This window comes from Bradyrhizobium sp. USDA 3262, from assembly GCF_054060035.1.
Genome location: NZ_JBSSCT010000001.1, coordinates 3483296 through 3540966, shown reverse-complemented (window position 1 = coordinate 3540966; position 57671 = coordinate 3483296). Strand labels below are relative to the sequence as shown.

The 57671-nt window shown below is 63.9% G+C and carries 51 protein-coding genes and 1 tRNA gene (2 of these 52 running past the window's edge); 20 read left to right on the top strand and 32 right to left on the bottom strand.

The window, feature by feature from the left end; all coding sequences use genetic code 11:
- The 3 genes from ACVWYP_RS16295 to ACVWYP_RS16285 form a co-directional block, all read right to left on the bottom strand.
- Positions 1–913, bottom strand: the 5' portion of a protein-coding gene (locus tag ACVWYP_RS16295; RefSeq protein WP_304499017.1) for a serine hydrolase. The gene continues 218 nt to the left of window position 1, outside the view; the window shows 913 of its 1131 coding nt (coding positions 1–913); it begins with the start codon at positions 911–913; the stop codon falls past the left edge of the window.
- Positions 914–1439: 526 nt separating this feature from the next.
- Positions 1440–1928, bottom strand: a complete 489-nt coding sequence (locus ACVWYP_RS16290) for a DUF417 family protein (RefSeq protein ID WP_304499016.1) — start codon at positions 1926–1928, stop codon at positions 1440–1442.
- 197 nt (positions 1929–2125) lie between these two features.
- Positions 2126–2761, bottom strand: a complete 636-nt coding sequence (locus tag ACVWYP_RS16285) for a TetR/AcrR family transcriptional regulator (RefSeq protein WP_304499015.1) — start codon at positions 2759–2761, stop codon at positions 2126–2128.
- A gap of 248 nt (positions 2762–3009) precedes the next feature.
- On the opposite strand from ACVWYP_RS16285, the gene ACVWYP_RS16280 reads away from it, so the two are divergent.
- The 8 genes from ACVWYP_RS16280 (at position 3010) to ACVWYP_RS16245 (ending at position 11962) form a co-directional block, all read left to right on the top strand.
- Positions 3010–4320, top strand: a complete 1311-nt coding sequence (locus ACVWYP_RS16280) for a phytoene desaturase family protein (RefSeq protein WP_304499014.1) — start codon at positions 3010–3012, stop codon at positions 4318–4320.
- A gap of 5 nt (positions 4321–4325) precedes the next feature.
- Entirely contained in the window at positions 4326–5180 is an 855-nt protein-coding gene (locus ACVWYP_RS16275; RefSeq protein WP_304499013.1) for an ABC transporter ATP-binding protein, read from the top strand.
- Complete coding sequence (locus ACVWYP_RS16270) at positions 5177–5971, top strand: ABC transporter ATP-binding protein (RefSeq protein WP_028339593.1); 795 nt, start codon at positions 5177–5179, stop codon at positions 5969–5971. Before ACVWYP_RS16275 ends, ACVWYP_RS16270 begins: the two co-directional genes overlap by 4 nt.
- Complete coding sequence (locus tag ACVWYP_RS16265; RefSeq protein WP_304499012.1) at positions 5971–7905, top strand: AMP-dependent synthetase/ligase; 1935 nt, start codon at positions 5971–5973, stop codon at positions 7903–7905. The genes ACVWYP_RS16270 and ACVWYP_RS16265 overlap by 1 nt, the downstream gene beginning before the upstream one ends.
- On the top strand, positions 7906–8778 hold the full coding sequence (locus ACVWYP_RS16260; protein WP_028339595.1) for a branched-chain amino acid ABC transporter permease: 873 nt from the start codon (positions 7906–7908) through the stop codon (positions 8776–8778). It abuts the gene before it with no gap.
- Positions 8778–9824: a branched-chain amino acid ABC transporter permease gene (locus tag ACVWYP_RS16255; RefSeq protein WP_304499011.1), complete on the top strand. Its 1047-nt coding sequence runs from the start codon at positions 8778–8780 to the stop codon at positions 9822–9824. Before ACVWYP_RS16260 ends, ACVWYP_RS16255 begins: the two co-directional genes overlap by 1 nt.
- A gap of 30 nt (positions 9825–9854) precedes the next feature.
- Positions 9855–11015: an ABC transporter substrate-binding protein gene (locus tag ACVWYP_RS16250; RefSeq protein WP_304499010.1), complete on the top strand. Its 1161-nt coding sequence runs from the start codon at positions 9855–9857 to the stop codon at positions 11013–11015.
- A 203-nt stretch (positions 11016–11218) separates the two neighbouring features.
- Complete coding sequence (locus ACVWYP_RS16245; RefSeq protein WP_304499009.1) at positions 11219–11962, top strand: NAD(P)H-dependent oxidoreductase; 744 nt, start codon at positions 11219–11221, stop codon at positions 11960–11962.
- Here ACVWYP_RS16245 and ACVWYP_RS16240 read toward each other — a convergent pair.
- The 10 genes from ACVWYP_RS16240 to ACVWYP_RS16195 all read right to left on the bottom strand — a co-directional run bounded on the left by ACVWYP_RS16240 (position 11959) and on the right by ACVWYP_RS16195 (position 21340).
- The gene (locus ACVWYP_RS16240) at positions 11959–12435 is read right to left on the bottom strand and encodes a GNAT family N-acetyltransferase (protein ID WP_304499008.1); all 477 of its coding nucleotides are present in this window, start codon (positions 12433–12435) and stop codon (positions 11959–11961) included. The two genes, ACVWYP_RS16245 and ACVWYP_RS16240, sit on opposite strands and share 4 nt — an antisense overlap.
- Positions 12436–12576: 141 nt before the next feature.
- Complete coding sequence (locus ACVWYP_RS16235; RefSeq protein ID WP_304499007.1) at positions 12577–13770, bottom strand: acyl-CoA dehydrogenase family protein; 1194 nt, start codon at positions 13768–13770, stop codon at positions 12577–12579.
- Positions 13767–14702 (bottom strand): alpha/beta hydrolase, encoded by a 936-nt coding sequence (locus ACVWYP_RS16230; RefSeq protein ID WP_304499006.1) that lies wholly within the window; start codon positions 14700–14702, stop codon positions 13767–13769. Before ACVWYP_RS16230 ends, ACVWYP_RS16235 begins: the two co-directional genes overlap by 4 nt.
- A gap of 1 nt (position 14703) precedes the next feature.
- Complete coding sequence (locus ACVWYP_RS16225; protein ID WP_304499005.1) at positions 14704–15453, bottom strand: SDR family NAD(P)-dependent oxidoreductase; 750 nt, start codon at positions 15451–15453, stop codon at positions 14704–14706.
- A gap of 1 nt (position 15454) precedes the next feature.
- Positions 15455–16249: an enoyl-CoA hydratase/isomerase family protein gene (locus ACVWYP_RS16220; protein ID WP_304499004.1), complete on the bottom strand. Its 795-nt coding sequence runs from the start codon at positions 16247–16249 to the stop codon at positions 15455–15457.
- A 13-nt stretch (positions 16250–16262) separates the two neighbouring features.
- A complete protein-coding gene (locus tag ACVWYP_RS16215) occupies positions 16263–16760 on the bottom strand; it encodes an aromatic-ring-hydroxylating dioxygenase subunit beta (protein ID WP_304499003.1) in 498 nt (165 codons plus the stop codon).
- Positions 16760–18019: an aromatic ring-hydroxylating oxygenase subunit alpha gene (locus ACVWYP_RS16210; RefSeq protein ID WP_304499002.1), complete on the bottom strand. Its 1260-nt coding sequence runs from the start codon at positions 18017–18019 to the stop codon at positions 16760–16762. Before ACVWYP_RS16210 ends, ACVWYP_RS16215 begins: the two co-directional genes overlap by 1 nt.
- Before the next feature lie 188 nt (positions 18020–18207).
- Positions 18208–18717: a hypothetical protein gene (locus ACVWYP_RS16205; protein ID WP_304499001.1), complete on the bottom strand. Its 510-nt coding sequence runs from the start codon at positions 18715–18717 to the stop codon at positions 18208–18210.
- Positions 18714–19817 (bottom strand): phosphotransferase family protein, encoded by a 1104-nt coding sequence (locus ACVWYP_RS16200; RefSeq protein ID WP_304499000.1) that lies wholly within the window; start codon positions 19815–19817, stop codon positions 18714–18716. The genes ACVWYP_RS16205 and ACVWYP_RS16200 overlap by 4 nt, the downstream gene beginning before the upstream one ends.
- Positions 19787–21340, bottom strand: a complete 1554-nt coding sequence (locus ACVWYP_RS16195) for an acyl-CoA synthetase (RefSeq protein WP_304498999.1) — start codon at positions 21338–21340, stop codon at positions 19787–19789. Before ACVWYP_RS16195 ends, ACVWYP_RS16200 begins: the two co-directional genes overlap by 31 nt.
- Positions 21341–21543: 203 nt before the next feature.
- Between ACVWYP_RS16195 and ACVWYP_RS16190 the strand changes: the two genes are divergently transcribed.
- The 6 genes from ACVWYP_RS16190 (at position 21544) to ACVWYP_RS16165 (ending at position 29141) form a co-directional block, all read left to right on the top strand.
- Complete coding sequence (locus ACVWYP_RS16190) at positions 21544–22767, top strand: ABC transporter substrate-binding protein (RefSeq protein WP_304498998.1); 1224 nt, start codon at positions 21544–21546, stop codon at positions 22765–22767.
- A 50-nt stretch (positions 22768–22817) separates the two neighbouring features.
- Positions 22818–23933, top strand: coding sequence for a hypothetical protein (locus ACVWYP_RS16185; RefSeq protein WP_304498997.1), 1116 nt, complete (start codon positions 22818–22820; stop codon positions 23931–23933).
- A 14-nt stretch (positions 23934–23947) separates the two neighbouring features.
- Positions 23948–24859: an acyl-CoA thioesterase gene (locus ACVWYP_RS16180; RefSeq protein WP_304498996.1), complete on the top strand. Its 912-nt coding sequence runs from the start codon at positions 23948–23950 to the stop codon at positions 24857–24859.
- 208 nt (positions 24860–25067) lie between these two features.
- A complete protein-coding gene (locus ACVWYP_RS16175) occupies positions 25068–25301 on the top strand; it encodes a hypothetical protein (RefSeq protein WP_028339610.1) in 234 nt (77 codons plus the stop codon).
- 280 nt (positions 25302–25581) lie between these two features.
- Positions 25582–27915: a TonB-dependent siderophore receptor gene (locus ACVWYP_RS16170; protein WP_304500233.1), complete on the top strand. Its 2334-nt coding sequence runs from the start codon at positions 25582–25584 to the stop codon at positions 27913–27915.
- A complete protein-coding gene (locus ACVWYP_RS16165) occupies positions 27915–29141 on the top strand; it encodes a PepSY-associated TM helix domain-containing protein (RefSeq protein ID WP_304498995.1) in 1227 nt (408 codons plus the stop codon). Before ACVWYP_RS16170 ends, ACVWYP_RS16165 begins: the two co-directional genes overlap by 1 nt.
- A 22-nt stretch (positions 29142–29163) precedes the next feature.
- Here ACVWYP_RS16165 and ACVWYP_RS16160 read toward each other — a convergent pair whose 3' ends face one another.
- Together ACVWYP_RS16160 and ACVWYP_RS16155 are read right to left on the bottom strand one after the other, a co-directional pair.
- Positions 29164–29691 (bottom strand): DUF4269 domain-containing protein, encoded by a 528-nt coding sequence (locus ACVWYP_RS16160; protein WP_304498994.1) that lies wholly within the window; start codon positions 29689–29691, stop codon positions 29164–29166.
- Between the two features lie 221 nt (positions 29692–29912).
- Positions 29913–31550 carry an isocitrate lyase gene (locus tag ACVWYP_RS16155; protein ID WP_304498993.1) on the bottom strand — a complete coding sequence of 546 codons (1638 nt, stop codon included), beginning with the start codon at positions 31548–31550 and terminating at the stop codon, positions 29913–29915.
- 145 nt (positions 31551–31695) lie between these two features.
- Here ACVWYP_RS16155 and ACVWYP_RS16150 point away from each other — a divergent pair, with 145 nt between their 5' ends.
- On the top strand, positions 31696–33129 hold the full coding sequence (locus ACVWYP_RS16150) for a helix-turn-helix domain-containing protein (protein WP_304498992.1): 1434 nt from the start codon (positions 31696–31698) through the stop codon (positions 33127–33129).
- Between the two features lie 9 nt (positions 33130–33138).
- On the opposite strand, the gene serA is transcribed toward ACVWYP_RS16150, so the two are convergent.
- The 3 genes from serA to ACVWYP_RS16135 all read right to left on the bottom strand — a co-directional run bounded on the left by serA (position 33139) and on the right by ACVWYP_RS16135 (position 35554).
- A complete protein-coding gene (gene serA / locus ACVWYP_RS16145; protein WP_304498991.1) occupies positions 33139–34392 on the bottom strand; it encodes a phosphoglycerate dehydrogenase in 1254 nt (417 codons plus the stop codon).
- Between the two features lie 341 nt (positions 34393–34733).
- Positions 34734–35102, bottom strand: coding sequence for a BA14K family protein (locus tag ACVWYP_RS16140; protein ID WP_304498990.1), 369 nt, complete (start codon positions 35100–35102; stop codon positions 34734–34736).
- 155 nt (positions 35103–35257) lie between these two features.
- Entirely contained in the window at positions 35258–35554 is a 297-nt protein-coding gene (locus ACVWYP_RS16135; RefSeq protein WP_244435956.1) for a hypothetical protein, read from the bottom strand.
- A gap of 539 nt (positions 35555–36093) precedes the next feature.
- Between ACVWYP_RS16135 and ACVWYP_RS16130 the strand changes: the two genes are divergently transcribed.
- Positions 36094–37092 carry a helix-turn-helix transcriptional regulator gene (locus ACVWYP_RS16130; protein ID WP_304498989.1) on the top strand — a complete coding sequence of 333 codons (999 nt, stop codon included), beginning with the start codon at positions 36094–36096 and terminating at the stop codon, positions 37090–37092.
- 31 nt (positions 37093–37123) lie between these two features.
- On the opposite strand, the gene ACVWYP_RS16125 is transcribed toward ACVWYP_RS16130, so the two are convergent.
- From ACVWYP_RS16125 to deoC, 8 genes are all read right to left on the bottom strand, one after another.
- Complete coding sequence (locus ACVWYP_RS16125; protein ID WP_304498988.1) at positions 37124–38215, bottom strand: ABC transporter ATP-binding protein; 1092 nt, start codon at positions 38213–38215, stop codon at positions 37124–37126.
- An 83-nt stretch (positions 38216–38298) separates the two neighbouring features.
- A complete protein-coding gene (locus ACVWYP_RS16120) occupies positions 38299–39738 on the bottom strand; it encodes an extracellular solute-binding protein (RefSeq protein WP_233475792.1) in 1440 nt (479 codons plus the stop codon).
- Between the two features lie 49 nt (positions 39739–39787).
- A complete protein-coding gene (locus ACVWYP_RS16115; protein WP_304498987.1) occupies positions 39788–40825 on the bottom strand; it encodes a carbohydrate ABC transporter permease in 1038 nt (345 codons plus the stop codon).
- Positions 40822–41697 carry a carbohydrate ABC transporter permease gene (locus tag ACVWYP_RS16110; protein ID WP_304498986.1) on the bottom strand — a complete coding sequence of 292 codons (876 nt, stop codon included), beginning with the start codon at positions 41695–41697 and terminating at the stop codon, positions 40822–40824. The genes ACVWYP_RS16115 and ACVWYP_RS16110 overlap by 4 nt, the downstream gene beginning before the upstream one ends.
- A gap of 7 nt (positions 41698–41704) precedes the next feature.
- Positions 41705–42628, bottom strand: coding sequence for a ribokinase (locus ACVWYP_RS16105; protein WP_304498985.1), 924 nt, complete (start codon positions 42626–42628; stop codon positions 41705–41707).
- Positions 42629–42632: 4 nt separating this feature from the next.
- Positions 42633–43088, bottom strand: coding sequence for an RbsD/FucU family protein (locus tag ACVWYP_RS16100; protein ID WP_304498984.1), 456 nt, complete (start codon positions 43086–43088; stop codon positions 42633–42635).
- 80 nt (positions 43089–43168) lie between these two features.
- Positions 43169–45556, bottom strand: a complete 2388-nt coding sequence (locus ACVWYP_RS16095) for an aldehyde dehydrogenase family protein (protein WP_304498983.1) — start codon at positions 45554–45556, stop codon at positions 43169–43171.
- 10 nt (positions 45557–45566) lie between these two features.
- A complete protein-coding gene (deoC, locus tag ACVWYP_RS16090; RefSeq protein WP_304500232.1) occupies positions 45567–46571 on the bottom strand; it encodes a deoxyribose-phosphate aldolase in 1005 nt (334 codons plus the stop codon).
- Positions 46572–46829: 258 nt separating this feature from the next.
- Between deoC and ACVWYP_RS16085 the strand changes: the two genes are divergently transcribed.
- Complete coding sequence (locus ACVWYP_RS16085) at positions 46830–47624, top strand: DeoR/GlpR family DNA-binding transcription regulator (RefSeq protein WP_028339628.1); 795 nt, start codon at positions 46830–46832, stop codon at positions 47622–47624.
- Positions 47625–47704: 80 nt separating this feature from the next.
- Here the strand turns inward: ACVWYP_RS16085 and ACVWYP_RS16080 are convergent, their stop codons facing one another.
- From ACVWYP_RS16080 to ACVWYP_RS16070, 3 genes are all read right to left on the bottom strand, one after another.
- Positions 47705–48856 carry a substrate-binding domain-containing protein gene (locus ACVWYP_RS16080; protein WP_304498982.1) on the bottom strand — a complete coding sequence of 384 codons (1152 nt, stop codon included), beginning with the start codon at positions 48854–48856 and terminating at the stop codon, positions 47705–47707.
- A 100-nt stretch (positions 48857–48956) separates the two neighbouring features.
- Positions 48957–49949 carry an ABC transporter permease gene (locus ACVWYP_RS16075; RefSeq protein ID WP_038387432.1) on the bottom strand — a complete coding sequence of 331 codons (993 nt, stop codon included), beginning with the start codon at positions 49947–49949 and terminating at the stop codon, positions 48957–48959.
- Entirely contained in the window at positions 49946–51517 is a 1572-nt protein-coding gene (locus ACVWYP_RS16070; protein ID WP_304498981.1) for a sugar ABC transporter ATP-binding protein, read from the bottom strand. Before ACVWYP_RS16070 ends, ACVWYP_RS16075 begins: the two co-directional genes overlap by 4 nt.
- 260 nt (positions 51518–51777) lie before the next feature.
- Here ACVWYP_RS16070 and ACVWYP_RS16065 point away from each other — a divergent pair, with 260 nt between their 5' ends.
- Positions 51778–53610 carry an outer membrane protein assembly factor BamB family protein gene (locus tag ACVWYP_RS16065; RefSeq protein ID WP_304498980.1) on the top strand — a complete coding sequence of 611 codons (1833 nt, stop codon included), beginning with the start codon at positions 51778–51780 and terminating at the stop codon, positions 53608–53610.
- Positions 53611–53892: 282 nt separating this feature from the next.
- Here ACVWYP_RS16065 and ACVWYP_RS16060 read toward each other — a convergent pair.
- Positions 53893–53995 (bottom strand) — tRNA-Ser (locus tag ACVWYP_RS16060).
- Between the two features lie 847 nt (positions 53996–54842).
- On the opposite strand from ACVWYP_RS16060, the gene ACVWYP_RS16055 reads away from it, so the two are divergent.
- Together ACVWYP_RS16055 and ACVWYP_RS16050 are read left to right on the top strand one after the other, a co-directional pair.
- On the top strand, positions 54843–55523 hold the full coding sequence (locus tag ACVWYP_RS16055) for an HAD family hydrolase (RefSeq protein WP_016848237.1): 681 nt from the start codon (positions 54843–54845) through the stop codon (positions 55521–55523).
- Positions 55524–55806: 283 nt separating this feature from the next.
- Positions 55807–56715 (top strand): TauD/TfdA dioxygenase family protein, encoded by a 909-nt coding sequence (locus ACVWYP_RS16050; protein ID WP_026192417.1) that lies wholly within the window; start codon positions 55807–55809, stop codon positions 56713–56715.
- Positions 56716–56790: 75 nt separating this feature from the next.
- On the opposite strand, the gene ACVWYP_RS16045 is transcribed toward ACVWYP_RS16050, so the two are convergent.
- Together ACVWYP_RS16045 and ACVWYP_RS16040 are read right to left on the bottom strand one after the other, a co-directional pair.
- Positions 56791–57033: a DUF2274 domain-containing protein gene (locus ACVWYP_RS16045; protein WP_075968962.1), complete on the bottom strand. Its 243-nt coding sequence runs from the start codon at positions 57031–57033 to the stop codon at positions 56791–56793.
- A gap of 4 nt (positions 57034–57037) precedes the next feature.
- A protein-coding gene (locus ACVWYP_RS16040) for a TrbI/VirB10 family protein (RefSeq protein ID WP_038379346.1) crosses the window boundary here: on the bottom strand, positions 57038–57671 show its 3' portion. The gene runs 578 nt beyond the window's last position; the window shows 634 of its 1212 coding nt (coding positions 579–1212); its start codon lies beyond the right edge, outside the window; it ends in the stop codon at positions 57038–57040.

Below are 57671 nucleotides of genomic sequence, written 5' to 3'. Positions count from 1 at the left end.
AACTCTCCCGCTCGGTCATCTGCAAGGCCGCGCGCAATTCGGGATCGATCACCGCGCCGTCGAGGCAGGCGGCCAGCAATATGCCGAGATCGCGCGCCGATGAGAACATCTGGCCGGTGCCTGGAAAATCATAATAGCGTTGCTGATTGCCGGGCGGACCGATCGCCGTGCCGTCGTGGGAGTAGCCCTGAACCACACGCTGCATCATCTCGGGCGCCATCGTCGCACGGTCGTCCCCGCTGCGGTCCGGAACGAAGGTCGAGGTCATGCCGAGCGGCTCGAGAATTCGGCTCCCGATCAACGTCGCGATCGGCATGTCATAGCGCCGCTCCAGCACCAGCTGCAGCAGCACATAGCCGGCATGGCTGTAGATGCGCTGCTTGCCCGGCTGCTCTCCTGCCGGTGGCGTCCATGCATTGAGCATCGCGATGAACTGATCACGGCTGAAGGTCCCGACCGGCCATGGCGGATGATCGGTCGGCAGCAGCAGCCCGGACGTATGATTGACGAGCTCGCCGATGGTGACGCGGCTGACGTAGTCCCCGTGCAATTCGGGCAGATATTTGTTGACGGGATCGTCCAGCCGCAATTCGCCGCGCTCCGTCCCGAGCGCGACCAGCGTCGCCTCGAACAGCTTGCGCAACGAAGCGAGATTGAACAGCGTGTCCGGGGTAACCGGCCGCTTCGCCGCTGCGTCAGCGAAACCGTAGTTGAAGAAGGTGACCCGGCCGCCGGCATAGACCGCCGCGGCGAGGCCGCCTGGGTCGGCCGCAGTCGCGGTCGGCGCGAGTTCCGTCGTGACGATGTCCCTGATCTGCGCATCCATGTCGGAATCCGCGCGCGCCATCCCAAGCGCGCTAACAGCGACGACGAGCAGGACGGCCGCGATCCGGACGGTGAGCCATTGTCTCATGAAGAACGAAATCAGGACGATGTTGCGATGTGACCCGCGAGCGAGTCTGTTCACCATCGAGAGATGGCGACATCACGATCCTAGCGGTGGAACCGATGCGTCCGAATTCACGATTACGCGTCTTGCGCCGTTACCATCCCGACTGGGGACGGGGCGGCCCGATCGCTGTTCCGGTGGTCACTTCCGGAAGCCGCGATCGCGACCGCCCTCCCACTCCAGCCACGGTGCGGGAACTGCAATCGAACTAAAAAATGCGGGACGTTTGAAAATGACTGGAGTGGACTTCGACGAAAAGGCAAGATCGGCGCTTGCCGATCGGGCCAAGGATATTTCTGACTTCGTCACATTCCGCTCCCAACCGGGGACGTTTCTTCCTAGCAACAATTCGTCAATCGAAGGTTGCATAAGCCGATTGGATTCGATTTTCAAGACACGGTCGTCCGCGACGTTTTGTCCTGTTCCAGATGCCGGATGCGCGCGACGCCTCGTTAAACATCGATTAACCATCGATCGCGCCGCGCGAGAGCTATGTGGCGCGCGAGCGGACGATCGACCGCGGCAGCGACGCCAACAGCAGCACGAGGCAAACGCAGAGCAGCACGACGTCCTTGAACAGGAACTCGCCGGCCAGGTTCCAGGCCATCGGATCGGTCGACAGGCTCCATTTGACCACCCCCGGCGTCGTGAAGAAGAACGACCACGTCACCGCGAAGGTGATGACGCCCATCAGCGCGCCGATCGCCGAGAGAAGCGGGCTGAACGCGCCGGCGGCAAGCAGCGCCGCAATGCCGAATTCGGCCACCCCGAGCACATAGGCCTCGCCCCGGAGACCGAACACCGAAAGCCACGAGATGAACGGGCTGTTGCTGATGAACTGGGCGATGCCTTGCGCCGATTGCAGCGTGAATTTCTGCATGCCGAACGACACGAAGATCACGACCATGACCCAGCGCAGGATCGCGAGCGCTCGATAAGACCCCTCGCCCCGTTCGGCGATGTTGAACGACAGATTCATGTGGATGTTTCTTCCCTCGCTGCGATGCCATCATCAGCCACTGTTGCGGTGCTTGTTGGCAGGTCTACGCAGCGCGCCGCACACGCGTTACGCGCGGGACAACGTCTCGGCCTTCACGATGATGTGCAGATGAGATGAGGAATAATCGATGCGAGAGATGCCTTCGGCGCGAAGCCGCAAAGTGCGCCGCATCGGCCTCAGGCGCGCTGGCGCAGCGGCCGCGCGGCGTCCTTTGCCGGCACCGGCATGGTGAAGCCGTACAGGAACAGGTCCACCACCATGTCGGCGAACTCCCTTGGATCGATCCCGCCCTTCGGGTCGTACCAGGTGTGGCTGAAGTTCAGGATACCGAACAGCATCATGCTGTAGATCTTCTTGGTCCGCTTGACGATCTTGCCTTCCTTGTCGAGCTTGACCAGCAGATCCGAGACCGTGTCGACCAACTGGCGCTCCAGCGCCTTGATCGCATCCTGCTCGGTCTCGCCGAGGAACGAGAGGTCGTTGAGGATCACGCGCTGCTCGTCGCTCGAACGCGCATTCAGCGCGACGATGGCCTGGATCGCGGCGCGGAACTGCTCCAGCGTCGTCGCCTTTTCGGCCATTGCGGCCTCGACGTCGATGATCATCTCGCGGATATGGGCGTCGAGGATCGCGAACAGGATCGCTTCCTTGGAATCGAAATAATGGTACAGCGCGCCGCGCGACAGCTTGCAGGCATCCGCAAGGTCGGCGATCGAGGCACGCATATAGCCCTGCCGCGCGAACAGGCCGCAGGCGGTGGTGAGAATGTTCCGGTGAATCTCGTTGTAATTCTCTGAGCGCGTCCGCGCCATTGCCGTCTCTTTCATGCACCATCGGCGCCGCCGGAATCGGGCGACTGCCATCTCTCTATACTACCGCCGCCGCACGCTCTCCTCCCCTTTGCGGGCACCATCCACCAGAACTCTTATCGCCCTTGATGACGCGACCTGCGTCAAAAAATAATTTGAACGACCGGTCGGATTATATTAGACTGCCTTCCATCAAGCAAGCGGATTGCGCACGCCGGGACCAAACCCGGCGGCATCGAGGGAGGTTGTGCGTGGATTCTCAGAGGATCGATGCTGTCGTGATCGGAGCCGGTGCCGGCGGGCTGTGCGCCGCGGCGCGCCTTGCCCATGGCGGGCTGCATACGCTCGTCGTCGACGACAAGGACCGGCTCGGCGGCCGCGCCTCGACCGAGGAGATCGACGGCTTCAAGGTCAATATCGGGGCGATCGCGATCGAGTTCGGTGGCGTGTTCGAGGAAACCTTCCACACCGTCGGCGCCCCGCTCGACATCCGCGCGCCGGAACCCGCAAGCTCGTTCTTCATCGACGGCAAGGTGATCGATGTCGGCCGCGGCGGCTGGTCGCTGCTGCTCGGCCAACTGACCAAGCAGGCCTCGCGCATCCTGGAGAAATTCGCCGACGCCCGCTCCGGCAATCTGCCCGACGGGCGGCAATCGACCGAAGACTGGCTGAAGGGCTACACCAGCAACGCCACGGTTCACGCGCTGTTCCGCAATCTCTGCGCGGCGATCTTCGCCTGCAACGCCGCCGAGCTGCCGGCCCGCGCCTTCCTCACTTATTTCACCAGCAAGGGTGCCTTCAAGAAATTCGGCTTTTGCCCGCAGGGCACGATCGGGGTCTGGAATAGTCTCGGCAACGCTGTCAGGCGCAATGGCGACATCTGGCTCGGAACGCCGGCGACGACGATCCACACCGCCAACGGCCGCGTCGAGGGCGTCACCGTGCTCAGGAATGGCGAGCGGGTACAGATCGACACCGATCTCGTGATCAGCAATGCCGGGCCAAAGGCCACGGTCGGGCTTGCCGGCAGCGAGGCGTTCCCGGCGGATTATATCGCCCGGGTGAAGAACGACCTTCGCCCGGCCGCCAACATCGTCATCAATGTCGCGAGCCGCGAGCCACTGATCAATCATCCCGGCATTGTCACCTTCGGCAAGACGCGCCGGCTCTGCAACATGGCCAACCTCTCTGCCACTTGTCCGGAATTGGCGCCGCCCGGCTGGCACCTCTACGTCGCCTATGCCGTGCCGGTGCCCGCGCTCGGCGATTTCGATGCGGACGCGGAGGTCGCGCTCGCGCTCGAGGACCTGCGCGAACAGTTCGCGAATTTCGACCAGGCCAGGATCCTGTCGATCCGGGTGATGCGCGACGACTGGCCGGCGCAACGCAGCTGCGCCGGCTACGATCTGCCGCGCGAGACCGGCATCGAGGGCCTGTGGTGCGTCGGCGACGCGGTGAAGCAATATGGCAATGGCGGCACGCAAGCTTGCGCCGAGACCGCGAAGCTCGTCACCGATGCCATCCTCGCCGCGCGTCCGCGCTTATCGGCCGGCCGGGTCTGAGCCCGATGCCGACGACCATCCCGCATCCGATGCCGCAAGCAGCGCCAGAGGCCATGCCGGCGCAGGATTGCCTGCTCGAATTCCGCAACATCCGGATCGTCTACGACAATGCGATCGAGGCGATCCGCGACGTCTCGATCGCGGTGCCCGAGGGCAGCATCGTCGCCCTCCTTGGCTCCAACGGCGCCGGCAAATCGACGCTGCTGAAGGCGATGTCCGGCATCCTCTATACCGAGGAAGGCGTGATCGAGAACGGCAGCATCCGCTTCCGCAATGACGAGGTGCATCGCCTTGCGCCGGACGAGCTGGTCCGCCGAGGCATCGTGCAGGTGCCGGAGGGCCGTCGCGTGTTCGCGGCACTCACCATCGACGAGAACCTGCAAATGGGCGGCTACACCAGGACCAGCGCCGAGGCGCGCGAGCGCCGCGACAAGGTGTTCGCGCTGTTTCCGCGGCTATATGAGCGGCGCGACCAGATCGCCGGCTACATGTCCGGCGGCGAACAGCAGATGCTCGCGATCGGCCGCGCGTTGATGACCAATCCCGTGCTGCTGGCGCTCGACGAGCCGTCGCTCGGCCTCGCGCCACTGATCATCGACCGCATCTACGAGGTGATCGTCCGGCTGCGCGACGAACTGAAGATGACGGTGCTGCTGGTCGAGCAGAACGCGCAGCGCGCACTCGATATCGCCGACTACGGCTACATCCTGGAGACCGGCCGCGTCGTGCTCGACGGCACGGCAGCGAGGCTCACCGCCAACGAGGACGTCCAGGAATTCTATCTCGGCGTCTCCTCCGCCGGTCGCAAGAGCCTGCGCGACGTCAAGCATTACAAGCGCCGCAAGCGGTGGCTGTCGTGACCGCGCTGCTCACGGTCGAGAACCTGTCAAAGCGCTTCGGCGGCCTGCAGGCAGTCGCCGATGTCAGCCTGCGCGTCGCGCCCGGCGAGATTTGCAGCGTGATCGGTCCGAACGGCGCCGGCAAGACCACGCTGTTCAACATGATCTCGGGCGTGCTGCGGCCGAGCGGCGGCCGCATCAGCTTCGACGGCATCGACCTCTCAACGATCTCGCCGTGGAAATTCGCCGCGGTCGGTATCGGCCGCACCTTCCAGAATCTCGCGCTGTTCAAGCACGGCACCGTGGTCGAGAACATCCTGACCGGCCGCCACACCCATCTGCGCTCGACCGTGGTCGATGCGGTGTGGTTTTACGGGCGTACCCGCAAGGAGGAAATCGCGGCACGGCGGCGTGTCGAGCACATCATCGAATTCCTCGAGATCGAGCACATCAGGGACGCTGTGGTCGGCACGCTGTCCTACGGCCAGCAGAAGCGCGTCGAGCTCGGCCGCGCGCTGGCCTGCGAGCCGAAGCTGTTGCTGCTCGACGAGATGGTCTCCGGCATGAACCAGGAGGAGACCGAGGACATCGCGCGCTTCGTGCTCGACATCCGCGACGAGCTCGGCATTACCGTCGTAATGATCGAGCACGAGATGCGCATCGTGATGGACATCTCCGACCGCGTCCATGTGCTGAATTTCGGCCGCAAGATCGCCGAAGGCACGCCCGGTGAGATCAGGCGCGATCCGGCGGTCGCGGAGGCCTATCTCGGCGGTCAGCGCACTGAAGCGATGGCAAAGGCAGGCGCGTGATGTCGACGCTGGACAGCCTGCGCACCGCTCATCCGCCGCTGCAAGCGAGCACGCCGCGGAATCCGCCGGTAACCGGCGCCGACGCGTTCCAAACCGCGCTTGCGGATGCGGCCATCACCATCCCGCAATTGCTGCGGCAGCGCGCCACCATGCACGGCGAGGCGCTGGCACTGCGCGAGAAGGATTACGGCATCTGGAATCCCTATTCCTGGCGCCACTATTACGACACCGCGCGCGCGGTGGCGCTCGGCCTGCTCTCGCTCGGCATCAAGCCGGGCGACCGGATCGCCATCGCCGGCGAGAACACGCCGGAATGGTTTTATGCCGATCTTGGTGCGCAGATGATCGGCGCGGTCGCGGTCGGCATCTATCCGACCAACCCCTGGGTCGAGCTGCAATATATCGTCAAGCATTCGGGTGCCCGCATCGTCGTCACCGGCGACCAGGAGCAGACCGACAAGGTGCTGGATGCGATGGCGGGCAATGGCGGCCTGCCGGACCTCGAGGCCATCGTCTGCATCGACATGAAGGGCCTGCGGCATTACCGGCAATCGGAGCTGATGTCGTTCGCCGCATTGTGCGAGCGCGGCAGGGCCTACGCGCAGCAGAACCCGGAGGCCGACGCCACGCTCGACCGCCTGATCAGCCAGGGCGCGCCCGACGACGTCTGCATCCTCGTCTACACCTCGGGCACAACCGGCCCGCCCAAGGGCGCGATGCTGACCCATCGCAATCTCGTCTACGCCGCCTATGCCTATGCCAAAACCGTCGGGATCGCCGACAAGCCGTTCGAGGCGGTGAGCTATCTGCCGCTGTGCCACGTCGCCGAGCGCTGCTACGGCACCGTGACCCATCTCGTACTCGGCGGCACCGTGTCCTTTGCTGAGTCGATCGACACGGTCGCGATCAACATCCGCGAGATCGCACCGACCTTCTTCGTCGGCGTTCCCCGCATCTACGAAAAGCTGCAGCAGGGCTTTCTGTTCCGCCTCGGCGAGAGCGGTCGCCTGCGCCAGAGCTTCACCAGGGCCTGTCTCGCCTGGGGCCGCACGCTGTCCGACCGCCGGCAGGCCGGCAACGATAATTGGCTCGATCGCGTGGCTTATGGGGTGCTCTATCTCCTGATGTTCCGCAATTTGCAGCGCCATCTCGGCTTCGCCTACACCCAGCACCGGCTCTGTGCCGGCGCCTCGATCTCGCCGGAGACGCTGCGCTTCTTCGACATCATCGGCCGCCCGGTATCACAGGGCTACGGCCTCACCGAAAGCGGCGGCGTCGCCTTCATCCAGACCGAAAACCATCACCGGATCGGCGGCTGCGGCGTGCCGCTGCCGCAGACCGAATGGAAGTGTGATACCGACGGCGAGATCCTGCTGCGCAACCCGGGCGTCTTCAAGGGCTACTTCCTCGACGAGAAAGCCTCGACCGCCTCGCTGGAGCCCGGCGGCTGGCTGCGCACCGGCGACATCATCGATGTCCTCGACAATGGCGAGATCGCTGTGGTCGACCGCAAGAAAGCGATCATCATCACCGCCGGCGGCAAAAACATCGCGCCATCCGAGATCGAGAACGCGCTGAAGGATTCCGAGTTCATCAAGGAAGCGATCGTGGTCGGCGAGGCCAAGAAGTATCTCGGCGCCATCATCCAGGTCGACTACGACAATGTCGGCCGCTGGGCGCGCGACCGGGCGCTCGCCTACACCAACTACAAATCGCTGTCGCAGCTTCCCGAAGTGAATGAGCTGGTCGAGCGCGTCGTCAACGAGACCAACAAGCGGTTCGCCCGGGTCGAGAACATCAGGCGATTCGCCATCCTGGAAAAGGAGCTCGACCATGACGACGGCGAATTGACCGCCACCCAGAAGGTACGCCGCGCCATGATCGAGAAGAAGTTCGCCCGCGAGTTCGCCATCATCTACCGGGCGGAGGGCTGAATGCAGTATCTCATCCAGCTGCTGATCTCGGGGCTCGCGATCGGCGCGATCTACGGCCTGATCGCGATGGGTTTCGCGGTGATCTACAAGTCGACCGGGCTGGTCAATTTCGCGCAGGGCGAAATGACCATGATCACGGCTTACATCGCCTGGACGATCTCGACCACGGTCAGCGGCAATGTGTTCGTCGTCGCGGTGGGCTCGATTCTCGCCGCCATCCTGCTCGGGCTGATCATCGAGCGGCTCGTGATGCGGCCGATGCTGGGCGAGCCGGTATTCGCGACCGTGATGGTGACGATCGGGCTCGCCGTGATCCTGCGCTCCGCCATCAACTTCATCTGGGACGCCTACCCGCACGGCCTCGATATCGGCATGGGCCGCGGCATCGTGCATCTCGGCGGCATCGGCGTGCGCACCGGGCAGATTGCCGTGATCGCGACGCTGCTTCTGCTGCTTGCCGCGATCTGGGCGTTCTTCCGCTACAGCAAGGTCGGGGTCGCGATGCGGGCGGTCGCAGCCGACGACCGCACCGCGCTGCTGATGGGCATCAGCGCAACAAGAGTTCATGCGCTGGCCTGGGCCGCCTCCTCCGTGATCGCCGGCATCGGCGGCGTGTTCTTCGCGCTGTCTTATGATCTATCGCCGGCGATGTTTCAGCTCGGGCTGAAGGCGTTTCCGGCCACCATCCTGGGCGGCCTCGACGCCGTGCTCGGCTCCGGCCTCGGCGGCCTGCTGATCGGGATCACCGAAAACCTGGCCGGCGGCTATATCGGCTCCGGCATGAAGGAGGTCGCGGGCTTTGCCATGATCATCATCGTGCTGATGATCCGCCCGTTCGGCATCTTCGGCGAACGCGACATCGAGAGGGTGTGATGCGCACCGGCGATTACAAGCAGAGCTACGGCGAACTGGTTGCGCTGATCGATTCCCCGCCGGTGTGGCTATGGTCGGCCGTGCTGCTGCTGGCGCTGATCGCAGCGCCTTATGTTCTGAACTCTTACGCGCTGTCGTTCCTGATGATCATCCTGATCACGGTCACCGGCGCGCTCGGCCTCAACATCCTGACCGGCTACACCGGTCTGATCTCGCTCGGCCATGTCGGTTTCCTCGTCACCGGCGCCTATGCCTACGCGGTGCTGGTCTCGAAGTACCACATGCCGCCGCTGGTCGGTTTCCTCGGCGCCGGCGTGGTGCCGGCGCTGGCGAGCCTGATCGTCGGCGCGCCGTCGCTGCGGCTCAAGGGACTTTACCTCGCCATCACCACGCTCGCCTTCTCCTTCATCATCAACACCGTGATCCTGGAGATGCGCTGGCTCACCAACGGCGCGCGCGGCATTCAGGTGCAGCGGCCCGAGATCTTCGGCATCAGCTTCGACAGCGATGCCGCCTTCACCTATCTCTGCCTCGGCATCTCGGGGCTGACGCTGTTCGCCACCCTCAACATCCGCCGCAGCCGGGTCGGCCGCGCCTTCGTCGCGATCAGGGACAACGACACCGCGGCGCGCGTCATGGGCATCAACCTGCATGCCTACAAGCTATTCGCCTTCATCACCTCGGCGTTCATCACCGGCATCGCCGGTGCGCTGTACGGCATCTATCTCTCCTTCGTCAGCGTCGAGGGCTTTCCGTTCCTGCTCTCGATCGAGGCGCTGGCGATCCTGATCGTCGGCGGGCTCGGCTCGGCGCTCGGCGCGGTGCTCGGCACCGTCCTGATCGTGCTGCTGCCGGAGGCGACGCGGATCATCTTCAGCCTGTTCAGCGCACAGATGGACGCGACCTTCACGACCGGCGCGCAGGAGCTGAAGAGCATGCTCTACGGCCTCGTCATCATCCTGTTCCTGCGCTTCCAGCCGAGGGGGCTGGTCGGCGCCTGGCACGACATCAGGCGGGCCTGGGTGCACTGGCCGCTGCGCTACTAACAAAAAACGCAACACCATGAGGAGGAAGCAATGATCAAACACCTGGCGGCGGCCTCGCTGCTGCTTTCCGCGGCCTGTCTTGCGGTCAGCCCGGCCGCTGCCGCCGATCCCGGGATCACCGACAGCGAGATCCTGATCGGCGACGTCGAGCCGCTGACCGGCCCGCCGGCGCTGCTCGGCGTCGCGGCCTCGATCGGCCACAAGATCGCGATCGCCGAAGCCAATGCCGCCGGCGGCATCAACGGCCGCAAGATCAAATATGTGCTGGAGGACGACGGCTACGTCACCGCGCGCACCATCCAGGGCGTCAAGAAGGTGATCGACGTCGACAAGGTCTTTGCGGTGCTCGGCATCTCCGGCTCGGGCCAGTCGATCGCGGTGATGCCGGTGCTGGAGAAGTCCGGTATCCCGACCGTGATCGACGTCGCGCCGGTCAAATTCCTGTGGGAGCCGCCGCGCAAGAACGTGTTCGTGGTCGGCCAATCCTACGAGGAGGGCATCATCCACCTCGTCAACTTCCTCGCCGACAAGAACCCCGGCAAGAAATGGGGCCTGATCACCCAGGACGACGATTACGGCATCACGGTACGCGACGGCTTCGATTCCGTGGTCAAGGCCAAGAAGCTGAACGTCGTCTACAGCGGCAACTACAAGAAGGGCCAGCAGGACTTCTCGTCCGACATGCTGCAGCTGAAGGATTCCGGCGCCGAGGTGTTTCTGGCCGGCGGCATCATCGCCGAGAACATCGCGATGACAAAGGAACTCGAGAAATTGAACATCAAGCCGGTGACCGGCATCTTCTGGCCCGGCCGGATCGAGCCGGTGCTGAAGCTGATGGGCCCGGCCGGCGACGGCATCTACGCGGTCGACTATGTCGAGCCGTTCGCCGGCGAGGCGGGCAAGGCGTTCCTCGAGAAGGCCAAGTCGCTGGTGTCGGAGGCCGAGTTCAAGGGCATCAACCGCTACACCATGACCGGCTATGCTGCCGCGAAAGTCTTGATCGCGGCGATCGAGCGCTGCGGCAAGCAGCCGACCTGGGCCTGCACCATCGCGGAGCTGGAGAAGACCAGGAACGTCGAGACCGGCGTGATGGCGCCGATCAGCTTCGGTCCCGGCGTCCGCTTCTCCAACCAGAAGCTGCAGATCATGCAGGCCGACGCCGCTACGCTCAGCTTCAAGCCGGTGCAGTGAGCAGCTTCCGCAAACTCGTTCCACCTCTCCCGCTCGCGGGGGAGGTCATATCGCATCGAAGATGCGATATGGGTGGGGGCTCTCTCCACACAATGAGTGTCCTTTGCGGCGGCGAGACCCCCACCCCGGCCCTCCCCGCAAGCGGGAGAGGGAGCAGAGCGCCGCCGCGGCAACACTGAGCTTCAAATCGACGAGGTGAAGAGATGAAGGTCCTGATCGTCTTTGCCCATCAGGAATCGCAGTCGTTCAACGCCGCACTGCTGGCGCGGTCGGTGGCGGAACTGACCACGCTCGGGCACACGGTCAGGATCTCCGATCTCTACGCCATGCGGTTCAACCCGGTGGCGACCGCCGAAGACTTTGGTGCGCGGCGGTTTCCCGACCGGCTGCAATATGATCGCGAGCAGAAATACAATCTGCAGCACGGGGCGCTCAGCGGCGACATCGCCGCCGAGATCGAGAAGCTGCTGTGGTGCGACCTCTTGATCCTGCAGTTTCCGCTGTGGTGGTTCTCCGTCCCCGCCATCATGAAAGGCTGGATCGACCGCGTGTTCGTCAACGGCGCAATTTACGGCAGCGGCCGCCGCTACGACACCGGCGGCCTCAACGGCCGCCGCGCCATGGTCGTGACCTCGACCGCCGCCTATCCCGGCATGTGCGCACCCGACGGGCTGGTCGGCGCACTCGACGTGGTGCTGTGGCCGATCCAGAACGGCATGCTCGCCTATGCCGGCTGCAAGGTGCTGCCGCCCTTCGTGTCGTATTCGGTGAATTTCGTCGACGAGGCGACACGGCACCGCTATCTCGACTGCTATGCCGAGCGGCTGCGGCAGCTCGAAACCACCGAGCCGCTGTTCTTCCATCCGCTCGCGGATTTCGGCGAGGATTGGCGGTTGAAGCCGGGGATCATGTCGCAAACGGTCGGCCAGGTCCGGCCTTCAGGCTAAGAGGCAGGTATCGTAAACGCGAACATGGACAATTGAATCTCGGGCGAAAATACGAAGGGCGTCATGCCGATCTTGATGGCGCCGAGACGGTCGTAGAATTCCACTGCGCGTGGGCTCGAATAAATCAGGATGACACTTCCTGCCATCTTTCTCGACAGTTGTACTGCGGTCTCGAAAAGCCGCGTACCAAAGCCGCTCCGCGCGCATGTCGGATCGACAAAAATGCCTTCGAGCAGAATGAGGCCGCCCATGCCCGTAGGTCTCAAGGCCGTGTAGCCTCGCTGACTGCCTTGCTCGTCCTCGGCCACAAAGACCAGTCCGGCCGCGATCAGCGCAGGATTGACCTTCAGTCCCGGCATGAACCGAGCGACGGCCGCGTCGTCATAACCACTGCGCATCGTCGCGCGCACCGCGATCTGGGTCAGTTCCTCGGCTTCGTCGACGCGCGCTGGCCGTATCCGGCTGCATGTCATTGCCGTCTCCAGTCCCTGCCGCAATCACATAGCCGGAGATCACAAGAATTCAAGCCCGGCTGCGCACGCGCGCACTCTCCAGGATACCGATCGCAAGAGCGGACAAGGCTGCGCCGACAGCTTCCGCTCCAGGCGAGGCGTTCACATCCGCTTCGCCACTTCTTCCAGCATCACCTCGGTGGCGCCGCCGCCGATCGTCAACACCCGCGCGTCACGCACCATGCGCTCGATCGGGGTGCCGCGCATGAAGCCTGAGCCGCCGTGCAGTTGCAGGCAGCCATGCACGACCTCGTGCAGCACCTCGGGCGACAGCGCCTTCACCATCGAGACCTCACGCAGGCAATCCTGCCCGGCCGCTGCGAGCTCGGCGGCCTGATAGGCCAGCGCCCGCGCCGCCGCCGCCTTCGCCGCAAGCTGGGCGAGCTTCAGCCGCACGCCCTGCTGATTCCAGAGCGGGCCGCCGAATGCCTGCCGCGTCTTCACATAATTCGCCGTCAGCTCGATCGCCTTGGCGGATTCGCCGGCACAGATGCCGCCGATGCAGATGCGCTCGTTCTGGAAGGTCTCCATGATGCCATAGAAGCCCTTGTTCTCTTCGCCGAGCAGGTTCTCCGCCGGCACGCGCACGTCCTGGAACGCGAGCTCGGCGGTGTCCGAGCAGAGCCAGCCATGCTTGTCGAGTTTGGTCGCCGAAATGCCCGGCGTGTTGCGCTCGACGATGAACAGCGAGATGCCGCGGCTGCCCTTGGCATGCGGATCAGTCCGCGCGGCGACGATCAGGATGTCGCCATAGACCGCGTTGGTGATGAACATCTTTGCGCCGTTGATCACCCAGACATCGCCGTCGCGCCGCGCCCGTGTCTTGAGACCTGCGACGTCGGAGCCGGCGTCGGGCTCGGTCACCGCGATCGAGCAGACCGTCTCGCCGCGGATAATCGCCGGCAAATACTTCTGCTTCTGTTCCGGCGTGCCGCGCAAGGAGATGTGCACCGCCGACATGTCGGTATGTACGAGGATCGACGAGGTGAAGCCGCCGAAGCTGGAGCGCCCCAGCTCCTCGGCGAACACCATCGAGGCCAGCGGCCCCATGTCGGTGCCGCCATATTCGACCGCATGGCGCATGCCGAGGAAGCCGAGCGCGCCCATGCGGCGATAGATCTCGCGCGGGATCTTGCCGTCGCGCTCCCACGCCTCGGCATGCGGCACCACTTCCTTCTCGACGAAGCGGCGGACCTGCTCGCGCAGCATGCGCAGCTCCTCGGGCAGATTGGGCGGCTCCGGGAAATGGAATTCGGTCTCAGTGAGCTGGCGCGGATCCGAGGTCATGACGTTCATTGTGGCGCTCTCTCATGGCCGATGTGAAGATGGTTGCGCAAAAAAGCTGCCAGCGATGCGATCGCCTCTCGCGCCTGCGGAATCTCCGGGAACATCTGGAAGACGTGGATCATGCCGTCCCACACCTGCAGCGCGACATCGACTCCGGCAGCCTTCGCCCGTACGGCCAGTTCCGTCGCATCGTCGCGCACGGTCTCACGGTCGCCGACCTGCACCAGCAGCGGCGGCAGACCGGTGAGATCGCCAAAAAGCGGCGAGGCGAAGGGATCGCTGACATCGCCGTCCTTGCCAAGGTAGTTCTTCGCCAGCGCCAGGATCATCGCGCGCTGGTGGATCGGATCGGCCTCGGCCCTGCTCTGATAGCTCGCACCGGACGCGGTGAGATCGGTCCAGGGTGACATCAGCGCGCCGGCGGCGGGGAGCGGCAGGCCGCGATCTCTCGCAGCGAGCATCGCAGCGAGCACGAGATTGCCACCGGCGGAGTCCCCGGCGAAGGCAATATCGGCAGGACGCAGGCCCTGATCGCGCAGAAAGTGATAGGCAGCGCCTGCGTCATCGAGCGCCGCCGGAAACCGGTGCTCGGGCGCCAGGCGATAGTTAATCGAAAGCACTTGGCAGCCGGATGCATCCGCGATCCGCGCGGCCAGGTCGCGATGCGACGCGACCGAGCCGATGCGGAAACCGCCGCCGTGAAAATAGAGGATCGCCTTGTCGCGAGGCGCGTCTGTCGGCACGAGCCATTCGCCGTCGACCTCGCCGGCGGAGACCGGCTGGCACGTCACCGACACCGAGCAGCCGGCAAAGGCGACGTCCCAGTCGTCGCGCATCTGCGCCACGGTCGTATCACGGGTCCAGCCGCGATAGATCGCGCGCAAGCGCTCGATCGCGCGATCGACCGGCGTGATTGCGATATCGTCGTCCGCGCTGCCCATTTCAGCCGCCGATGCCCATGCCGCCGGAAACGCCGAGCGTCTCTCCGGTGATATAGGCGGCCTGGTCGGACGCCAGGAACAGCGCGGCGGCCGCGACTTCCTCCGGCTCGCCGAGGCGGCCGAGCAGCGTTGCACCGGTCATTGCCTGCAGGATCCTGTCGCCGCCCTTTGCCACGGCCTGCTCCAGCATCGGCGTGCGGATCGGACCCGGCGCGATCGCGTTCGCGGTGATGTCATAGCGTGCATTTTCTCGCGCGATGCTCCGGGTGAACGAGATCACGCCGCCCTTGGCCGCGGAGTAGACGGCACCGCCTTTTGAGCCGAGCCGAGCCGCTTCCGAGGTAACGTTGATGATGCGGCCAAAGCGCGCCGCCTGCATCGCCGGCAGCGCGGCGTGGGTGCAGGCCAACACCGAGGTGAGATTGACCGCGATCAGCCGCGCCCAATCCTCCGCCGTGGTATCGGTGAAGAAAGCGTGCTGATCGACGCCGGCATTGTTGACGACAATGTCGAATGGGCCGTCCTGCGCCATCACCGTTTGCACCGCGGTCGCATCGCTGACGTCGAGCCCGGCGACGCCGGCGCCGGTCTCGCGCGCCAGCTCCGAGGCCGCGGCGACATCGAGATCGGCGATCACGACCCTGGCGCCCGCGCCGGCAAAACTGCGAACAATCGCGGCGCCGATGCCACGCGCGCCGCCGGAGACGAAGGCACGGCGGCCATCGAGACGTCCGAATGGCAAGGTCGCCACCTCAGCGCCCCGTGAATACAGGCTGGCGCCGCTCGATCACCGCGGCGAGGCCTTCGCGTGCATCGGCCATCCCCGAGAGTTCGGCGACGGTGCGCGCCTCTTCCGACAGGCACTGCTCGATGCTGGTGCCGGTGCCGGCCCAGACCAGCCGCTTGGTCGCCGCCAGTGCCTTCGGCGCGCCGGCCGCAAGCTCGCACGCCAGCGCGAGCGATGCCTCGGCAAGCTCGGCATCGGGCACGACCCTGGTGACGATGCCCATCTGCAACGCTTCGGCCGCCGGGATCACCGGATTGGTCAGCAGGATCGACATCGCCCGCCGCAAGCCGACCAGCCGCGACAGCGTGACGGAGACGCCGGCATCCGGCGCCATCGCCACCCGCGTCGCGCCGGCAAGGAATTTTGCCGATTCCGCCGCGATTACGATGTCGGAAGCGCAGACCAGGCCGAAGCCGCCGCCGCCGGCCGCAAAGCCCTGCACCGATGATATGACCGGCGCCTCCAGCCGCAGCAGCCCGGTCACCGCATTCTGCAAATACGCAGTGGCCTGCCGGATATAATCCGGTAGCTTCTCGCCCTTGGAGGCAAAGGCGCGGACATCGCCGCCGGCGCAGAAGTTCGTGCCCTCGCCGCTCAGCAGCACGACGCGCAGATCCGGATGGCCGTGACACACCATGATGGCGTCGCACAGCGCACGGAGCAGCTCGGCGCTCATGCCGTTGGCCGCATCGGGGCGGTTGAGCCGCAGCCGCGCGATGCCGTCGGTGATGTCGAGCAGGACGGGGCCCTTGTCGATCATGGCGCGTTTTCCTCTAGACCAGGAACGAGAGCGTATAGATCGCCTTGTCGTTGTTGACGAGGATGACCTTCTTGGCGGCCATCCGCAATTCGCCATCGACATGGCGCAGCCGGTATTCATTGCGCGCCGCCCACAGCGTGTCGCCGCGCAGGCTCGACTCGAAAATGAGACTGTTGCTGGCGACCGCCATGTCGCCGTCGTCAGGCTGCTCGTCCATCAATTCGATGTTGGAGATCAGCCGGCGCAGGTTCGACTGCGGCGTCTGGGTGAAGTGCTTGCCGGTCATCAGCTGCCGGACCCGCAGCGCGATCCGCGAGCGGTTGTCGTAGATGATCGACATCTGCCGTTCCGGATCGATGTCGGCGCCGTTGGCCGGCACCCAATAGACACCGTCGTCGGTCCAGAGCTTTTCCCAGGCCTCGTATTGATGCTCGTCCTGCAACCGCGCCTCGCGATAGAGGAAGGCGGTGATGGCGCTCATCATCGTGGCGCTGCTCTCGCGCGACAGCATCAGTTCGGCTCCATCAGCTTGCGATAATGCGTCCAGATGCCGCGCGACGGCACCTCGTCGGTGACGTGACCGACCGTGAAGCCGAGTTCATCCCGCCGCTGGCGCTTCTCGCCGCGGCCGAGGAATATCCATTCCGGATTGCGCGCCAGCACGCCGCGATGGCAGCGCTCGTACATTTCGGAATCATCCGCGAGCAGGAATCCGGCCGGGCCGACCGAGCCCATGGTCTGCTGGCGCAGCCTTCGATTCAGATCGGGCGCGCCCTTGAACTGCAGCGCGGTGACGTGCTGCACGCTGTCGTCGACGCCGAGCGGCTGGATCACGAACATCTGGATCTCGGCGATGAACAGGTTCGGGAAGATCATCACATGCGGCGTGCCGTCGATCATGATCTCCCGCGCTGCGGTGTCGCCATGGGCGGCCTTCATGCGCGCCGTGTAGTCCGGCAGCCGATCCTCGCTGGTGCCGAACCAGCTCATCGGCGCATCGCGCTTGCGGAACTCGGGCCGCAGATCGATCTCGGTATGGCCGTTGCCGTAGTCGCGCGTCAGCGCGGTCGAGGCGCCGCCGTACAGCTTGCCGATCATGCTGTCGGCGACGCCGAAGATCGAGGTATGCACGAAGGCCGGGTGATAGCCGTCGCACTCGTTCTCCAGGATGAACTTCCAGTTCGCCTTCACGCGATGCTTGAGAAAGCCCGCCGTGATTTCGACCTCGCCCTCCGGCGAGGTGCGCACCAGGCGATCGATGGTCTCGGCGGCGCCGCCGAGATGCTCCTTCAGCGTCGGGCCGTCGGCTGCGAACGAACCGAACACGAAGCCGCGATAGGAGGCGACGCGCGTCACCCGCCCGAGCGCGAGCTGCGACTTGTCCTGCCCTTCATAGCCGTCCGGGAAGGCATAGCCGACCAGGCGGCCGTCATTGGCAAAGGTCCAGGAATGGAACGGACAGGTGAACGAGCGGGCATTGCCGCGCTCATAGGAGCAGACCTGGTTGCCGCGATGCGAGCAGCGGTTGAGCAGCAGATTGACCTTGCCCTGCTCGTCGCGCGTCATGATCACGGATTGCGGGCCGATCGACTTGACGACGTAGTCGTTGGCGTTCGGCACCTCGCTCTCGTGCCCGACATAGACCCAGGTCCGGTACCAGATGTTCTTGAGCTCGGCCTCGAAGATGTCAGGATCCGTGTAGAGCGATCCGTGCACCCGGTCGGGCCGGATCAACCGTTCCCATGGCGAGGCGCCGGTCATCATGTTCATCGCTCCGTCTCCCTCGCCGACCGCCTGCAGCGGTTGCCTTCACCGATCGCCAATAATAATCCGAACGACCGTTCTGTGAATTAATAACACGGGCACCGCGGGCCGGCAAGCTTCTTTCCCGGCGCCACCAATGATTCCCGGAACACTGCGCAAAGATGCAATTCCGGGTAGCCGGCGATGCGACGGACTCAGTCCTGCGCCGCGCCACCGTCGCGTTCGCCGCCTGCGATCTGCTGCAGCATCGACTTCGGCGTTGTCGCGAGCTCGATCTTCAGCTGGTCGCAGGTAGCCCGCCGCAGCAGGCGTTCGATCTCGGTCGCGGCATTGCGATTGGCCACACGCGCGCCCTCGCCGGTCGCCCAGAGCAGAAGCTGCCCGAGCCGACGGTCGCCATCGTCGCGCAGCGCCTCGATCGCGGCAGCGTCGGACATGTCGCCCCGGACGCGTGGCGTCGCTGGAATCTCCGGATGCGTCATGCCGTCAGCCAATCGCTTGACTGCCACGAATGCATCGTCCTGCAGGTGCACCTGCTCGAGCAGCGGCGCGGCCTTCCAGTCGGCGGCGAGCTTCATGCTGTTCAGCGCGTAGATCGCGGAGAACACCTGGCCGCGGACGAAATCATCGCTGCTGTTCGGCACGACATGGCTTTGCAGCGCATCGATGATGCCGTCGACCAACCGTTCGAAGGATGCACTCATGCCGCGGCCTCCAATGCGCGCTCGAAGGCCCGCACGATCGAGGGCATCTGGCTTGCCATCACCGCGAGCCGCATGTCGTTGAAACGATCGACCTCGAAGGCGCGCACCGCGCACATCTGGATCGCGGCCGCCTGGTACAGCGCATAGGCCTCATAAAAGGCGAGGCTCTTGTCCGAGACCGCAATGCCGGAGGCACGCTGATAGAGATCGATCACCTCCGCGCGCTCGAGCACGCCATAGAGCTTGCGGCTCCTGGCATTGAAGGTCGGCATCAGCGCCCAGGCCAGATCCTCGTGGGGATCGCCGAGGTGCGTGAGCTCCCAATCAAGGATGGCGGTGATCCGCCCCTTCTCCTCGATGAAGTTTCCGATCCGGTAGTCGCCATGCACGATGGTTCGGCGCGGCGGCTGCGGACAATTGTCGCGCAGCCAGCGCCCGCCCCAATCAAGCAGCGGATAATAGCGCGCAGTGGGACGCGCGAGAGAGGCGCGCCAGCCGGCGATCGCGCGGACTTCGGCGCGTTGCCCGCCTTGTTGCGGTGAAGCGAAAGGGGTTGCGCTCGCGTCGATCCGGTGCAGCGCCGCGAGGATCTCGACGAATTGCCGGGCGATCTCGCGCTTGTGGTCGACATCAAGCCCGCTCGCCGCCCAGGGCGCAGGAACATCACCATCGACATGCGCGCAGATGAAGAAAGGAAAGCCGATCTCGGCGCCATCCTGCTCTGATGACACCAACGTCGGCACCGGTACGCCGCTGCCGGCCAGCGACTGCAGCGCATAAACCTGGGGCAGCACCGAGTAAGGCGCAAACAGCCCGCTCGGTGGACCGACGCGCAGGATCAGTTTGCGGTCGCCTTCAGCCGCAGTGCGCGCCACGAACGCATAGGTAATCCAGGAGAAACCCGATGATTTGCGGCCGAAGCCGACAATCTCCGTCCGGCTCCCGGATATCCTCGACAAATGCCGCGCGAGTGCTGGCCGCACCGCGTCGTCATTGACCACGACCGGGCGAACAGGCGCCGGCACATCACCCGGCACATCTTGATCGGATCGTTTCGCAGCCTCCGGCATCAATTGACCGACCTCGTATAGCCTTGCCACTTTTCCTCGCGCAGCGCCGACTTCATGATCTTGCCGGAGCCGGTCAGCGGCAATGGCTCGAGGCGGATATCGACAGAACGCGGGCACTTGTAACCGGCGATCAAGGTGCGGCAGTGCGCGATCACCATCTCGGAATCGAGACTCCTGCCGTCCTTCGGCACCACGATCGCATGTACCGCCTCGCCCCATTGCGGATCGGGCACCGCGATAACGGCGCATTCCTTGACGTGCTCGTGCTGGAAGATGGCGTTCTCCACCTCGCCGGAATAGACGTTCTCGCCGCCCGAGACGATCATGTCCTTCAGTCGGTCGACGATATAGACAAACCCGTCCTCGTCCATCCAGGCGCCGTCGCCGGTGTGCAGCCAACCGTTGCGCAGCACGCGCGCGCTTTCCTCGGGCTTGCGCCAGTATCCGATCATCACGCCGGCGCCGCGGATCGCGATCTCGCCGACGGTGCCGCGCGGTACTTCGTTGCCCGCGGGATCGATGATGCGGATTTCGACGCCGGGCGCCGCCCGTCCCGCCGATTTGCGCTTGCCCGCCAGCGGCCCTTCCAGCGCGTGGTACTCCCAAGGCAGGATCGTCGCCAGCGCCGCGCTCTCGGTCATGCCGTAGCCCTGATGGAAACGCCAGCTCGGCAGCACGCGCATCAGCTTGACCAGCAGCGCATCCGGCATCGGCGACGCGCCATATTCGCAATCCCTCACGCTGCTCAGATCATACGTGCCGAAGGACGGATGATTAAGCATCATGTTGAGCATGGTCGGCACGAACAGGCAGTAATCCACCTTGTGCTCGGCGATGGTCTTCATCGCGAGCTCGGGCTCGAATTTCGCGATGGTCACGTGCGTGCCACCGACCAGGGTCAGCGCGATCATCGGCGAGGTGCCCGCCAGGTGGAACATGCCGGCCGAGTGCAGATACCGCGTGTCTTCGCGGAAACGGAGCGCATAGATCCAGACCAGCGATTCATAGATGATGTTGGCGTGCGACAGCATCACGCCCTTGGGAAATCCGGTGGTGCCGCCGGTGTAGAAGATGCCGGCGAGATCGTTGTAGGCGCCGGACGCATCCGCGATCGGCGCGTTCGCAACAAGCTCATCATAACCCTGCATGCCGTCGGGGACCGGTCCCTCGTCCAGATAGACCATCGCGGTGAGTGATTTTGCACCACGCAGCGCCGACGCGATTTCGGCGAAGGTCTTGTCGACCAGCAACAGCTTTGGCGTGGAATCGTCGATCGCATAGGCGTTCTCGGCAACCGCCCAGCGCGTGTTAAGCGGCACCGCGACCGCGCCCGCCCAGGCGATGGCATAGAGCGCCTCGATATAGAGGTCGCTGTTGTGCGCGAGGATAGCGACACGGTCGCCGGCCTCGACGCCGAGCCGCCGCAACCCGCCCGCGGCGCAGGCAACGCGCCGGCCGATCTCCTTCCAACTCCGCGACCGTCCGGCATGGATGGTGCCGGGTGCGTCCTTGCGCAATTGCACCGCCGCGATCAGCGCCTGCGTCAGCTTCATGTTTCCTCCTCAACCGCCATGCGGCCGCGCACGCGCGCGGATGTTTCCGTCACGCGTGAAGCCGATACGCCGCCCGGAGATTCCCGTTGATAATCCGGACAGACGGTCTATTATTACACAGCCGATGCGAAGGGTAAAGCCTTTCAAGGCTTCCATCGCCGGATCAACCAGCCCCGCAAAAGAGGGCGTCATGGGAGGGGAAGATGCGGAAGCCAATCGTCACGCTTGCGGTGTGGGCGTTCGCGCTCACCGGCGCGCTCGGAACAGCGAACGCCCAGAAGGCCTATGGCCCCGGGGTCAGTGACAGCGAGATCCTGCTCGGCGCCAACGCGCCCTACAGCGGCCCGGCGTCGATCTATGCGAGCTTCCCGAAGACCATGCTCGCCTATTTCACGATGCTGAACGAGAAAGGCGGCATCAATGGCCGCCGCATCAACTTCCTGACCCGTGACGACGCCTATAGCCCGCCCAAGACCGTCGAGGTGACGCGCGCGCTGGTCGAGAACGACAAGGTGCTCGCGATCATGGCGCCGTTCGGCACGCCGACCAACGCCGCGATCCAGAAATATCTCAACAGCAACAGCGTTCCACATCTCTTGGTGCAGAGCGGCGGCACGCGCTGGAACGACCCGAAGCAGTTTCCCTGGACGACGCCCTACTCGCCGACCTACGTCAACGAATCCCGGATCATCGCCCGCTACGTCCTGCGCGAGAAGCCGGACGCCAAAATCGGTGTCCTGCTGCAGGCCGACGACATCGGCAAGGACTTTGTGCTTGGCCTGAAGGAAGGGCTCGGCGCCAGGGCCGACACGATGATCGTCAAGGAGGCGATGTATCAGTCGACCGAGCCCACGATCGATTCCCAGATCGTGAACCTGAAGGCATCAGGCGCCGATACCATCCTGATCGCCGCGCAAAACAAATTCGCCTCGATGGCGATCCGCAAGATCCACGAGCTCGGCTGGAAGCCGCTGATCTTCCTCGGCTCGACCGCGAATTCGATCGCCGGCGTGCTGGTGCCGGCGGGCATCGAGGCCTCGACCGGTATCCTGACCACGACCTCCTACAAGACACCGAACGATCCGGCCTGGGCCAATGACAAGGGCATGACCGACTATCTCGCCTTCGCCGCGAAATATATGCCGGGGATGGACCCGAACGACGTGATCGCGGTGACCGGCTACACCACGGCCCAGCTCGGCGCCATCATCCTGCAGCGCTGCGGCGATAATCTAGCGCGCGAGAACGTGCTGAAGCAGGCCACCAACCTCAGCGGCATCGAGCTGCCGATGCTGCTTCCGGGCATCACGATCCAGACCACGCCGCAGGACTACGCAGCGATCACCGAGCGCCGTTTCGCCCGCTTCGACGGCAAGACCTGGGTGCTGTTCGGCGACATCGTGGGCGCCGGCCCGGCCAAGGACTGATCCCGCGCTACCCATCCGACCGAACCGGCTCAAACACAAGGACAAGAACAATGCTGACAGCCCAGGACGATCTCATCGGCCACCAGACGCCGCAACCGTTTGCCAAGGCAGGCGGCGGCGATGCCAGGTTCACCGAGCGCTACTGGTACACCGCGCATCCGATCGACGGCAGCGAACTGCTGATCGACATCGGGCTCGGCTATTACCCGAACCGCAACGTGATGGACGGCTTTGCCGGCATCACCATCGGCCGGCGTCAGCACAATTTCCGTGCCTCGCGCCGGCTCGGGACCCGTCCGCTGGACACGGAAGTCGGCGGGCTCAGGATCGAGATCGTCGAGGGTAACAGCCTGCATAGGATCTCGCTCGCCGACAATCCGTCCGGCATCAGCTTCGCGCTCGAATTCAAGGCGAGCTTTCCGGCGGCGCAGGAGAAGCAGAATTTCCGCGAGCGCAACGGTGTCGTCGAGGAAGACCTCGCGCGCGTCTCGCAATTCGGCCGCTGGCGCGGCTGGATCGTCGCCGACGGCAAGCGTTACGAGATCGAGCCCGAGCTGTGGTGGGGGCAGCGCGACCGCTCCTGGGGCCTGCGCTCCGAGATGCGCACCGACGAGACCAGGCCGCCGGTCGCGACCCATCGCAATTTCTTCTGGACCTGGTCGATGTTCCAGTTCCCGGAGTCGGCGCTGTCGATCTTCATCAAGGAGCGCACGCCGGGCAAGCCGCATTACCTCTCGGGCACCGAGTTCCGCCGCGAGGCCGACGGATCGGTGTCGCATCGCGAAGTTACCTCGGTCGAGCATGCGATCGAATGGGCCAATGATCCGCTCGGCCAGACCATCGCTGTGGCCGACTTCACCTTCACTTTCGATCGCGGCGAGCCGCGCCAGGTCAGGATGCACGGGCTACCGACCCGGTTCTATCTCAAGGCCGGCATGTATGGCGGCCTGCAAGGCTGGACCCATGGCGATGACCGCGGCGAGAACCATGCCGCGCACGACATCTGGAACCTCGACGACGCCACGACTCGCACCATCGCACGCACGCTGTCGGACCATGTCGTCCGGCTCGAAAGCGGCAACGAGACCGGATTTGGCATCAGCGAATACGGCGTTGCCGCCGGCTATCCGCTCTTTCCGGGCCCGCAGAAATTCCCGGCGATGTGATGGACGGGCAAGGCATGCGCGCCGTGGAGGGCAACGAGGCCCGGTGCGATCAATGGGACAACCGGGCGGCCGAGGCGCTGGTCTCGCTCGAGACCGTCGCACCGCTCCGCTACCGCAGCCGGTTCGGCGACGGCAATCTCAATGGCCGTTCCTATGGCGGCCAGATTCTTGGCCAGGCCATGATGGCCGCAACGCTCAGCGCGCCCGAAGATCGCCCGGCGGCGATGCTGCAGCTCTTGTTCCTGCGCGGCGCCGATCCTGTCAGGCGCATCACGTTTGACGCGGAGGTTCTACAGGACGGCAAGCGATTCTCCTCACGCCATATCGTCGGCACGCAAGGCGACGGGCGTACCGTGCTCAGCGCGCAGGCCACATTCTGCGCGCCGCAGCCGGGCCCGCAGCACGCAGCGCCGTTCGCACGATCGGAGGATCCCGAAAGCCTGCCCGATCTGAGCATGATCCCCGACGCACTGATGGCGCAGTTGCGACCGCTCGGTCCTTATTCCCAGCATATCAAGCCCAGCATGGATTTCCGCATCCCCGAGATCGAACGTCAGCTCTCGGCCGCGACGGCAGAGCCGCGCCTGCGCTTCTGGATCAGATCCAGGCAGCCGCTCACCGCTGCTTCCCGCGCCCAGGCCGCGGTGTTCGCCTATCTCTCAGACTGGTGGCTCAACTTCTCCAGCGTCGGCGGCCATCTCGACGCCTTGCAGGCGCGTGCGCCGCTCTATCTGTCGAGCCTCAACCATTGCATCTGGTTTCATCGCGTATTTTCGCCTGACGCCTGGATGCATGTCGAAACCGAGAGCCCGTGCGCGGATGGCGGCCGCGGGCTGTCGATCGCGCGCGTCCACGACCGTGACGGCGCGATGCTCGCCACCGCGATCCAAGAGACGCTGATGGTCCATCCAGAGGGCGATGTGTAGACGCCACGACGGTTGAGCTGATGCCGCGATCGCGGCTTAGTTGCAGTGACGAGCTACAGCAAGTTCCACCCGGTGTTGAATCCTGGCAACACCGGCCAACAAAATGAACAAACGTTCAGCTTAGCTCGATCGCGACCACGACTGTGCCGCATCCCTGTCAAATCCTGCCTGCGGGTGGCGCAACAAAAACACTTTGGGGAAAACCTACATGCAGCAGGCACCGCTGGCCGCACGGAGTGCGGAATCGTCTGGATATGTTCTCTACTTCCAGCTCGCCAGCAACGGCACGAGACGCGCGTGCAGTCTGACGATCCAGGCGGAAAGCGCCAACGAGGCGGCGCGGATCTTTCGCGAGAACTGGGGCACGATCGAATCGATGGCCCGCGACGGCGTCAGCACGGGAATGGTCGGCTCTGCACCGGTCAGCCTGGCGATGTCGTGAGGCGCATCGCGCGGCATACGGCGAACCATACACCTGAGATGTAACAGGACGACGGCTGCAGCCTCGGGCAACGATCGCACGGCCATTTGACGCGCAGACGCGACAGGCAAGTTACAGGGTTCAGGGCTCGCGCACACGCGCGGGCCCTGTCGCGTCTTAGAACGATTCAAATCCATCACGGTTAGAGAGATTCAAGGTTGCTCCGGTTCTTTTCGCGCGCGCCGACTGCTAGAGGCGCGGCGTGACCAAGTGCGCGTGAATCGGAAGTCCAAGAGTGCCTGTGAATGCTGGTTGCCGGGTTGTCGGCTACCGTCGAAATGCCGGCGACAAGGGCCGCACCCATCTGCTGATCGGCGCAGCATTCCTGCTCGCCGATGTCGCCTCCGCGGCAACGCCGGCAAACGCCCAATCGAGCGTCCCGTTGCCGCCTGTTTCGGTCGACCAGCCGACGCAGAAGCGCAAGCCGGCCGCCGCCGCGGCAAAGCCGGCGCAGCGAACGCAGGCGGCCGCCACGGCACGGCAGCGCGGCCGGAATGCCCAACCGGCGCCGCCGACACCGTCGGAGCGCGCGGCAGCCAGCGCCGCGGTGCTCAACGAAGCCAAGCTCCACTATCGCGCGATGCCGAGCTCAACCACGCTGCGCAGCGGCGCCTCGCCGCTGGACACCTCGCAGACGGTCAACGTCGTGCCCGAGCAGGTGCTGAAGGATCAGCTGCCGCGCAACCTCGATGACGCGCTGGCCAATGTCAGCGGCGTCACCCAGGCCAATACGCTGGCCGGCACCCAGGATGCGGTGATGCGCCGTGGCTTCGGCGACAACCGCGACGGCTCGATCATGCGCAACGGCATGCCGCTGGTGCAGGGCCGCAGCCTCAACGCCGCGGTCGAAAGCGTCGAGGTGCTGAAGGGCCCGGCGTCGCTGCTCTATGGCATCATGGATCCCGGCGGTATCGTCAACACGATCAGCAAGCGCCCCGAGCTCTATCAGCATGGTTCGGTGACCCTGCTCGGCTCGACTTACGCCAACTCCAGGACCGGAGCCGACGGCACCATCGATATCACCGGCCCGATCGGCGATCGCGGACTCGCCTATCGCTTCATCGGTTATGGCGTGAGCGAGGACTACTGGCGCAATTTCGGGCGCCATCGCGAAATGCTGGTCGCGCCGTCGCTGGCCTGGTACGGCGAAAACACCACCGTCCAGCTCAACTACGAGCACCGCGAATTCATCACGCCGTTCGACCGCGGCACCGCATTCGATCCCGCGACCAAGGCGCCGCTGGCGATCCCGGCGACGCGCCGGCTCGACGAGCCCTTCAACAACATGTGGGGCACCTCCGACCTGATGCAGGCCTCGGTCGAGCACCGGTTGAACCAGGACTGGAAGCTGTTCGCGGCCTACAGCTACAACACCGAAACCTTCAGCGCCAACCAGCTCCGCATCACCGGCGTCAACGCCAAGACCGGCGTCGAGACCCGGAGCAATGACGGCACCTGGGGCTCGCTCAGCAATGCCAGCTACGGCACCTCCTATTTGCAGGGCAATGTCTGGCTCGGCGATATGCGCAACGAAGTGCTGTTCGGCGGCGACGGCCAGTACCGCACGATCTATCGCGACAACCTGATCCGGCAGGCGACCCCGAGCTTCAACTTCTACAATCCGGTCTATGGACTGATCACGCCGGGCACCACGGTGTCCGCCGCCGACAGCGCCCAGACCGACAAGCTCAGCCAGTGGTCGCTGTTCTTCCAGGACACGCTGCATCTGACCGAGCGCTTCGCGCTGGTCGGCGGCGTGCGCTACATGGATTACGAGCAGCTCGCCGGCAAGGGCCGCCCGTTCATCACCAACACCAACGTCTCGGCCGACAAGGTGCTGCCGCTCGGCGGCGCTATCTTCAAGCTCACCGACCAGGTCTCGCTCTATGCGAGCTACACGCAATCGCTGAAGCCCACCTCGACCATCGCGCCGCTTACCGGCGGCGTCGTGATCGGCTCCAACATCGCGCCCGAAGAGGGCACCCAGTGGGAGACCGGCGTCAAGTTCGACTTCAACAAACGGATCTCCGGCACGCTTGCGCTCTACGACATCGACAAGAAGAACGTGCTGGTTTCGCAGCTCAACCCCTCGACCGGTATCGTCGAGTACCGCACCGCCGGCAAGGTTCGCTCGCGCGGCGTCGAACTCGACGTCACCGGCAGGCTGACTGACAGCTGGAGCATGATCGGCAGCTATGGCTATACCGATGCGCGTGTCACCGAGGATCCGACGCTCGCCGGCAACGCCCTGCAGAACGTCGCGTTGAACACCGCCTCGCTCTATTTGGTCTACGATTTCGGCACCACCCTGCCCGGCCGGCTTCGCCTCGGCGGCGGCGCGCGCTATGTCGGCGACCGGCCCGGCGATGCCGCGAACAGCTTCGTGCTGCCAGCCTACACGGTCGCGGACGTGTTTGCGACCTACGAGACCAAGGTCCAGTCGTTCCCGGTCATCTACCAGTTCAACGTCAAGAACCTGTTCGACACGGTCTACTACCCTTCAGCCAACAGCATCCTGACGGTCGCGATGGGCGACGCGCGGCGCTTCTCGCTCTCGGCGACGGTGAAATTCTGATGAGTGACGTTCGGCGCCCGATCAAGGCTGCACTGCTTCAGGTCCATTCCCTGGTCGGTCTTGTGCTGGCGCTGCTGTGGGCCGTGGTCGGCCTCACCGGCGCGACGATGGCCTTTGAGGACGAGATCGAAGCCAGCCTGAACAGTCAGATGATGCGCGTCGAGGCCAGCGCGGCCCGGCGGCTCACGCCGGACGAGTTGATCGCGCGGCTGGCAGCGGCGGGCGATTTCAGCAAGGTCTCGGCCGTGACGATGTTGAGCGATCCATCGGCCGCGGCCCGCATCCGTTTCGCTCGCAGCGAAGGCGGCACGCGGCCGTCCTCGGTCTATGTCGACCCCTATGATGGACACGTGCTCGGCTCGCCGCGCGGCGAGGACTTTTTCGCAACGGTCCGCAAGCTGCATCGCTGGCTGCTGTTGCCGGGCGACGGCAATGGTATCGGGCGCAAGATCACTGGGTCAGCCGCGATCTGCCTGATCGTGATGCTGATCACCGGGCTCGTGCTGCGCTGGCCCCATCGTGCTCGCAGCGTGAAGATGTGGCTGAAGCCGAATCTGGGACTGCGCGGCCGCGGCCTGCATCGCTCGCTGCACGCCGTGATCGGGACCTGGGTGCTGCCGGTCTATCTGGTGATGACGCTGACCGGCCTGTGGTATTCGTTCGAATGGTACAAGGCCGGCGCCAATTGGCTGTTCGCGCGGCCTCAGGCCACAGCAAACGCGATGCAGTCCAAGCCGCCGCGCGGCACGGCGGCTGCCGAAAGCAAGAGTGAAGCCAAGACTGAAGCGAAGTCTGAAACGAAGGTCGAGGCAAAGCCGCTTGCCTTCGATCACGTCTGGTCGGCGTTCCTGCAGCAGGAGAACAACAGTTACGGAAGGGCCCTCATGACGCTGCCGGCCGGCGCGGGCACGGCCGTGCGCGTGCGGTCATGGCCGCGGGACTCGTCGCGCGAGGCCGTGCGTGACGAATTCCGCATCGATGCCCTCACCGGCCGCGTCATCTCATCGGATCGCTACGCCGACAAGACGTTTGGCGAACGCGTCCTCGCCAGCGTGCTCGACATCCACCGCGGCGCCATCCTGGGATGGCCCGGCAAGCTCGCCTTCATGCTGGCCGCCGCCATGATGCCGCTGTTTGCCGTGACCGGCCTCCTGCTTTATCTGTCCCGTCGCAGGCACCGGCGCCTCGCGCGGCAGCCGGTCGGCCACCTCGTTCCGGGCGAATGAAGCCGTTTCAGCAATTTGGCGATTAGCCGAAATCGCACGCCGCGAGCCGGGCATGTAACTCGGCGTCCGTTTCGGCCGCGAGCTCAAGCAATCCACGATAGGGGTCGCCCGATATCCCGAGCACGGTAGCGAACGCAGGCTCGGTCTTGAGACCGCCTGCCCTCAATTCGCTGACGGCTCGCCGCAGCTGTCCATCATCAAGGGCAAGGAGCCTCCGTTCGACCTCGAAGTGGATCCAGCCTCGCTGCTGCTCCACCGGATATTGATCACCGAACAGTTCGAACGGCCAGCCGTCGCACACAAAGCGGGCAATCACCGGCCGCGTCCCCGAGGTCCACCGGAAGAGGGCGAAATCATCGCACGCTTGATAGTGAGCCCAAACGATGTCCGCGAATGCGTTCGGGTCGGACGCATGGCAGACGATATCGATGTCGCTGCCGGGCACGGCGAGGCCGAGCGGCAGCGTTCCGACGATACGGGGATCGAACGGCTTCAGCAGTTCCATCACGGCGGAGCTGGTGACGGCGGATGCGTAGTGCCCGACACTCATCGCGCGGCATGCTCTTGAGATCGCAGCGACGCATTACCACACACGCGTGGAATGCGCGAACCTCTGCAGATGGGCGGGCTTGAGGGGATCGTGCCCAAAAACGTTACGGGGCGATCTCGACCGCGTCACCGTGGTCGAAAATCGCCCCGCCGCCGGCGGACAGGCCAGGCTGCTCGCGCGCCGGGCCGTCCAGCCGATAGTCGAATGATCCGTTCGATCGATTAGCCGAACTGGTTCATCGTGTTGTGGGCGCCGCCCGCCTTGAGGGCAGCTTCACCGGCGAAGTACTCCTTGTGATCGTCGCCGATGTCGGAGCCCGCCATGTTCTGATGCTTGGCGCAGGCGATGCCCTGGCGGATCTCCGCGCGCTGCACGTTCTTGACGTAGCCAAGCATGCCCTGCTCGCCGAAATACTCCTTCGCGAGATTGTCGGTCGACAGCGCCGCCGTGTGATAGGTCGGCAACGTGATCAGATGGTGGAAGATGCCGGCGCGCTTGGCCGAATCCGCCTGGAAGGTACGGATGCGCTCGTCGGCTTCGATCGCCAGCGGCGTCTCGTCGTATTCCGGCTTCATCAGCTCGGCACGGTTGTACTTGCTGACATCCTTGCCGGCATCCTTCATCGCGTCATAGACCTGCCAACGGAAGTTGATCGTCCAGTTGAACGACGGCGAGTTGTTGTACGCCAGCTTCGCGTTCGGAATGACCTTGCGGATGCGATCGACCATCGAGGCGATCTGCTCGATATGCGGCTTCTCGGTCTCGATCCACAAGAGGTCGGCGCCGTTCTGCAGCGAGGTGATGCAGTCGAGCACGCAACGATCCGCACCGGTGCCGGGACGGAACTGGTAGAGGTTGCTGGGCAGACGCTTCGGACGCATCATCTTGCCGTTCTGGTTGAGGATGACGTCGCCGTTGCGCGCGTTGGCCGCCGTCACTTCCTCGCAATCAAGAAAGCTGTTGTACTTGTCGCCGATGTCGCCGGGCTTGTGGCTCACGGCGATCTGCTGGGTCAGGCCGGCGCCGAGCGAGTCGGTGCGGGTCACGATGATGCCGTCTTCGACGCCGAGCTCGAGGAACGCATGGCGGCAGGCGCGGATCTTCGCGATGAACACCTCGTGCGGCACGGTCACCTTGCCGTCCTGGTGGCCGCACTGCTTCTCGTCGGAGACCTGGTTCTCGATCTGCAGGGCGCAGGCACCCGCCTCGATCATCTTCTTGGCAAGCAGATAGGTCGCCTCGGCATTGCCGAAGCCGGCGTCGATGTCGGCGATGACGGGCACGACGTGGGTCTGGAAGTTGTCGATCTTCTCGATCAGCGCCTTTTCCTTGGCCTTGTCGCCTTCCTTGCGAGCCGCATCGAGCGCACGGAAGATGTCGTTGAGCTCACGCGAATCCGCCTGACGCAGGAAGGTGTAGAGCTCCTCGATCAGGGCCGGCACCGAGGTCTTCTCGTGCATCGACTGATCCGGCAGCGGGCCGAACTCGGAGCGCAGCGCCGCAATCATCCAGCCGGAGAGATAGAGGTAACGGCGGTCGGTATTGCCGAAGTGCTTCTTGACCGAGATCAGCTTCTGCTGGGCGATGAAGCCGTGCCAGCAACCGAGCGACTGGGTGTACTTGGTGCTGTCGGCGTCATAGGCGGCCATGTCGGCGCGCATCAGCGCAGCCGTGTAACGGGCGACATCCAGACCGGTCTTGAAGCGGTTCTGCAGGCGCATCCGCGCCACGGCTTCGGCGGTGACGCCGTTCCAGGTGTCCTTGTTCTTGAGCAGCGCTTCGGCCGCCTCGATCTCGCTCTGATACGAAGCCGGTCCCTGGATGGCCCGGTCGCTGATCCCGCGCGGTTGGAAGTTCATGTCCGTGATCCCTTCGGTGACGAAATAACTGCACCGTTTGTGACGCGCGGCGTCATCGGGAGCTAGACCTGGCGCGGAAAACTTGTCATAACTTACAAGAAACCGATGTATTGTTGTAATAATCTTACAAATCTTGGATATGGCGATGGTAACCTCAAGCGCCCGTTCCGTTTTCATGGGTCCGCGACTGCGCCGGCTGCGGCGCGACCTCGGGCTGACCCAGGCCGACATGGCCGCCGATCTCGAAATCTCGGCCCCCTATGTGGCGCTGCTGGAACGCAATCAGCGCCCGGTGACGGCCGACATGCTGCTGCGGCTCGCCCGCACCTACAAGATCGATCTGGCCGACCTCGCCGGTGACGGCGGCGCCGATCATACCGCCCGCATGCAGTCCGTCCTCAAGGAGCCGATGTTTGCCGACATCGACATCCCCGCGCTCGAGGTCAGCGACCTCGCGGTCAGTTATCCCGGAATGACCGAGGCGTTCCTGCGCCTCTACACCGCCTACCGCGAAGAGCAGCTGGCGCTTGCAGAGCGACGAGCTCCGGACCTGGCGATCGCTTCACCGGGTCAGGAGAACTTTGACGCCAACGATCCTGTCGCGGAAGTCCGGCGCTTTCTCGCCGCGCGCCGCAACAATTTTGCCAGCCTCGACGATGCCGCCGAGCGGCTCGTCCACGAACCTGCCGGGCCGGCCGGGTTTATCGAGCGGCTTCGGGAGCGGCATAAACTCCAGGTCCGCTATCTGCCGCCGAACGTCATGCTGGGTTCGATCAGGCGACTGGACCTGCATCGCAGACAATTGCTGCTCGAGGACTCGCTCGATACCGCAGGCCTGAATTTTCAACTGGCCAAGCAACTTGCCTATCTGGAACTGGAAAACGAGATCGGCGCCGCCGTCGAAGCCGGCAAGTTTACGACCAAAAGCGCCGAGCTGCTGGCCCGCCGTGCGCTTGCGGCCTATGCCGCCGCCGCACTCATCATGCCGTATTCCGTGTTCGCGAAGGCGGTCGAGGCGCGCCGCTACGATCTGGAGGCGCTGGCGCGGCAATTCGGCACCAGCTTCGAGCAGATCGCGCACCGCGTCACGACCTTGCAACGGCCGGGTCTGGAGAAGGTCCCGTTCTTCCTGATCCGGGTCGATCCGGCCGGCAACATTTCCAAGCTGCTCGACGGCGCCGGCTTCCCGTTTGCAAAGCACGGCGGCGCATGTCCGCTTTGGTCAGTGCACGATATCTTCAAGACGCCGCGCCAGATCGTCACGCAATGGCTGGAATTGCCCGACGGGCAGCGGTTCTTTTCGATCGCCCGTACCGTGACCGCCGGCGGCGGCGCGTTCGGCGCCATCCGCGTGGAGCGGGCGATTGCGATCGGCTGCGCCGCCGAACATGCGGGCCAGTTGATCTACACGCGCGACGGACAGGGACCGAATGCCGACGACCCGACGCCGATCGGCGTCGCATGCCGGGTCTGTCATCGGCCAAGATGCGCGGCGCGATCGGCGCCCCCGATCGGACGCGAGATTCTTCCGGACGATTTCAGGACCTCGAGCGTGCCGTTCGGCTTCTCGGCCGACTGACGAAGTCGATCACCCCTGCGGCCGGTTCTGGTCGTACAGCACCCGCACGCGGATCGTGCCGTCAATGGCTTTCAAATCGGCCAGCAACCCCTCGCCCTCGCCGCCGACCACGTCGGTCTCGAGCACGACATAACCGACTTCCGGATCGGTCTGCAGATATTGCGCCAAGATGTTGATCCCGTGCCGGGAGACCGCGTCGTTGACCTGGCGCATGACGCCGGGAACGTTGCGATGAACATGGATGAAACGGGTGCCGGTCGGGCGCGCCGGCAATTGCACCTGCGGAAAATTGACCGCGCCGAAGGTCGACCCGACATCGGAATAATCGATCAGCTTGCGTGCAACCTCGCCGCCGATCCGATCTTGCGCCTCTTCCGTCGAACCGCCGACATGCGGCGTGAGGATGACGTTGGGCAGACCTTGCAGCGGCGAGACAAAGCGCGCCTCGTTCGACACCGGCTCGACCGGAAACACGTCGACCGCGGCACCCGCCAGCCGGCCCTCACGCAGTGCGCTCGCCAGCGCATCGAGATCGACCACGGTGCCGCGCGAGTTGTTGATCAGATAGGCCTCAGGCTTCATCAGCTGGAGCTGGGCCGCGCCGATCATGTTGGCGGTGGCCGGCGTCTCCGGCACATGTAGCGATACGACGTCGCTGGCTGCGAGCAACGCGTCGAGCGATTCGGCGGGCTCGGTATTGCCATGGCGGAGCTTGTCGGTCTGATCAAAATAGATCACGCGCATGCCCATGGCTTCGGCGAGGTTCGACAGCTGCGAGCCGATGTTGCCGTAGCCGACGATGCCGAGCGTCTTGCCGCGCACCTCGCGGCTGCCTTCGGCGGACTTGTCCCAGCCGCCGGCATGCGCGGAGACCGAACGCGGAAAGATCCGGCGGAACAGCATCACGATCTCGGCGATGGTCAGCTCCGCCACACTGCGGGTGTTGGAGTATGGCGCGTTGAAGACGGGGATTCCGAGCTTCCGCGCGGCGTCGAGATCGACCTGATTGGTGCCGACCGAGAAGCAGCCGACCACGAGCAATCGGTCGGCGGCCTCGAGGATTTCCGCGGTCAACTGGGTCCGCGAGCGAATTCCCAGCATATGGATACCCGACAGCGCCTGCCGGAGTTCTTTCGGACCCAGCGCCTTGGGCAGACGTTGCAGCTCGGTGTAGCCGTTCGCCTCGAACATCCGGGCCGCGGATTCGTTCACGCCTTCCAGCAGCAGCACGCGTATTTTGGTCTTGGGAAGCGACAGCATCATCGAGATCCGGATTCGTAAGGTTCGGGCAGATCCTGCCGCGAGCGCAGTTTCGACGGATCGCGTGATAGCATAGAAAACGATCGGGTCAGAAGCCGCCGTGGGCCGCCCGCTCTGCGATTCCCGACAAATCCGCTCGATCCGCGCATCCGGGCGCAGCGCGGGAACCCGTTCAGTCAAAGGTCCTGGCCAATTCGCAAGCCACGTTGCGGCTCCTGGGGCGCTCGAACGCCCGCTCCGGCTCACTGGCCGGAGCTCCATTCGTGCTCAGCTCGGCGCCGAGGATTATTGCCTGGAGCGGCGGTTTCACTCCGCCGTTCCGGTGCCGCAAGCCTGCTGCAGGCTCACTGGCAGGGATACCGCCGGCCGTCCTTTGCCTGGAACGTATTCGACGCCGCATCGTACGAGCGATAGCGCTGGGCGCAGGACGCCGCGTGCTGCTGGGCGGCGGCAGCTTCCTGCTGCGCGGCCGCGTTGGCTGCACCGGCCGCGATGACGCCGCCGATCAGACCACCGACCAGTCCGCCGACGGCAGCGCCGCCGCCATTGTCATAGCACTGCCCGTAACGGCACCAGACCTTCTCGGTCAACGACGGCACTGCCGCCGCAACGCCGGCACGGTGCTGCAACGGAGCCGAAATGGCGGAGGCCGAAAACACCATGGCACCGGTGGCGGCCATCAAAACAACTTTCGCAAAGCGAGCCCTACGCATCAGATCTCCTGCTTCATTGCTGTGGGCGCAGGCCGGCACCTGCGTCCCGATTCCCTCGACATGGATGGGCTCGCCTGGTCCCGGACCGGACGACACCCGGACACGCGCGGCCGGTTACAATTCGCGCGTCAGCCTGCTTCACAGATGGATGGAGCTCATTGGCCGGCTGCGTTCACGACGCGGCAGAGGTTATCGCCGACACCTGGAGCCAACTGTCCCGGCGGCAAGCTGAAGGTCGCATCGACGCGGCTACCCTTGCCGTCCTTGCGGACCACGACCTGCAACGTTTGTGGCCGGCCGGATCCGGTGGTCTCCTGTTGGGTGGTCAGCGTGCCGAGTTTCTTGTCGACGTTCACACCGACAAAACCCTCCGCCAGAACGGCGCGGGACACCTTGTCGAGGGCGGCACCGGGATTGACCGACGGGAAGATCATCCAGGTCTTGTGCGTCATGCCCGTTACCATGGGAACGCCGGTGCTCTGGACGTGATCTGCGCAACCATCGGCCAGCGCAGGCATGGACGAAAGAACTGTAAGCGCGAGTACGCAAGTAATCCTTGTAAACATGCTTTCATAACCCGTTTGAGTTGGTCGTGACGATTTAGGCCAAATGGGCTACGAGTCCATGGACGACGTCGCATTCCGGATGGAGGCGTTCGGATTGTGGCTAGGACAGTCGATCGCGAATGCTGTGCATCCGCTGGTGCTCTCGGACGTCGGCGCGACGGATTGAATCGGAACGTTCGCTCGATGCAGGCGAGCGGTTAGATCAAATGCTAGCTTTCGCGGCTCGATTGCGCGATCTGGATATTCTGTTCGCTATTCGGATACTGAAGAAATTGTGAGAAAGGGCACACGACCCGAAATCACCAAAGCTGTGCTAGTGTGGTGATGCGGTCTATGCGTGCGGGCGGTCGCCCCTCAACAGCGGAAAACCGGTCTGATGGATCGGGCAATCCGCGAAACAGCAATCATCCGATGGTTGGGATTTGATGGTCGAAGACGTACTCGCTGCACCTCCCGCGCGATCGGGATCTTCGTTTGAAGAACTCCTTGAAATGCTCCACCCCCACGGCATCAATGCGCATTCCTCGCCGCGACCTGACGAATCGTTTCGTTGGCATGCGGACATAGCCATCGGCGCGGAAATTGACGTCGTGCGGGCCGATCTGTCGGCCGGTTGGGATTGGCGCTATTCTTACGAGAATTCCGCCGGAGAGCTCGCAATAAGCCTGCTGAATGCCGGCCAGGCCGAAATGCTCATTGCAGGAAAGAGCATCCAGCGGACCCCCTCCGAGATCGCCATCGTGCCCCTTCCGACAATGCAGGCGCAGCGGGTCGAAGCGGTCGATGGACGATACTCAAGCGTCACGCTCACCTTGCATACGGGCGTAGTTACCAAGGTGCTGTCTGCGACGTTCGGGAGCACGGCGCTGGAAGATCTCAATCTGACGTCGATCGTCGACTTGTCGACCGGCATTGGACAGACGCTTCTTCAGCTTGTCCGCACCAGCACCACCGGTTTGTATGACGGGATCCTGGTACGCTCTCCGAAAGCCAGCGCGCTGCTATCGGAAGCAGCGATACAGCTCATCCTTGAGAACGTTCCTCATCGGTTGACGGACCGGTTGAGCCGCCACCCGCTGGATGCGCCGCCGCGCTACATTCGGCGTGCGGTCGAGTATATGCGGGCCAATCCGCATCTGCCGCTGACGATATCGGATATTGCCGCAACGGTTGGGGTCAGCAGCCGGTTGCTGCAATTGGGCTTCCGCAAAATCCACGGCACGACGCCGGTCGCCTATTTGCGGCAAATTCGGCTTGAGGCCATCCACGATGAGCTGTCGCGACCGGAGAACATGCTTCCGGTCAGCGAAGTTGCCCTGAAGTGGGGCTTTACGCATATGGGCCGTTTCGCTGCGGTTTACCGCTCGGCCTTCGGCCTGTATCCGTCCGATACGGTCCGGCGCGCGCGAGGTTTCTTAAGCTAGGCAGGCGGTTGTCGAGCCAGGCTGCGGCAGCTCAGCAAATAGCCGTCCCAGACGCCTTGTCGAACAAGTGCGTTCGCTCAAGATCGAGCGCGACGTCGATGACATGATCCGGTTCCGCGGCGACGCCGACCGGCATTTGCGCCGTGAACGCGAATGGGCCGACGGTCCCGATCACCAGAGTGTGCGGCCCGAGCGGCTCGACGTCTTTCACAAGGATCCGGACGGAAGAGCCCGCCGGCGCGTCTTGCCGCAACACATGGTCGGGCCTGACGCCGAGCACCACGGGCTTACCGACGCTGCCGGCATAGGCCGCCTCGCGTGACTTCGGCACTCTCAACACCGTGCCCGACGGCTCGGTGAAAATGAGCGCGCCGTCGCGGGCAATGATCTTGCCATCGATGAAATTCATGCTGGGCGCGCCCATGAAACCGGCGACGAAGAGATTGCTGGGCTTTTCGTAGATCGTGATCGGATCGGCCGCCTGTTCGATGCGGCCGCGGTTCATCACCACGACACGGTCGGCCATGGTCATGGCTTCGACCTGGTCGTGCGTGACATAGACGATCGTCTTGGCGAGACGCCGGTGCAGCGCCTTGATCTCGGTCCGCATCTCGATGCGGAGCTTGGCGTCGAGATTGGACAATGGCTCGTCGAACAGAAACACATCCGGGCTACGCACGATGGCACGGCCGATCGCCACGCGCTGGCGCTGCCCGCCAGAGAGCTGCTTGGGCCGGCGCTGCAGATATTGTTCAAGGTCCAGCACGCGCGCCACGTCATTGACGGCCTTCTCGATGCTGGCGCGCGATTCGCCCCGCACCTTCATGCCGTAGCCGATGTTCTCTCCGACCGTCATATGCGGATAGAGCGCGTAGTTCTGGAACACCATCGCGCAATTGCGCAAGCCGGGACGCAATTGCGTCACGTCACGATTGCCGATGCGGATGGTTCCGCTCGTCACCGCCTCCAGTCCCGCGATCATGCGCAACGTCGTCGTCTTGCCGCAGCCGGACGGGCCGACAAGCACGACAAACTCCTCGTCGGCCACGTTGAGGTCGAGCCCTTCAATGATCTTGTAGGGCCCGTATGCCTTGCTGACGTTCTCGATCTCGACGTGCGCCATGGAATCCTTTTCCGCCCCTTCGTCGACGGCGAGTCAAGTCCCGGACGATGTTCGCGCATCATCCGGGACCTCTCACTGGAAAGCTAGTTCTTCGGTGGAAGGCCCATCGCCGCGCGATAGGCCGCGAGCTGCTTGGCGCGGCCGAACTCGTCGGTCAGCCGATTCCACTCCTTGGCCATCGCGTCGAGCGCCGCCTGCGGCGTGGTCTGGCCGGCCAGCGCCTTGCCGAGCTCGATCTCCACCACCTCGGTATAAGAGAAGTAGCCGGGCAGGCGCATGTCGAGCGCGACGTTCTTGGCATTGATGGAGTCTGATTGCGCGCCGAGATATTCCTTGGCCTCTTCCGGCGAGAAGATCTTGCTCCACAGTTGCAGATTGGCCGTGTGCGATTTGCGATAGGGATTGACACCGCTGCCGCCGGTGATCGCCGCCTGGCCCGACACTTCAGGACTTGTCAGTGTCTTGACGAAATCCCACGCCGCCTTCTGGTTCTTGCCGGCCTTCGGCACCGCGATCTGCCAGCCACCGAATGCCATGAACGGGCCCGGAAGCACGCTCGGGAACTTGTCCCACTTCTTGGTCTTGGCGTTCCAGATCTCGTCCGAACCGGGCAGCATCGCCGAACCGACCTTGCCCGAGATCTTCGACTGCTTCGGGTCGGCGGCGATGACACCGGTGTCGCCCCAGCCGATCGATTCCGCAACCTGGCCGCCGGCCACGGCCGCGTTCACCTCGCCGAACGAGAAGTTCAGCGCGTTGGGCGGCCCGAGCTTCGACGCCCTGATGTATTCCTCGAGCCCCTTCACCCATCCCGGGTTGTTGATCTGCGCGTCCATCGTCTCGGGGTCGAAGAACATCGCGCCCGGATAGTTCGGATTGTTGGTGTAGGCCGCCGCATGGCTGAAGAAGAACCAGAACTGCTGACCGCCGCGGCGGAAGGCTTCCGCCGTTCCCCACAGCCCCTTGTCTGGCCGCTGGAAAAACTCCGCAATGTCGAGATACTGCTTCCAGGTCTTCGGCGGCGCGAGGTCGTAGCCGTATTTGGCCTTGAACGCGTCCTTCTCCTTGGGATCGCTGAACAGGTCGGTGCGGTAGGTATAGGTGTGGACGTCACCATCCATCGACTGCGAGTAGATCTTGCCTTCCCACACCATCAGCCGTTCGCGATAGGCAGGTTCGATATCGTCCCAGTCCTTGCCGGACTGCATCTCCTTCGGCATCTCGCTGAGATAGGGCACGAAATCAGGCAGCCAGGCCGGCGCGAAGCTGACGAGGTCGAAGGTCGCGTCCGACGCCGTCAGCGATGTCGCGATCTTCGGATAGAGCTCGGACCACGGGAATTCGACGACATTGACCTTGCCGCAGGTCTTCTTGGCCCATTCGTCCGCGCCGAGCTTGAGCGCGGAGGCGATATACGGCCCGGTCTGCGACGCCACCGTCAGGGTGACGCCGGTATAGTCCGGACTGCAGGCAGCATTCGCCTGGCTCGCGGCACAGGCCATCGCGAGCGAGGTGGTCAGCATCAGGAACGTCCGTCGCAACATCGTCTAGTCCTCCCTACAAGGTTTTTTGCTATTTGATGGCCCCGAGCAGCAGGCCCGACCGCATCATCCGGCTGAGCAGGCCCGCCATGATCATCATGGGAATGATGGCGACGAGCGCCGCAGCCGATATCGCCCACCATTCGTCGCCGCGCTGGCTGTTCTGTCCCGCCACCAGGATCGGCAGCGTCTGCCATCTGGAATTGGTCAGGAACAGCGCGAACAGAAACTCGTTCCAGACGAAGGCCAGCGTGATCATGAACGTCGCCAGCAGCCCGTTCATCGACATCGGCACCACGATGCCGAGGAAGATGCGCCAGCTCGGCACATTGTCGACCATCGCCGCCTCCTCGACCTCGATCGGCACAGCCTCGAAGAAGTCGCGCATCAGCCAGACGACGATCGGCAGCGAGAAGGCGACGTAGCACAGCGTCAGGCCGACAAAACTGTCGATCAACTGGAAGCCGAGCCGGCCGATCTCGCTGTAGAGCAGATACAACGCGAAGGCAGTGACGATAGGCGGGAACATGCGCTGGCTGACGAACCAGAACAGGATGTCCTCATTGCCGAGGATCGGTCCCGGCAGCGGCAGGCGATTGGCGGCGACGGCCACGATCAGCGCGATCGGAAAGGCCAGCAACAGGGCCTGCGGGCGGGTGAACCCGAACGTCGTGTTGAACAGCAGGTAGCCGCCGAGCGCGAGCAGGAAGAACGCGAGGCCCGCGCCGAGGCGGACCTTGAATTCGAAGCGCACCAGCGCATAGGCCGCCATCGCGCCGATCGCCGTGGCGATGGCCGCCGCGGACAGGCCAACGATGGTCGAGTTCAGGAAGGTCCGGAAGAACTCGCCGCGGATGCCCTGATAGAGATCGATGAAGGGCTGCAAGGTCGGCGTGAAGTCGATGAACGGCAGATAGGTCGGTCCGCCGACGACGCCGGGCGGCGTCTTGAAGGCGGTCACCACCACCCAATAGAGCGGAAACACCGTGATCAGGCACCAGACGAGAACGCCGGCTGCGACGAGGCGGCGGCTCCATGGCGACAGTCCCGTCAAGCCCTGCCCGCTCATCGGCGCTTCTCCAGATGCGGCCGCAGCAGCGCCAGGTAAGTCACGCCAATGATCGTGATCGCGATCAGGAACAGGAAGCTGAGCGCCGATGTGTAGCCAAGATTGAACTTCTTGAAGCCTTCCTGATAGGCGAACAGCGTCAGCGTCTCGGTGTCCACGCCCGGCCCGCCGCCCGTCATCACGAACACCGTGTCCATGATCTTGTAGCTCTCGATCAAACGGATGAAGACGACGGCGGCCGAGATCGGCAGCATCATCGGAAAGGTGATGCCCCAGAACTGCTGCCAGGCGCTGGCATTCTCGAGCTCGGCGGCCTCGTAGACATCTTCGGGAAGCGTTTGCAGCCCGGCCAGCATCATCAGGATGATGAACGGGGTCCACTGCCAGACCTCGACCGCGATGATGCAGGCGAGCGCCGAATGTCCATTGGTCAGGAACGGCAGGTTCACCAGGCCGAACTTCGACAGGAATTGGTTGAGCGGTCCCATCGTCGGATTGAAGATCATGCGCGCCACCAGCGCGACCGCGACCGGCGCCAGCAGCATCGGCAGCAGCAGGGCGACACGGAACAGCCGCTCACCCGGCACCCGCGCGTTCAGGGCCAGGGCGACGCCGAACCCGATCGCGTATTGCAGCCCGACCGCGATCAGCGCAATCAGCGTCGTGGTGAAGAGCGCATTCCAGAACCGCGGCTCCTGCAACAACGTCGCATAATTGCCGAGCCAGACCACGCGCGGCGGGATCGGCGGAATCAGGCGGTAGCTGAGGAAGCTCGTGGTCAGCGAATAGATCAGCGGAAAGATCGAGATCGCCAGCACGACGAGCACCGCCGGCCAGATGAAGACATGCTTGATCGGATCATTCCGCATCATCGCAGCATCATTCCCTCAGCAGCGCCTCGATCTCCGCGCGCCGCGGCATCGCGGGCGCGGTGCCCGGCCGGGTCACCGAGATTCCCGCCGTGGCCGAACCGAAGCGCGCAGCCTCGAGCGGATCGACGCCGTCCGCGAGCGCCGCCGCGAAGCCGCCGACGAATGCATCGCCCGCGCCGGTGGTTTCGACGACTTTGCCGGCCGCGAAGGGCGGCACGTGCAGCGAGCGATCCCGCGCATGGAATAACGCGCCGCGCTCGCCGAGGGTGATCAGCGCCGTCCCGGCGCCTTTGGCCAACAGGGCGTCGCCGGCGCGGCGAGCACCGGCAAGGTCGCCCACCGCGATGCCTGTGAGCGCTTCGGCCTCGGTCTCGTTGGGAACGACATAATCGCACAGCGCAAACAGGCCATCGTCGAATTGGATTGCCGGCGCCGGATTGAACACCGTGATGCTGCCGGCGGCGCGCGCGATCTCAAGCCCGCGCCGCGCCGCATCGACGGGCTGCTCGAGCTGCGTCACGAACACGCTGGAGTCGCGGATCGCATCCGCCACCGCGTCGACATCGGTCGGACCGATACCACCCGCTGCACCCGGCACCACGATGATGGCGTTGTCGCCGCGCGTCTCGTGGACATAGATGAACGCCGCTCCGGTCGGCGCCTCCGCCGTCCTGGCCACGCGCGGCCGGATTCCCTCGGCCTCCCAGGTCTTGATCGCAAGCTCGCCGAAGGCGTCGCTGCCGATCCGCGATATGAAGCTCACGCCGGCGCCGGCCCGCGCGGCCGCGACAGCCTGGTTGGATCCCTTGCCGCCGGGCCCCATCGCGAATCCCGATCCGGCGATGGTCTCGCCGATCGCCGGCATGTTGCCGGCGCGGAACGCGAGGTCGACGACGAAGACGCCGAGCACGGCGACGCCACTCTTGCTCATCTCGTCACTCCCCGTCCGGCGCGATGACGCCCTTGCTGAACAGGAAGCAGCCGTAGAAGCGCCGCTCGCCCGTCGCGATCACGCAATAGGCCGTCTTGGCCGTCTCGTAGAAAGCGTGGCGCTCGACGCCGACCAGCGGCCAGGACCGTCCCTCCGCGCGATCGATCGCGGCCTGCACCTCGCGCTGCACGGGGGGCACTTCCTTGGCCTGGCCGACGATCTCCATGCGGATCGCGGCATCGTCGACAAACGTATCGAGCGGCATCACCGAGAGAACGGCTTCGACCGCCTGGGCGGCACTCACATTGTCGATGCGCAGCAGCCTGCCGAGCACGCTCTGCCGCGCGATCGAGTCGGCCGGAAAATTGGTGTCGCACACCACCAGACGATCGCCATGCCCCATCGCCCGCAGGGCATAGAGCACGTCGGCATTGAGCAGTGGATCGATGCCCTTGAGCATGTTGCGTCCCTCCCTCGTCTTCAAATTCGCCGGACTCTGACGGTCCGAACCCCCATCGATATCACCGCAAGGTGACGTCGCTAGTCACCGTACGGAATCCAGATGTTCTTCACCTGCACCGTGTGGCGGAGCAGGATCGGGCCCTCGCTCGCGGCCTTGTCGTACCAATCGAGCGCGAGGCCATGATCGACCAGCGTGCGCTTGAGATTGCCGATCGAGTGCCGCTCGGCCGTCACCGAGGCGTCCTGCGATCCGAACGCCCAGAGCGCGTCGACATCGTCGTGTTCGGCAAGCACCTTGACCAGTTCGCTGTGATCGCCGGTGACGATGTTGACCACGCCGCCCGGCACGTCCGAGGTTTCCAGCACCTGATAGAAGTCGGTCGCGGCGAGCGGATGCCGCTCGCTGGGCACGGCGACGACCCGGTTGCCCATCGCAATCAGCGGCGCCACCAGACTGATGAAGGCGAGCAGCGGCGCCTCGTCCGGACAGGCGACACCGACCACGCCGATCGGCTCATGCATCGCGAGCGCCACGCCGCGCAGCGGCGGCGCGTGGATGGATCCTTCGAATTTGTCGGCCCAGGCGCCATAGCTGAACAGCCGCTCGATGCTCGCATCGACTTCCGTGCGCGCCTTCGCAGCCGACACGCCGGTCATGTCGGCGATGCGACGGGCGAACTCGTCGCCGCGCGCGGAAAGATTCTCGGCAAGGTAATAGAGGATCTGGGCACGATTATGCGCCGTCGCCCGCGCCCAGGATTCGGCGGAGCGCGCCGCGGCCACCGCATTGCGGATATCCTTGCGATTTCCCTCGCCTGCCTCGCCCAGGCGCCGGCCCTTCGGCGACAGCACCGGACGCGAATAATTGCCGTCCGGGCGCACCTGCTTGCCGCCGACGAACAGTTTTGCCGTTCGATCGATCGGCGGCACATCGAATCCGGCACTGGCGCCGGAAGCCGTCGGCAGCGGCGATGCCTTGGCCCGCGCCTTGCGCCCGCTCCAGGCCTTCGGCTTGAGATACTCATACATGCCTTCACGGCCGCCCTCGCGGCCGAAGCCGGACTCGCGATAGCCGCCGAAGCCGACGCTGGCGTCGAACAGATTGGTGGCGTTGACCCAGACCACGCCGGCCAAGAGCTTCGGCGCGATATCGAGCGCCAGACCGATCGTCTCGCTCCACACGCTGGCGGCAAGGCCGTAGCGCGTGTTGTTGGCGAGCATCACGGCCTCGTCGGGGGTGCGAAACGTCATCGCCACCAGGACAGGGCCGAAGATCTCTTCGGTCGCAACCGTCGAGGACGGATGCACGTTCCAGAGCAAGGTCGGCGGATAGAAACATCCTTCCGCCGGGATCGCACCGGACGCCTGATATTTCTCGGCGCCTTCCTTCACCCCGGTCTCGACCAGCGACTTGATCCGTTCGAGTTGCACCGGTGCGACCACCGCGCCCATGTCGATCGCCTTGTCGAGCGGCATGCCGACGCGAAGCGTCTCCATGCGGCGGATCAGGCGCCTGCGGAAAGTCTCCGCGATCCCCTCCTGCAGCAGCAGTCGCGAGCCGGCGCAGCAGACCTGCCCCTGGTTGAACCAGATGGCATCGACTACGCCTTCCACCGCGCCATCGATGTCGGCATCGTCGAACACGATGAACGGCGACTTGCCGCCGAGCTCGAGTGTCAGCGATTTGCCGGTGCCTGCGGTCGACTGGCGGATCAGCCGCCCGACCTCGGTCGAGCCGGTGAACGCGATCTTGTCGACGCCGGGACTTTCGACCAGCAATGCACCGGTCGCGCCATCGCCGGTCACAACGTTCAACACGCCCGGCGGCAGGCCGGCCTCGGCCGAAAGCTCGGCGAACAGCAGCGCCGTGAGCGAGGTGAACTCCGCCGGCTTCAACACCACCGTATTGCCCGCGGCCAGCGCCGGCGCGATCTTCCACGCCAGCATCAGCAGCGGAAAATTCCACGGAATGATCTGCCCGATCACGCCAACCGGCACCTGATCGGCGAATTCGCGCTCCTGCAACTGCGCCCAGCCGGCGTGATGGAGGAAATGGCGCGCAGCGAGCGGCACGTCGAGATCGCGGGTTTCCCGGATCGGCTTGCCGTTGTCGATCGCCTCCAGCACGGCGAACAGCCGGGCGTGCCGCTGCAGCATGCGTGCCAATGCATAGAGATGACGCGCGCGGCCGTGGCCGCCGAGCTTGGCCCAGGCTGTCTGCGCGGTGCGCGCGGCGCCAACCGCCGCCTCGACATCGGCGGCGGCGCCCTGCGCGATGCGCGCCAGCGTCTTGCCCGTGGCCGGCTCGGTCGTCGTGAGGTGTTTGCCGGCATGCGGCGCGGTGAGCTTGCCGGCGATGAAATGCCCGAAGGTGGCGCCATGCCGCGCCAGCCAGGCGCGTGCCTCGCCGTCCGCCTCCGGCGCGGGGCCGTACTCCATGGTCTCGAAATAGTTTGCGACGCTCATCGCTGGAGTCTCATCCCACGGGGTGGCGATTGAAGGCCGAATAGTGGCCGGTCACGTGATGCTCGAGCTGCCGCTCAATATCGGCGAGCAGGCTGGAGGCGCCGATGCGGAACAGGTCCGGCTCGAGCCAGTCGCGTCCCAGTTCCTCCTTCATCAGGAACTGGTAGTTGAGCACGTCCTTTGCCGTCGAGATTCCGCCGGCCGGCTTGAAGCCGATCTGGTAGCCGGTGCGCTCCTGATAGACGCGGATCATCCGCAGCATCGCGAGCGTCACCGGCAGCGTCGCGTTGACGCCTTCCTTGCCGGTGGAGGTCTTGATGAAGTCGGCGCCGGCCATCATGCAGACCATCGACGCCTTGGCGACGTTGCGCAGCGTCTTGAGATCGCCGGTGGCCAGGATCGTCTTCAGATGGGCGTCGCCGCAAGCGGCGCGGAAATCCCGAACCTCGGCGTAAAGCGCCCGCCAATCGCCGGTCAGCACATGCTCGCGCGTGATGACGATGTCGATCTCCTCCGCGCCGTCGCGGACCGACGCCTCGATCTCCTTCAGCTTCAGATCGTGCGGCACGAGACCTGCGGGAAATCCGGTCGAGACCGCAGCGACCGGGATGCCCGATCCGTCGAGCGCTTCGACGGCCGTCGCCACGAACCGATGGTAGACACAGACCGCGCCGGTATGCAGCTCGCGGCCGGCAAAGCCGAGCCGCTCGAGAACGTCGCCGCGCACCGGCGCTTTGGCCTTGGCGCAGAGGCGCTTCACCCGTTCGGTCGTATCGTCGCCATTGAGCGTCGTCAGGTCGATGCAGGTGATCGCCTTGAGAAGCCACGCCGCCTGCGCGTCCTTCTTGACCGTGCGCCGGCCCGGCAGGCTCGCAACGCGGCGTTCGGCGGCCGACAGATTGATCCTGATCCCGTCGATCCAATCCATCTCGAGCGCGCGGCCGCTGTTGCGCGGGAGCTGATGCCCGCTGCCCGGGGAAGGCGGCTGCGCGGCCAATGGGGACGGATTCTGCATGAAGACGCTCTGCGTCATGAAGGCGCCGTGCGGTCCTAGCGAATCGACGAGATCGCCAGATAGACTGAATGTGTCGATCGCAACATGTGATCCTCCCCTGACCTTGCCGCGGGGTTCGCCGACGGCCTGCGGACGACATCGTCCCCGACCCTCGATCAGCCCGCCGGACTGGATGTTATTATTATAACAAATCGACGTTGATAAACTCACAACATTGTAAGATCATTGTCAATCGGATAAGCAAGCCCGGCGATTAAAATGGCTGAAACATCGAACGCACGACCAAGCGAGACGCGCGTGCAGCGCCTGCAGAGGCTGCGCCGCGCCGTCGAATCGAGCGGCACGCTGCATCTGAAGGACGCCGCCGAGCTCCTCAAGGTTTCCGAAATGACGGTCCGGCGCGATCTCGCCGGGCCGGACGCCGCGCTGGCGCTGCTCGGCGGCTACGTCGTCAATGCGGCGTCGCCGACCGGGATCAAGTACGCGTTCGAGCAGGAGATCGATCAGCACACCCAGGACAAGCGCCTCGCCTGCCGGTCTGCCGCGGCCTCGATCAAGGAAGGCGATACGATCTTCATCGATTGCGGCACGACGATGCAGTCGCTGGCGGACTGCCTGCCAGAGGACCTGCCGCTTTCGGTGATCTGCTATTCGATGAACGTGGCGTCGATCGTCACGCGACGGCCGGCCACGCAGGTGATGCTGATGGGCGGCCTCTACCATCCGTCGTCGCAGTCCTTTGCGTCGGACGACGGCCTGTCCTACCTGCGACGGCTCGGCATCAACAAGGCCTTCATCTCGGCGGGCGGCGTGCACTGGACCCGCGGCGCGAGCTGCTCGAATTTTCACGAGGTCGCCGTCAAGCAGGCCGTCATCGAGACCGCGATGGAGAGCATCCTGGTGATCGACGCGAGCAAGCTCGGCAGTCTCAAATCGGCATTCTTCTCCGATATCGGCGCGTTCTCGCGGATCATTGTCGGCGGCACGGCGTCAGCGGACATGCGCAAGCACTTCCGCAGCCTTCCTGTAGAATATGTGACCAGCGCAACCTGATCCGAGCGGGGGCTGGCACGCCCGGATCAGGCTGCTCACGATGCGCGGGCTCGCGGGACCACGCATCGAACTCCCGCTGCTCAGTTGCAGGCTGGCTTCGCCTTGTTGCAGGCGTCGGTCAGCTCCGGCGGCGGCTCCTTCTTGAACACCGTCTTGTAGGATTCCAGCACGTTGGACTGCGTTACCGGCAGCGACTGCACGCCGATCCAGCCCGGCGTTTCCTTGCCGAGCAGCGCATTCATCATGGCCATCGCTTCGGCGACACCCTGGTCATAGGGGCGCTGCGACCCGGTCGCCTTCAAGGGACCACCCTTGGCGATCTCGATCGCCGATTGCAGGCCGAGGTCGACGGTGGTGACCGGAATGTCGATGCCCTGCGCGCGCATCGAGCTCAGCGTATCGAGCGCCGGCTGGTCCCAGACCGCGAACAGGCCTTTGATATCCGGATTGCCGGTGAGGAAGTCGCCCGCGATCTGCGACACCTTCGGCGGGTCGGTGAAGTCGACCTGCTTCATCTTGATGTCGGGACGGTTCTTCTGCATCCACTCGCGGACACCCTTGGTGCGCTCGTTGGTGCTGAAATAGTCGACGCCGAAATTGACGAGACCGATGGTGCCGCCCTGCGCGACGCAGGACGCCAGGATCTGGGCCGCGATCTGGCCATTGCCCTGGCTATCCGCGGAGATCATGGACGCATATTCCTCGGGATGCTTCAGTCCGGTCGGGATGCTGTCCATCAGCACGAGCTTGATGCCGGCCTTGGCGATCTTCTTGTAGGTCGGCGCGGTCGCGGTGAAATCGACCGGGATCGAGATGATGCCGTCCGGATGCTGCTGGATGGTGTTCTCGATATCGGCGATCTGCTTGTCGACCTGATATTCGGCGGACGCGACGCCGGTGACGGTCACGCCATACTTCTTCAGCGTATCGGTGATGCCCTGGATCTGCAGTTGCGCCCAGTCGAGATTGACGGTCTGCATGGAGATGCCGACCTTGAAATGCTTCTCCTTGATCTTGGCGGCATCGGCGTCCGACAGCGCCAGCACCTCGGGCGAGGCGGCCTTCTCGCCATGCGGCCCCTGACCGACGATCGATTTCGGTCCAAGCGTCGCGAGATCGACGCCCTTGACGCAGGTTGCAGGCACTTCGGCGCGGGCCGAGGGGGCGATCGAAATGGCCGTCGCCGCGATCAGCGCGGTCAGCGGCAGGGTTTGTCGCAAGATTGGCTTCATTGTTTCCTCCCGTTTTGGTCGCCGATTGACCGGAGGCCGGCGACCTTGCCCCTACCCTTGCAACGCCTGACCTTGCGGCCATGCGCTGCGCCATCGTGCTCTAGCGTTTCGTGAATGCGACCGCGGCCACGATGATCGCTCCCTTGATGACGAGCTGCAGCGGCGAGCTGACGCCGAGCAGCACGAGGCCGTTGTTGAGTGTGCCGATGATGAGACTGCCGAACAGCGTTCCCAGGATGTAGCCGCGCCCGCCGAACAGGCTGCAACCGCCGAGGATCACGGCGGCGATGACGTCGAGCTCCATGCCCTGCACGACGTCGGGCCGCGCGGCGTGCGAGCGCGCGGACAGCACCAGCGCCGCAAGCCCGGCGAGCGCGCCGGTCAGCACAAAGGCCGCGGTCGTCACCCATTTGGTGTTGATGCCGGAATACAGCGCCGCGGTCGGATTGCCGCCGACCGCATAGATGCGGCGGCCGAACACGTTGTAGTGCAGCAGCAGGATGCCGACGATCATCGCCACCAGCGTCCAGGCGATCGGAACGGGTATGCCCAGGAACGAGCCTTCGCCAAAGATCGCGAAATAGGTCTCGTTGGTGATGATCACCGGCTTGGTATTGGTCACCATCATCGCCAAACCGCGCGCCATGCTCAGTGAGCCGAGCGTCACCAGGAACGACGGGATCGAGAGCTGCGTGGTCAGGATGCCGTTGAGCAGCCCGACCAGCGCGCCGGTGCCGAGCCCGGCGGCAGCGCCGACGATCCAGCTGTTGTTGATCTGGCTCATGGCGAGCGCCGCGGCCATGCCCGACAGTGCCAATGTCGACGCGACCGACAAATCGATCTGGCGCGCGATGATCACAAAGGTCATGCCAACAGCGATGATCGAGACCAGCGTGGTCTGGCGTCCGATGTTCAGGAAATTGTCGACCGACAGGAACCAGGGCGAGGACAGGCTGAACACGACCAGCAGCACGAGGAAGGCGATGTACAGCATGTAGGGCCGCTCGCCCCGCAGCAGATTCTGCAGCAACTTGCGGCGACGATCGGATCGGGTCGACGAGGCGACGAGATTGGGCGCGGTCAGTTCGGTCATGCTTGCAAAACGCCTTGTTCGGAAGCCTGGTAGATCTGCAGCAGATGATGGAGCTCTTCGGCATCATCGATCTCCCCGCGCACCAGCGTTCGCGCCACGCGTCCATCGACGATCACGGAGATGCGGTCGCAGAGCTCGATCAGTTCGACGAGGTCCGACGAGACCACCAGGACGCCGGTGCCGTCGCGGGCGGCATTGCGGATCACGCCGTAGATCTCCTCGCGCGCGCCAACGTCGACGCCAACCGTCGGCTCGTCCAGCAGCAGCAGGCGCGGCCGCGGATCATTCCATTTTCCGAACACGACCTTCTGCTGGTTGCCGCCGGATAATGTCCTGACCAGGCTCGAGGCGCCTTGCGCCTTCACCGACAGCCTCGCCACCGCAGCGTCGGCACGCCGAGCGGCGGCGCGCTGCTGCATGAAGCCCCAGCGCGAGAAATGCGGAATCCGCGGCAATGTGATGTTGCGCTCAATCGAATGATCCAGCACCAGGCCCTGCATGTGCCGGTCTTCCGGCACCAGCGCGACGCCATGGTCGATCGCATCGGCCGCGCCGTTCGGCAGCCACGCCCGGCCCTCGATCGCCAGTGTGCCGCTGTCGACCGGCCGAAGGCCGAAGATGGTCTCCAGGACCTCGGTGCGTCCGCTGCCAATCAGTCCGGCAAGGCCGTGGATCTCACCCTTCATCACGGACAATTCGACGGCCGACAGGCGGTCGTTGGACACGCCCGACAGCGACAGAACCGGCGACGGATCGAACGAACGCGCGGCCGCGGGCTCGGCGCGCGACACCGCGGGCGCCAATCGATCGGTGCCGATGATGGCGTTCACCAGCCGCTTCATGTCGGTCTCGGCGGTGACGAACGTGCCGGCATTGGCGCCGTCGCGGAGCACCGTGACACGCTGCGAGATATCGAACACCTCGTTGAGCCGATGCGTCACATAGATCACGCCGACGCCGCGGCGCGTCGCCTTGCCGATCGCGTCGAACAGGATACGAACTTCATCCGAAGTCAGGGACGATGTCGGTTCATCAAGGATCAACAGGCGCACCTCGCCCATCAGTGCCTTGGCGATCTCGGTCATCTGGCGGTAGGCGAACGGCAGCGAGCCGACTGTTGCCTTGGTATCGAGGGGAATGCCGAGTTCGCTCAGGAACGCCTCGGCCCTGGCCATCAGTTCGCGCTTGCGGACAAAGCCGAACCGCGTACGCGGCTCGCGGCCGAGCAACAGGTTGTCTGCAACGCTCAGCGACTCGACGAGACTGAGGTCCTGATAGACGACGGCGATGCCCGCCTCGCGCGATCTAGCCGGACTGTCGAACGTCGCCGGTTTGCCGGCGATCTCGATCGCGCCGCTGTCGGCCGCATGAACGCCACTGAGGATCTTGATCAGCGTGGACTTGCCGGCCCCGTTCTCGCCGAGCAGCGCGTGCACCTCGCCGGCCCGGACCTCGAGGTTGACGTCGCGCAACGCCCGCACGCCGCCGAAGCGCTTGTTGATGCCACCGACCATCAACAGCGCCGTCGACGGCCGAGGCTCGGCTGCGATCGAACCGGACAATTCCAAATTTTCCTCCCGTCGCCCGCGCGAGGCGCTGGTACGATGGTGACATGTTGTTATTTTTGCAACTTATTGTGTTATAATTCTATCACATCGGTCGACCTGTCAATGGGAGATCGCGCCGGCGGGCGCTCGAATTGGAGGCGGCGGCGATCGGATCCTGCACCGCCATACGTGCTGCCGGCCTCCGCCAGGCACGATGCAGCCGGAAGGTTGTGCTACGCTGCAATCACTCTCTTCATCAGAGCCAACGCCGGTGAACCACGATGAAACTGAGTGCCGCGATTGCCGTCGCCCTGATCTCCTCTTGCCTGCCTGCAACAGCGCAGCAAGGCGGTGCCGACCTCTACGCGCAACGCTGCGCGCAATGTCACGACAGCAGCAATACGGGTGTTCGCGCGCCGAGCCGCGCCGCGCTGCAATCCAGATCGTTCGACGAGGTGCTTGGTGCGATCACCACGGGCCCGATGGCGTCCTTCGCGCAAGGGCTGAGCAGCGACGAGCGGGCGGCGATCGCCTCGCTCGTCACCGGAAAGGCCGCTTCGCTCGCGGCAACCGAGAGCGCGGGCCAATGCACGCAGAACGAGACCGGCTTTCCGCAGCCGATCGACGGGCCGCGGTGGAACGGTTGGGGCGCGGATATCAACAACAGCCGGTTTCAGCCGGCGGCCATGGCCGGCCTCGCGCAAGACCAGATCCCGCGACTGCGTCTGAAATGGGCGTTCGGGTTTCCTGAGACGTCCAACGCCAACGCGCAGCCGGCTGTCGTCGGCGGCTTGCTGTTCGTCGGTGGCGGCGACCGCAAGGTCCACGCCCTCGACGCCAAAAGCGGCTGCACGCGCTGGGCGTTTCCGACCGAGGCGCCGGTGCGGACGGCCATCAGCTTTGCCCCGCTGGACAACGGCCAGCCTGCCATCTTCTTTGGCGATGTGCGTGCCAACGTCTACGCCCTGAATGCCGCGACCGGCAAGCTGATCTGGAAGAGCAAGGTCGACGATCATGTGGCCGCCCGGATTACCGGTGCGCCGGTGTTCTATTCCGGCGTCGTCTATGTCGGCGTTTCATCGATCGAGGAGGCTATCGGGTCTCGTCCCACCTACCAGTGCTGTACGTTTCGCGGCAGCGTCGTTGCGCTGAAGGCCGAGACCGGCGCACAGATCTGGAAGGCCTACACGATCCCTGAGGCACCGCATCCGACACGGGCGAACGCGATCGGGACCCAGCTGTTCGGTCCGGCCGGCGCGTCGGTCTGGTCCGCGCCGACGATCGATGTGCAGCGCCAGGCGCTCTATGTCGCGACCTCGAACAGCTATGCCGATCCGGCAACCGACACCAGCGATGCCATCCTCGCGTTCGATCTCACGACCGGCCGAATGCTGTGGCATCAGCAAGCCACGCCGAAGGACAGCTTCATCGTTGCGTGTTTCGGCACCGATCAGAGCAATTGTCCGGAAGACCGCGGCCCCGACCATGACTTCGGTCAATCGCCGATCCTGGTGAGCCTGCGTGATGGACAGCGCGTGCTGGTGATCGGCCAGAAATCCGGCGTGGTCCACGCGCTCGATCCCGACCGTGAGGGCAAGATCCTGTGGCAGACGCGGATCGGCAAGGGTGGCGCGTTGGGCGGGACCGAGTGGGGTTCCGCCGCTGACCAGGACCGAATCTATGTCGCCAATTCGGACGTACGATTTCTAAGGGACGGCACGCGACGTCTGAATTCAAGCGAAGGTGGCGGCCTGTTCGGACTCGATCTTGCGACCGGCAAGATCGCGATGCAGGTGGCGCCGGTGGCCTGTGGCGACCGCCCCCAGTGCAGTCCCGCTCTCTCCGCGGCGGTCACCGCCATTCCCGGCGTCGTGTTCTCGGGCGGCGTGAGCGGCTTCCTGCGCGCCTACGCGACCGATGACGCACGGCTGCTCTGGGAAATCGACACCGCCCGCGACTACACCACGGTCAACGGCGTTGCGGCCCATGGCGGCGCCATGGACGGACCCGGCCCGGTGGTCGTCGACGGCATGCTGTACGTCAATTCCGGCTACGCGCAATGGAGCGGGCTGCCCGGCAATGTTCTGCTGGCCTTTGAAGTCGGCAACCCCTGACAAGTATTTGCGCCGGCAAGCTGAGCACTACTCGCGGCGGGCTATTCGTGCTTTGATGCCGGACAGGATCAGTCGAGAGGTCCGAAGGGAGACCGTGTGGTGATTGGTGACGTGCTACGCAACATCACGTCAGGGGCCGTTACCCTCGCGCGCTCCAATGGTCCCGAATCGCCGATAGGAGGGACCGGCGTCCCGAAATCGACCGACATGGCAGCCGCGCTTCAAATCGATGCGCATGTCGTTGCGCACGAAAAACGCAGAAACTATAAGTGCTTGAAAGAATGGTCGGAGTGGCAGGATTCGAACCTGCGACCCCTGCGTCCCGAACGCAGTGAGCATCTTCTAACTTATTGATTTTTCTTGTGTGGTGGCCACTCCCGTCCCGTTTTGTTCACGGTCGTTTCACCCAATTCATTGCGATTTCGTTGCGGCATTTCCTGACGAGAACGGCGCTCGCTGAGATGTCGAGCCGGCGAGCTGCAATGTGACCTGACTAAGTTCAAAATCAGCATCTGATCGCAAGGAGAAGCAATCCTAGCGATTTCCGAGCGCCCCTAAACTCTGCCGCATGAACACTGGTTTTTACGTAACAAGCTCAGTTCTTTCAGAAGACCGACTCTGATGACGTCTTCGGAAAAAGTGATCTGGCGGCGCCCACGATCGGCACCGATTGCACCCGGCCATCGACCGGACCTGCCGCTCGCCAACTTCCTTGACTGCGTCGGTGACGAGTTACTCCACGACTGCTCCAAAGCGCCACCCTCGGGCTTGTCTGGGTAGCCAGCTAAAACAGTAAGCCAAGTCTTTTCACTACTCATGCATTTCATTGCTGGCGCGGGAGGGATCCGACCGCCGAATGACGAAAACAAGATACGTCGGCGTCGCCAGCTCTATGCTGTGGCTGGTCCACCGTAAAAATCTTGGTCCGTTTCTGACAGCGACGTAAGGTCATGTCAGGATCGCCACACTGCGCGTCGGGTTCAGATTTTTCAAAGCACAGTTTGCCGCTTACTGCGCGCTTGCGGCGTTGGCACGACCATTGCTCCAGCAAAGATCAGCTTCAAAGATACAGAGGAAAACGGTCATGCTCTTCTTCCCTAGCTCGCGCGTCCTACACAGAACAGCGATCCGCGCGTTTACTTGACCGGGCGCAATACTAGACATACGGACCCGCAATTGTCCGATCGCAAATGCATTTACCGCCGCGGTACTTGCCTTAGGTTCATTCGCCCATGAAATCCGCGATTGTGTTCGACTGGAATGGCACGCTGCTCGATGATGCCAATGCGGTGCTTCAAACCATCAATGCAATTTTGAGCCGATTCGGTCGCGCAACCGTAGATATGCGCAGGCTTCGAGAGGAATTCGAACTCCCTCTTTCGGTTCTCTTCCGCAACCTAGACATGTCGAAAGATGAAATCGACGTCGTGGAGAGAAATGACAGCGCCATTTTTCATGACACTTACGAATTCTTGGCGCGCAACGCTGCCTTACGCAAAGGGGCACGAAATGTTTTGCTCGCCGCTGATCACAGAGCCGTTCACACCATTATTGTCAGCAATCACATTGTTGAACCAATTCGCGCACAAGTGCGAAGACTTGGAATCAAGACTCACGTCACGGACATTTTGGCATTTGAGAACCGCGCAACCCAGTTTAAGAGCGTGAACAAGGAAGAACGTCTGCGCTTGTATATGCAGGCCAATGATATACCTCCACAAAGAACCGTCATCGTGGGTGACATGCCAGTTGAGACGGAGATTGCCCGCAATCTCGGTCTTATCAACGTATCAATAATGGGGGGATTCGTTTCCGAAGCACGCTTGCGCGCCGCGGGGCCTGATTACATGATTCATGACCATCACGAATTATTACCCATTTTGCAGAAGCATTGCATTCTTCCGATCGGATGAGTCACCACAAGAGCATAACAGAAGAAGCTGCCGGTTGGCGCGCTATTGCTGTCCGCTTGGTCTTCACACCATTCGACGAGAGTGGTCGGCGATCAAGTTCTTTCGTCACACGGGCGAACTATCAGTCAGTTCAGTCCGAAAGCTTGCGCCAAATATCGCGATCCGTTCGGCGCCCATGTGAGTCTACGCGGTCGGTCTGAGTCCGTCACATGGCACGATGCTTGCTGGAATCATTCGCTACCGAGAGGCGAGGAAGACACTGCGAGGGGCTTGGAAAAACAACATGAGCAGAACGGCTGTGATCGGTGACGTCATTTCAGGCACCGATGTTGTGAAGCGTGCAGCGCGCATCGGTGCCGAAGTCAAAAATATCAAGCTATCGGGCGATCTACCGGACCACACGATCGACGCTATTAACAGCTTGTTGCTCGAGCACAAGGTGATCTTCTTCCGCAATCAAGGACATCTCAATGACGCCGAGCATGAGCGCTTTGCCGCTCGCCTTGGAAAGCTAGTTCCCCATCCGATGCTCGGTCCTACCAAGGGGATGGCGTCGCTCCTCGAACTGGACTCCAGTCGCGGCGGCGGTCGCGCCGATGTTTGGCATGCGGATGGGACCTTCGCCGAAGCCTATCCCAAAACTTTGGTCCTACGAGCCGTTGTAATGCCGACGTTCGGAGGCGACACCGTGTGGTCGAACACAGCGGCTGCTTATCTTGATCTACCGGCACCGCTACAGCGGCTTGCAGAGGAACTATGGGCCGTTCACAGCAACGTTTTCGATTACGCCGGAATCGCGCGCGTCCGCGAGGTCGACAAGAGACACTTTGACGAGGTGTTCACCAGAACGGTTTTTGAGACCGAGCATCCCGTCGTGCGCGTCCACCCCGAAACAGGCGAGCGGGCGCTGGTGCTCGGCGCCTTGGTGAAGCACTTTATTGGGGTCCCTAAGTACGACGGACAAAAGCTGTTCGATCTGTTCCAGTCTCACGTCACCGCGCCCGAAAACACTGTGCGCTGGAACTGGCTAGAGGGCGATATCGCGATATGGGACAATCGCGCAACACAGCATTACGCAGTCAACGATTACGGTGACCAGCATCGCGTCGTACGTCGGGCCACGATCGATGGTGACGTGCCCATCAGCGTAGATGGCCGGAGCAGTGTAACGCGCCTGAAGGTAACGGAATAGCGGCCCAAACTCGGCGGCGCCTAGGTTTATGCATCGCATTAAGCGTCGCGCGACAGCTTTGAGAAACCTTAGGCATCACTGTCCTGCGCCGGCGACCGGTGCGTCGCCTCGACGTTTCAGTTTAGAAAACCCTCGATCGGTGGCCATAAAGCGCGCTAACATGGGGGCGATAAGCTTAGTCGGTTCGACGACTTGACCACCTTGAAGCGAAAGGGCCTCTGCATATGCAATGAGATCACGATGCACGGCCGCCGGCAGCTCCGTACTCACTTTGACCGGCTTGTCGTCTGGAAGCTCTCCTATTTTGAGTTTTGGCATGTTGTCACCCTCTATACGGCGTAACTATGAGGTCACGATTGACAAGAACACGAACCGGGAAACCAGGCCGCACGGTCAAAGTGGGCTGGATATTGAGACTGCGTCGAACCACCTGCTGTCCGGTTTGGTTTAGTGAGTCGGAGGCGCCGTGTCGCAACGCCTGGATGATGGCGCTGTCGTTGCTATTGGTGTCCGAACCAGCCCCTAGTTCGGTCCCGACCGCCAGAAACGTCGATAGTGCCGCAGCCTTGAATAGCTCTGCCCAGTGATTGTCGACTTGGTCTTCCAGACCCGCATACCCAGCGCTATCAGCGCCAGGCTGCCGCTCGAGAACGATAGAATGTCCATTCGGCATAATCAGCCGCGTCCAGACCAGTAGGACACGGGACTGGCCGAAAGTAACCTGACTATCGTATGTGCCGATCAGACGCGCTCCCTGAGGCACAAGCAGAAAGCGGCCGGTCGGCGTGTCAAAAACATTCTCGGTGACCTGCGCGGTAATTTGGCCCGGCAGGTCCGATCGGATCCCGGTAATCAGGGCTGCCGGAATGACCGTCCCAGCCTGCACGACATATGGTGAAGCCGGCTTGGTGATGCGGTCGGGGCTGACCGTGCGACGGTCCACAGAAGCATTCACG

Bases quoted from the DNA above. Each gene is read 5' to 3' on its own strand.
- ACVWYP_RS16210 (WP_304499002.1), bottom strand. From the start codon at position 18,019: ATGAACATGATGACCGGCGCCTCGCCATGGGAACGGTTGATCCGGCCC.
- ACVWYP_RS16285 (WP_304499015.1), bottom strand. From the start codon at position 2,761: ATGGCGCGGACGCGCTCAGAGAATTACAACGAGATTCACCGGAACATT.
- ACVWYP_RS16230 (WP_304499006.1), bottom strand. From the start codon at position 14,702: ATGGGCAGCGCGGACGACGATATCGCAATCACGCCGGTCGATCGCGCG.
- ACVWYP_RS16085 (WP_028339628.1), top strand. From the start codon at position 46,830: ATGGCTGAAACATCGAACGCACGACCAAGCGAGACGCGCGTGCAGCGC.
- ACVWYP_RS16165 (WP_304498995.1), top strand. From the start codon at position 27,915: ATGAGTGACGTTCGGCGCCCGATCAAGGCTGCACTGCTTCAGGTCCAT.
- ACVWYP_RS16120 (WP_233475792.1), bottom strand. From the start codon at position 39,738: ATGCTGACCACCTCGCTCGCGATGGCCTGTGCCGCGAGCCAGGCGAAT.
- ACVWYP_RS16110 (WP_304498986.1), bottom strand. From the start codon at position 41,697: ATGATGCGGAATGATCCGATCAAGCATGTCTTCATCTGGCCGGCGGTG.
- ACVWYP_RS16125 (WP_304498988.1), bottom strand. From the start codon at position 38,215: ATGGCGCACGTCGAGATCGAGAACGTCAGCAAGGCATACGGGCCCTAC.
- ACVWYP_RS16115 (WP_304498987.1), bottom strand. From the start codon at position 40,825: ATGAGCGGGCAGGGCTTGACGGGACTGTCGCCATGGAGCCGCCGCCTC.
- ACVWYP_RS16255 (WP_304499011.1), top strand. From the start codon at position 8,778: ATGCGCACCGGCGATTACAAGCAGAGCTACGGCGAACTGGTTGCGCTG.
- ACVWYP_RS16100 (WP_304498984.1), bottom strand. From the start codon at position 43,088: ATGCTCAAGGGCATCGATCCACTGCTCAATGCCGACGTGCTCTATGCC.
- serA (WP_304498991.1), bottom strand. From the start codon at position 34,392: ATGATGCTGTCGCTTCCCAAGACCAAAATACGCGTGCTGCTGCTGGAA.
- ACVWYP_RS16140 (WP_304498990.1), bottom strand. From the start codon at position 35,102: ATGCGTAGGGCTCGCTTTGCGAAAGTTGTTTTGATGGCCGCCACCGGT.
- ACVWYP_RS16075 (WP_038387432.1), bottom strand. From the start codon at position 49,949: ATGACCGAACTGACCGCGCCCAATCTCGTCGCCTCGTCGACCCGATCC.
- ACVWYP_RS16235 (WP_304499007.1), bottom strand. From the start codon at position 13,770: ATGAACGTCATGACCTCGGATCCGCGCCAGCTCACTGAGACCGAATTC.
- ACVWYP_RS16195 (WP_304498999.1), bottom strand. From the start codon at position 21,340: ATGAAGCTGACGCAGGCGCTGATCGCGGCGGTGCAATTGCGCAAGGAC.
- ACVWYP_RS16045 (WP_075968962.1), bottom strand. From the start codon at position 57,033: ATGCCAAAACTCAAAATAGGAGAGCTTCCAGACGACAAGCCGGTCAAA.
- ACVWYP_RS16055 (WP_016848237.1), top strand. From the start codon at position 54,843: ATGAAATCCGCGATTGTGTTCGACTGGAATGGCACGCTGCTCGATGAT.
- ACVWYP_RS16220 (WP_304499004.1), bottom strand. From the start codon at position 16,249: ATGATCGACAAGGGCCCCGTCCTGCTCGACATCACCGACGGCATCGCG.
- ACVWYP_RS16275 (WP_304499013.1), top strand. From the start codon at position 4,326: ATGCCGACGACCATCCCGCATCCGATGCCGCAAGCAGCGCCAGAGGCC.
- ACVWYP_RS16190 (WP_304498998.1), top strand. From the start codon at position 21,544: ATGCGGAAGCCAATCGTCACGCTTGCGGTGTGGGCGTTCGCGCTCACC.
- ACVWYP_RS16135 (WP_244435956.1), bottom strand. From the start codon at position 35,554: ATGACGCACAAGACCTGGATGATCTTCCCGTCGGTCAATCCCGGTGCC.
- ACVWYP_RS16065 (WP_304498980.1), top strand. From the start codon at position 51,778: ATGAAACTGAGTGCCGCGATTGCCGTCGCCCTGATCTCCTCTTGCCTG.
- ACVWYP_RS16185 (WP_304498997.1), top strand. From the start codon at position 22,818: ATGCTGACAGCCCAGGACGATCTCATCGGCCACCAGACGCCGCAACCG.
- ACVWYP_RS16180 (WP_304498996.1), top strand. From the start codon at position 23,948: ATGCGCGCCGTGGAGGGCAACGAGGCCCGGTGCGATCAATGGGACAAC.
- ACVWYP_RS16290 (WP_304499016.1), bottom strand. From the start codon at position 1,928: ATGAATCTGTCGTTCAACATCGCCGAACGGGGCGAGGGGTCTTATCGA.
- ACVWYP_RS16205 (WP_304499001.1), bottom strand. From the start codon at position 18,717: ATGAGTGCATCCTTCGAACGGTTGGTCGACGGCATCATCGATGCGCTG.
- ACVWYP_RS16240 (WP_304499008.1), bottom strand. From the start codon at position 12,435: ATGACATGCAGCCGGATACGGCCAGCGCGCGTCGACGAAGCCGAGGAA.
- ACVWYP_RS16250 (WP_304499010.1), top strand. From the start codon at position 9,855: ATGATCAAACACCTGGCGGCGGCCTCGCTGCTGCTTTCCGCGGCCTGT.
- deoC (WP_304500232.1), bottom strand. From the start codon at position 46,571: ATGCAGAATCCGTCCCCATTGGCCGCGCAGCCGCCTTCCCCGGGCAGC.
- ACVWYP_RS16050 (WP_026192417.1), top strand. From the start codon at position 55,807: ATGAGCAGAACGGCTGTGATCGGTGACGTCATTTCAGGCACCGATGTT.
- ACVWYP_RS16105 (WP_304498985.1), bottom strand. From the start codon at position 42,628: ATGAGCAAGAGTGGCGTCGCCGTGCTCGGCGTCTTCGTCGTCGACCTC.
- ACVWYP_RS16175 (WP_028339610.1), top strand. From the start codon at position 25,068: ATGCAGCAGGCACCGCTGGCCGCACGGAGTGCGGAATCGTCTGGATAT.
- ACVWYP_RS16260 (WP_028339595.1), top strand. From the start codon at position 7,906: ATGCAGTATCTCATCCAGCTGCTGATCTCGGGGCTCGCGATCGGCGCG.
- ACVWYP_RS16265 (WP_304499012.1), top strand. From the start codon at position 5,971: ATGTCGACGCTGGACAGCCTGCGCACCGCTCATCCGCCGCTGCAAGCG.
- ACVWYP_RS16160 (WP_304498994.1), bottom strand. From the start codon at position 29,691: ATGAGTGTCGGGCACTACGCATCCGCCGTCACCAGCTCCGCCGTGATG.
- ACVWYP_RS16245 (WP_304499009.1), top strand. From the start codon at position 11,219: ATGAAGGTCCTGATCGTCTTTGCCCATCAGGAATCGCAGTCGTTCAAC.
- ACVWYP_RS16215 (WP_304499003.1), bottom strand. From the start codon at position 16,760: ATGCTGTCGCGCGAGAGCAGCGCCACGATGATGAGCGCCATCACCGCC.
- ACVWYP_RS16095 (WP_304498983.1), bottom strand. From the start codon at position 45,556: ATGAGCGTCGCAAACTATTTCGAGACCATGGAGTACGGCCCCGCGCCG.
- ACVWYP_RS16155 (WP_304498993.1), bottom strand. From the start codon at position 31,550: ATGAACTTCCAACCGCGCGGGATCAGCGACCGGGCCATCCAGGGACCG.
- ACVWYP_RS16080 (WP_304498982.1), bottom strand. From the start codon at position 48,856: ATGAAGCCAATCTTGCGACAAACCCTGCCGCTGACCGCGCTGATCGCG.
- ACVWYP_RS16130 (WP_304498989.1), top strand. From the start codon at position 36,094: ATGGTCGAAGACGTACTCGCTGCACCTCCCGCGCGATCGGGATCTTCG.
- ACVWYP_RS16150 (WP_304498992.1), top strand. From the start codon at position 31,696: ATGGTAACCTCAAGCGCCCGTTCCGTTTTCATGGGTCCGCGACTGCGC.